Annotated in this window: 47 protein-coding genes and 1 pseudogene (1 of these 48 running past the window's edge); 20 read left to right on the forward strand and 28 right to left on the reverse strand. The window is 71.4% G+C overall.

Annotation, left to right across the window (positions count from 1 at the left end):
• Positions 1-96: 96 nt before the first annotated feature.
• Positions 97-942: an LLM class F420-dependent oxidoreductase gene (locus tag ACIBK3_RS41355; RefSeq protein ID WP_399373334.1), complete on the reverse strand. Its 846-nt coding sequence runs from the start codon at positions 940-942 to the stop codon at positions 97-99.
• Positions 943-1,073: 131 nt separating this feature from the next.
• Between ACIBK3_RS41355 and ACIBK3_RS41360 the strand changes: the two genes are divergently transcribed.
• A complete protein-coding gene (locus tag ACIBK3_RS41360) occupies positions 1,074-2,633 on the forward strand; it encodes a CehA/McbA family metallohydrolase (RefSeq protein ID WP_399373335.1) in 1,560 nt (519 codons plus the stop codon).
• Between the two features lie 148 nt (positions 2,634-2,781).
• A complete protein-coding gene (locus ACIBK3_RS41365) occupies positions 2,782-3,177 on the forward strand; it encodes a nitroreductase/quinone reductase family protein (RefSeq protein ID WP_399373337.1) in 396 nt (131 codons plus the stop codon).
• Between the two features lie 178 nt (positions 3,178-3,355).
• Here ACIBK3_RS41365 and ACIBK3_RS41370 read toward each other — a convergent pair whose 3' ends face one another.
• The 6 genes from ACIBK3_RS41370 to ACIBK3_RS41395 all read right to left on the reverse strand — a co-directional run bounded on the left by ACIBK3_RS41370 (position 3,356) and on the right by ACIBK3_RS41395 (position 10,750).
• Positions 3,356-4,807, reverse strand: coding sequence for an aldehyde dehydrogenase family protein (locus tag ACIBK3_RS41370; RefSeq protein ID WP_399373338.1), 1,452 nt, complete (start codon positions 4,805-4,807; stop codon positions 3,356-3,358).
• Positions 4,804-6,534: an amidohydrolase family protein gene (locus ACIBK3_RS41375; protein WP_399373339.1), complete on the reverse strand. Its 1,731-nt coding sequence runs from the start codon at positions 6,532-6,534 to the stop codon at positions 4,804-4,806. The genes ACIBK3_RS41370 and ACIBK3_RS41375 overlap by 4 nt, the downstream gene beginning before the upstream one ends.
• Positions 6,535-6,555: 21 nt before the next feature.
• Positions 6,556-7,674 carry an LLM class flavin-dependent oxidoreductase gene (locus tag ACIBK3_RS41380; RefSeq protein WP_399373341.1) on the reverse strand — a complete coding sequence of 373 codons (1,119 nt, stop codon included), beginning with the start codon at positions 7,672-7,674 and terminating at the stop codon, positions 6,556-6,558.
• 127 nt (positions 7,675-7,801) lie between these two features.
• Positions 7,802-8,566, reverse strand: coding sequence for an SDR family NAD(P)-dependent oxidoreductase (locus tag ACIBK3_RS41385; protein ID WP_399373342.1), 765 nt, complete (start codon positions 8,564-8,566; stop codon positions 7,802-7,804).
• 1 nt (position 8,567) lies between these two features.
• The gene (locus ACIBK3_RS41390) at positions 8,568-9,491 is read right to left on the reverse strand and encodes a TIGR03619 family F420-dependent LLM class oxidoreductase (protein WP_399373512.1); all 924 of its coding nucleotides are present in this window, start codon (positions 9,489-9,491) and stop codon (positions 8,568-8,570) included.
• Positions 9,491-10,750 carry an amidohydrolase family protein gene (locus tag ACIBK3_RS41395; RefSeq protein WP_399373343.1) on the reverse strand — a complete coding sequence of 420 codons (1,260 nt, stop codon included), beginning with the start codon at positions 10,748-10,750 and terminating at the stop codon, positions 9,491-9,493. The genes ACIBK3_RS41390 and ACIBK3_RS41395 overlap by 1 nt, the downstream gene beginning before the upstream one ends.
• Before the next feature lie 211 nt (positions 10,751-10,961).
• Between ACIBK3_RS41395 and ACIBK3_RS41400 the strand changes: the two genes are divergently transcribed.
• Both ACIBK3_RS41400 and ACIBK3_RS41405 read left to right on the forward strand, forming a co-directional pair.
• A complete protein-coding gene (locus tag ACIBK3_RS41400) occupies positions 10,962-14,036 on the forward strand; it encodes a BTAD domain-containing putative transcriptional regulator (RefSeq protein ID WP_399373345.1) in 3,075 nt (1,024 codons plus the stop codon).
• 216 nt (positions 14,037-14,252) lie between these two features.
• Entirely contained in the window at positions 14,253-14,435 is a 183-nt protein-coding gene (locus ACIBK3_RS41405; protein WP_399373346.1) for a hypothetical protein, read from the forward strand.
• 62 nt (positions 14,436-14,497) lie between these two features.
• Here ACIBK3_RS41405 and ACIBK3_RS41410 read toward each other — a convergent pair whose 3' ends face one another.
• Positions 14,498-16,108 (reverse strand): FadD3 family acyl-CoA ligase, encoded by a 1,611-nt coding sequence (locus ACIBK3_RS41410; RefSeq protein ID WP_399373347.1) that lies wholly within the window; start codon positions 16,106-16,108, stop codon positions 14,498-14,500.
• Between the two features lie 120 nt (positions 16,109-16,228).
• Here ACIBK3_RS41410 and ACIBK3_RS41415 point away from each other — a divergent pair, with 120 nt between their 5' ends.
• The 3 genes from ACIBK3_RS41415 to ACIBK3_RS41425 are packed head-to-tail and all read left to right on the forward strand — an operon-like array spanning position 16,229 to position 18,599.
• Entirely contained in the window at positions 16,229-17,377 is a 1,149-nt protein-coding gene (locus tag ACIBK3_RS41415; RefSeq protein WP_399373349.1) for a lipid-transfer protein, read from the forward strand.
• A 17-nt stretch (positions 17,378-17,394) separates the two neighbouring features.
• On the forward strand, positions 17,395-17,814 hold the full coding sequence (locus ACIBK3_RS41420) for a Zn-ribbon domain-containing OB-fold protein (protein ID WP_399373350.1): 420 nt from the start codon (positions 17,395-17,397) through the stop codon (positions 17,812-17,814).
• Positions 17,811-18,599: an enoyl-CoA hydratase/isomerase family protein gene (locus ACIBK3_RS41425; protein ID WP_399373351.1), complete on the forward strand. Its 789-nt coding sequence runs from the start codon at positions 17,811-17,813 to the stop codon at positions 18,597-18,599. Before ACIBK3_RS41420 ends, ACIBK3_RS41425 begins: the two co-directional genes overlap by 4 nt.
• Here the strand turns inward: ACIBK3_RS41425 and ACIBK3_RS41430 are convergent.
• The 3 genes from ACIBK3_RS41430 to ACIBK3_RS41440 form a co-directional block, all read right to left on the reverse strand.
• Positions 18,596-19,243, reverse strand: a complete 648-nt coding sequence (locus ACIBK3_RS41430) for a hypothetical protein (RefSeq protein ID WP_399373353.1) — start codon at positions 19,241-19,243, stop codon at positions 18,596-18,598. The genes ACIBK3_RS41425 and ACIBK3_RS41430 overlap by 4 nt on opposite strands.
• A gap of 33 nt (positions 19,244-19,276) precedes the next feature.
• Positions 19,277-21,712 (reverse strand): PQQ-binding-like beta-propeller repeat protein, encoded by a 2,436-nt coding sequence (locus ACIBK3_RS41435; RefSeq protein WP_399373356.1) that lies wholly within the window; start codon positions 21,710-21,712, stop codon positions 19,277-19,279.
• Between the two features lie 334 nt (positions 21,713-22,046).
• Entirely contained in the window at positions 22,047-22,769 is a 723-nt protein-coding gene (locus ACIBK3_RS41440; RefSeq protein WP_399373357.1) for a VOC family protein, read from the reverse strand.
• A gap of 134 nt (positions 22,770-22,903) precedes the next feature.
• On the opposite strand from ACIBK3_RS41440, the gene ACIBK3_RS41445 reads away from it, so the two are divergent.
• Positions 22,904-23,539: a TetR family transcriptional regulator gene (locus ACIBK3_RS41445; RefSeq protein WP_399373513.1), complete on the forward strand. Its 636-nt coding sequence runs from the start codon at positions 22,904-22,906 to the stop codon at positions 23,537-23,539.
• Positions 23,540-23,792: 253 nt separating this feature from the next.
• On the opposite strand, the gene ACIBK3_RS41450 is transcribed toward ACIBK3_RS41445, so the two are convergent.
• Together ACIBK3_RS41450 and ACIBK3_RS41455 are read right to left on the reverse strand one after the other, a co-directional pair.
• A complete protein-coding gene (locus ACIBK3_RS41450; protein WP_399373359.1) occupies positions 23,793-24,263 on the reverse strand; it encodes a nitroreductase family deazaflavin-dependent oxidoreductase in 471 nt (156 codons plus the stop codon).
• On the reverse strand, positions 24,260-25,444 hold the full coding sequence (locus ACIBK3_RS41455; protein WP_399373360.1) for an acyl-CoA dehydrogenase family protein: 1,185 nt from the start codon (positions 25,442-25,444) through the stop codon (positions 24,260-24,262). Before ACIBK3_RS41455 ends, ACIBK3_RS41450 begins: the two co-directional genes overlap by 4 nt.
• Positions 25,445-25,643: 199 nt before the next feature.
• Here ACIBK3_RS41455 and ACIBK3_RS41460 point away from each other — a divergent pair, with 199 nt between their 5' ends.
• Positions 25,644-26,813 carry a thiolase C-terminal domain-containing protein gene (locus tag ACIBK3_RS41460; RefSeq protein ID WP_399373363.1) on the forward strand — a complete coding sequence of 390 codons (1,170 nt, stop codon included), beginning with the start codon at positions 25,644-25,646 and terminating at the stop codon, positions 26,811-26,813.
• Positions 26,814-26,848: 35 nt separating this feature from the next.
• Here the strand turns inward: ACIBK3_RS41460 and ACIBK3_RS41465 are convergent, their stop codons facing one another.
• Entirely contained in the window at positions 26,849-28,060 is a 1,212-nt protein-coding gene (locus ACIBK3_RS41465; protein ID WP_399373364.1) for an RNA-guided endonuclease InsQ/TnpB family protein, read from the reverse strand.
• 401 nt (positions 28,061-28,461) lie between these two features.
• Between ACIBK3_RS41465 and ACIBK3_RS41470 the strand changes: the two genes are divergently transcribed.
• A complete protein-coding gene (locus ACIBK3_RS41470; protein ID WP_399373366.1) occupies positions 28,462-29,127 on the forward strand; it encodes a pyridoxal 5'-phosphate synthase in 666 nt (221 codons plus the stop codon).
• Positions 29,128-29,190: 63 nt separating this feature from the next.
• On the opposite strand, the gene ACIBK3_RS41475 is transcribed toward ACIBK3_RS41470, so the two are convergent.
• The 4 genes and pseudogenes from ACIBK3_RS41475 to ACIBK3_RS41490 form a co-directional block, all read right to left on the reverse strand.
• The gene (locus tag ACIBK3_RS41475; RefSeq protein ID WP_399373368.1) at positions 29,191-30,051 is read right to left on the reverse strand and encodes a GNAT family N-acetyltransferase; all 861 of its coding nucleotides are present in this window, start codon (positions 30,049-30,051) and stop codon (positions 29,191-29,193) included.
• 61 nt (positions 30,052-30,112) lie between these two features.
• The gene (locus ACIBK3_RS41480) at positions 30,113-30,751 is read right to left on the reverse strand and encodes a GNAT family N-acetyltransferase (RefSeq protein WP_399373371.1); all 639 of its coding nucleotides are present in this window, start codon (positions 30,749-30,751) and stop codon (positions 30,113-30,115) included.
• 206 nt (positions 30,752-30,957) lie between these two features.
• Positions 30,958-31,341 (reverse strand): annotated as a pseudogene (locus ACIBK3_RS41485) (Zn-ribbon domain-containing OB-fold protein); the annotation flags it as partial.
• A complete protein-coding gene (locus tag ACIBK3_RS41490; RefSeq protein ID WP_030673228.1) occupies positions 31,338-31,787 on the reverse strand; it encodes a DoxX family membrane protein in 450 nt (149 codons plus the stop codon). The gene ACIBK3_RS41490 and the pseudogene ACIBK3_RS41485, both read right to left, overlap by 4 nt.
• 231 nt (positions 31,788-32,018) lie before the next feature.
• Between ACIBK3_RS41490 and ACIBK3_RS41495 the strand changes: the two genes are divergently transcribed.
• From ACIBK3_RS41495 to ACIBK3_RS41525, 7 genes are all read left to right on the forward strand, one after another.
• Positions 32,019-33,254: a flavin-containing monooxygenase gene (locus tag ACIBK3_RS41495; protein ID WP_399373373.1), complete on the forward strand. Its 1,236-nt coding sequence runs from the start codon at positions 32,019-32,021 to the stop codon at positions 33,252-33,254.
• 161 nt (positions 33,255-33,415) lie between these two features.
• Positions 33,416-34,939, forward strand: a complete 1,524-nt coding sequence (locus tag ACIBK3_RS41500; RefSeq protein ID WP_399373375.1) for a flavin monoamine oxidase family protein — start codon at positions 33,416-33,418, stop codon at positions 34,937-34,939.
• 150 nt (positions 34,940-35,089) lie between these two features.
• Positions 35,090-37,315 (forward strand): acetate--CoA ligase family protein, encoded by a 2,226-nt coding sequence (locus ACIBK3_RS41505; RefSeq protein ID WP_399373376.1) that lies wholly within the window; start codon positions 35,090-35,092, stop codon positions 37,313-37,315.
• A gap of 7 nt (positions 37,316-37,322) precedes the next feature.
• Positions 37,323-38,144 carry an enoyl-CoA hydratase/isomerase family protein gene (locus ACIBK3_RS41510; RefSeq protein WP_399373379.1) on the forward strand — a complete coding sequence of 274 codons (822 nt, stop codon included), beginning with the start codon at positions 37,323-37,325 and terminating at the stop codon, positions 38,142-38,144.
• A 73-nt stretch (positions 38,145-38,217) separates the two neighbouring features.
• Entirely contained in the window at positions 38,218-38,826 is a 609-nt protein-coding gene (locus ACIBK3_RS41515; RefSeq protein WP_399373380.1) for a flavin reductase family protein, read from the forward strand.
• Between the two features lie 593 nt (positions 38,827-39,419).
• Entirely contained in the window at positions 39,420-40,859 is a 1,440-nt protein-coding gene (locus ACIBK3_RS41520) for a non-reducing end alpha-L-arabinofuranosidase family hydrolase (RefSeq protein WP_399373381.1), read from the forward strand.
• Positions 40,860-41,321: 462 nt separating this feature from the next.
• Positions 41,322-42,902, forward strand: coding sequence for a glycoside hydrolase 43 family protein (locus tag ACIBK3_RS41525; RefSeq protein WP_399373383.1), 1,581 nt, complete (start codon positions 41,322-41,324; stop codon positions 42,900-42,902).
• Positions 42,903-42,923: 21 nt separating this feature from the next.
• On the opposite strand, the gene ACIBK3_RS41530 is transcribed toward ACIBK3_RS41525, so the two are convergent.
• Together ACIBK3_RS41530 and ACIBK3_RS41535 are read right to left on the reverse strand one after the other, a co-directional pair.
• The gene (locus ACIBK3_RS41530; RefSeq protein ID WP_399373519.1) at positions 42,924-43,073 is read right to left on the reverse strand and encodes a hypothetical protein; all 150 of its coding nucleotides are present in this window, start codon (positions 43,071-43,073) and stop codon (positions 42,924-42,926) included.
• Positions 43,074-43,130: 57 nt separating this feature from the next.
• Positions 43,131-44,477 (reverse strand): MFS transporter, encoded by a 1,347-nt coding sequence (locus ACIBK3_RS41535; RefSeq protein WP_399373386.1) that lies wholly within the window; start codon positions 44,475-44,477, stop codon positions 43,131-43,133.
• A gap of 71 nt (positions 44,478-44,548) precedes the next feature.
• Between ACIBK3_RS41535 and ACIBK3_RS41540 the strand changes: the two genes are divergently transcribed.
• A complete protein-coding gene (locus ACIBK3_RS41540) occupies positions 44,549-45,613 on the forward strand; it encodes a GlxA family transcriptional regulator (protein WP_399373388.1) in 1,065 nt (354 codons plus the stop codon).
• A gap of 1,312 nt (positions 45,614-46,925) precedes the next feature.
• Here ACIBK3_RS41540 and ACIBK3_RS41545 read toward each other — a convergent pair.
• The 3 genes from ACIBK3_RS41545 to ACIBK3_RS41555 all read right to left on the reverse strand — a co-directional run bounded on the left by ACIBK3_RS41545 (position 46,926) and on the right by ACIBK3_RS41555 (position 50,215).
• Positions 46,926-47,984: a Zn-dependent alcohol dehydrogenase gene (locus ACIBK3_RS41545; RefSeq protein ID WP_399373391.1), complete on the reverse strand. Its 1,059-nt coding sequence runs from the start codon at positions 47,982-47,984 to the stop codon at positions 46,926-46,928.
• Complete coding sequence (locus ACIBK3_RS41550) at positions 47,984-49,132, reverse strand: acyl-CoA dehydrogenase family protein (RefSeq protein WP_399373392.1); 1,149 nt, start codon at positions 49,130-49,132, stop codon at positions 47,984-47,986. The genes ACIBK3_RS41545 and ACIBK3_RS41550 overlap by 1 nt, the downstream gene beginning before the upstream one ends.
• A 165-nt stretch (positions 49,133-49,297) precedes the next feature.
• Positions 49,298-50,215, reverse strand: coding sequence for an SDR family NAD(P)-dependent oxidoreductase (locus ACIBK3_RS41555; RefSeq protein ID WP_399373395.1), 918 nt, complete (start codon positions 50,213-50,215; stop codon positions 49,298-49,300).
• Between the two features lie 83 nt (positions 50,216-50,298).
• Here ACIBK3_RS41555 and ACIBK3_RS41560 point away from each other — a divergent pair, with 83 nt between their 5' ends.
• The gene (locus ACIBK3_RS41560) at positions 50,299-51,234 is read left to right on the forward strand and encodes a cyclase family protein (RefSeq protein ID WP_399373398.1); all 936 of its coding nucleotides are present in this window, start codon (positions 50,299-50,301) and stop codon (positions 51,232-51,234) included.
• Between the two features lie 384 nt (positions 51,235-51,618).
• Here the strand turns inward: ACIBK3_RS41560 and ACIBK3_RS41565 are convergent, their stop codons facing one another.
• The 4 genes from ACIBK3_RS41565 to ACIBK3_RS41580 all read right to left on the reverse strand — a co-directional run bounded on the left by ACIBK3_RS41565 (position 51,619) and on the right by ACIBK3_RS41580 (position 55,882).
• Positions 51,619-52,125: an ATP-binding protein gene (locus ACIBK3_RS41565; RefSeq protein ID WP_399373514.1), complete on the reverse strand. Its 507-nt coding sequence runs from the start codon at positions 52,123-52,125 to the stop codon at positions 51,619-51,621.
• A 456-nt stretch (positions 52,126-52,581) separates the two neighbouring features.
• Complete coding sequence (locus ACIBK3_RS41570) at positions 52,582-53,547, reverse strand: acyl-CoA dehydrogenase family protein (protein ID WP_399373399.1); 966 nt, start codon at positions 53,545-53,547, stop codon at positions 52,582-52,584.
• Between the two features lie 8 nt (positions 53,548-53,555).
• On the reverse strand, positions 53,556-54,689 hold the full coding sequence (locus ACIBK3_RS41575) for an acyl-CoA dehydrogenase family protein (RefSeq protein ID WP_399373402.1): 1,134 nt from the start codon (positions 54,687-54,689) through the stop codon (positions 53,556-53,558).
• Positions 54,689-55,882 carry an amidohydrolase family protein gene (locus ACIBK3_RS41580; RefSeq protein ID WP_399373405.1) on the reverse strand — a complete coding sequence of 398 codons (1,194 nt, stop codon included), beginning with the start codon at positions 55,880-55,882 and terminating at the stop codon, positions 54,689-54,691. The genes ACIBK3_RS41575 and ACIBK3_RS41580 overlap by 1 nt, the downstream gene beginning before the upstream one ends.
• A gap of 183 nt (positions 55,883-56,065) precedes the next feature.
• Between ACIBK3_RS41580 and ACIBK3_RS41585 the strand changes: the two genes are divergently transcribed.
• Positions 56,066-57,577, forward strand: coding sequence for a class I adenylate-forming enzyme family protein (locus ACIBK3_RS41585; protein WP_399373408.1), 1,512 nt, complete (start codon positions 56,066-56,068; stop codon positions 57,575-57,577).
• 36 nt (positions 57,578-57,613) lie between these two features.
• On the opposite strand, the gene ACIBK3_RS41590 is transcribed toward ACIBK3_RS41585, so the two are convergent.
• On the reverse strand, positions 57,614-57,671 hold the 3' portion of the coding sequence (locus ACIBK3_RS41590) for an EF-hand domain-containing protein (RefSeq protein ID WP_399373410.1). The gene runs 455 nt beyond the window's last position; 58 of the gene's 513 nt are visible here — the last part of the coding sequence; its start codon lies beyond the right edge, outside the window — the gene reads right to left on this strand; its stop codon occupies positions 57,614-57,616.

Raw genomic sequence — 57,671 nt, forward strand, 5'->3', positions numbered from 1 at the left:
CTCGACAGCTCCACTCCACAACCGGAGGCCTTCGTCATCTCACAGAATCAGGCCGTGTCGCCGCACAGATTCGACCAACCTGCCTGGGCAGTACAGCTAGACGTACTCGGCGTACCCGTCCAGCACCTTCAGAATCTCCGCCTCCCCGACCGGCGGCAGCTGCACCACGACCTCCTCGATGCCGAGGTCCGCGTAGTGGGCGAGCTTGCCCGGCGTCGGGTGGACGGCGTACGGGACGACCTGGAGGGCGGCCGGGTCGCGGCCCGCGTCGGCCCACTCGGCCCGCAGCCGGGGCAGGGACTCGCCGAGGCCGCGCCCGCCGATGGGCAGCCACCCGTCGGCGTAGGCGCAGATGTGCGCGAACAGCTTCGGCCCGGCGGCCCCGCCGACGAGCGTGCGCGGACCGGCGACCGGACCGCGCGGCTTCTGTACGGGCTTGGGGTACGCGAAGCTGGCCCGCACGCTCCCGAACGCGCCCTCGTAACCGGTCGGCGTCTCGCTCCACAGGGCCCGCATCAACGCCATCCGGTCCCGGACGAGTTCACGACGGGTACGCCACTCCACACCGTGGTCGGCCGCTTCCTCGACGTTCCAGCCGAAGCCGAGGCCGAGGGTGAACCGCCCGCCGGAGAGGTGGTCCAGGGTCGCGATCTGCTTGGCCAGGTCGATCGGGTCGTGCTGGGCGACGAGCGTGATGCCCGTGCCGAGCCCGAGCCGTTCGGTGACGGCGGCGGCCTGCCCGAGCGCGACGAAGGGGTCGAGCGTACGGCCGTACTCGGGCGGCAGCTCGCCGCCGGCCGGGTACGGGCTGGTCCGCTCCACGGGGATGTGGGTGTGCTCGGGCAGGTACAGCCCGGCGAAGCCCCGCTGCTCCAGCTCACGGGCGAGCCGGGTCGGGGCGATCGTCTCGTCGGTGAGGAAGACCGTCACGGAGATGCGCATGGGTCATCTGTACCGGCTCTGACCTCGCCTGTCCATACCGACCGGTCGGCATCATTTTCGCGTACGGGTAAGACTGCGCCAATTACCCTGACTTTCCATGGCAGTTCACACCCGTCCGGCACGGTTGGAGCATGTGTGACGACGACAACAACAACGACAACGAGGCCCACCACGGCACCGAGGCCCACCACGGCGTCGGAAGACGCGCGCTGTTCGTGACGGGAGCGGCCGCCGCCCTTACGTTGGGAAGCGTGAGCTTCGCTTCAGCGGCCGGAGCGGCCGACGGGGGCCAGGAGACGAGGACGGTACGCGGCACCCTGCCCCCGGGCTCCCCCGACTTCGTGTACGTACCCGTCGAGGTCCCCGCCGGAGTGCGGGAGATCAAGGTCGCGTACACCTACGACCGGCCCTCCGTCCCGGCAGGCACCCCTGGCAACGCCCTCGACATCGGCGTCTTCGACGAGCGCGGCACGGAACTCGGCGGCGAGGGCTTCCGGGGCTGGTCGGGCGGGGCGCGCACGGAGTTCTTCGTCCGGGCGGACGACGCGACGCCCGGCTACATCCCGGGCCCGGTGCGGGAGGGCACCTGGCACATCGCGCTCGGCCCCTACACGGTCGCCCCGCAGGGACTGACGTACGAGATCACGATCACGCTGACGTACGGCGAACCCGGCGAGACCTTCCGCCCCACGTACCCGCCGTCCCGGGCGAAGGGCCGGGGTCGGGCCTGGTACCGCGGCGACTGCCACCTGCACTCCTGGTACTCGGACGGCCGCCGCACCCCCGCCGAGATCGCGGCGCTGGCGCGCGCCGCCGGACTGGACTTCATCAACTCCTCGGAGCACAACACGCACGCGGCGCACCCGCACTGGGCGTCCGAGGCGGGCGACGACCTGCTGATCCTGCTGGGCGAGGAGGTCACCACGAGGAACGGCCACGTGGTCGCCCTCGGCACCGACCCCGGCACCTTCGTCGACTGGCGCTACCGGGCCCGCGACAACCGCTTCGGCCGCTTCGCCCGCCGGATCCGCCGCGCGGGCGGCCTGGTCGTACCGGCCCACCCGCACGCCACCTGCGTCGGCTGCAACTGGAAGTTCGGGTTCGGCGAGGCGGACGCGGTGGAGGTGTGGAACGGCCCCTACACGCCCGACGACGAGGTGGCCCTCGCGGACTGGGACGGCATGCTCGTCGCGTCCGTGCGGGACGGCGGCCGGGACTGGATCCCGGCGATGGGCAACAGCGACGCCCACCGCGACCCGGACTCGGTCGGCCTGCCCCAGACGGTGGTCCTGGCCGACGACCTGACCCGCGAGGCGATCCAGGAGGGCATCCGGGCGGGGCGTTCCTACGTCGCCGAGTCCAAGACCGTGTCCCTGGCCTTCACGGCGAGCGGCGGGCGAGGGCGGCACGCGGGCATCGGGGATCGGCTGGAGGTCGACCGCGACACCCCGGTGACCGTACGCCTGGAGGTGACCGACGCCCCGCGCTGCACCGTCCGCTTCGTCACGGACCAGGGCGTCCTGTTCACCAGCGCGCCGCTGCCGGTTGCCGGTTCGGGGGTCGTGGAGTGGCGTACGACGCCCTCGTACGCGGCGTACGTACGGGCGGAGTTGCGGCACGAGACGGCGGCGGGCCCGGTACCGGGGGCACTGGCGGCGTTCACGAACCCGGTCTTCCTGGGGCGGGTTTGAAGAGATCAGAGACAGAACAGATCCTCCAGTCACCGCCTGGTCTGCCACCACCTGGACGGCGCGCGAGCGGGCTCTCAAGGCGTCGGGGAGCATGGAAACAACCGTTTGACCGTCCCGCTGTCCCCTCCCCGACAAGGAGGCACTCCCGATGCCCCGCCTCGCCGACCTCAGGTTCCGCGCCGCCACCACCCTCCAACGCCGCGTCGCCAACCCGATCATGCGCCGCATCCCCCTCCAGACGGTCCTGGAGACCACGGGCCGCACCTCCGGCCTGCCCCGCCGCACGCCCGTGGGAGGCCGCCGGGTCGGGGACTCCTTCTGGCTGGTCTCGGAATTCGGCGAGCGTTCCCAGTACGTCCGCAACATCAAGGCCGACCCGCGGGTACGGGTACGGATCCGCGGCCGCTGGCACACGGGCGCGGCCCACCTGCTCCCCGACGACGACCCGGTGGCCCGCCTGCGCCGGCTGCCGCGGTCCAACAGCACGGCGGTCCGGGTGTTCGGCACGAATCTGCTGACGGTACGGGTGGACCTGGACGGGTGAGGTCAGGCGGAGGCGCGGGGCCCTGCGGGGCCGCCTCCGGTGTGTGCCTCTTCCAGGGCGGCCATGGTCTCCGGCGAGTCTCAGTATGGCCCACGTCACCACGTCGCCGCCCCGCCTCCGCACTCGGCCCACAGCGGCTTGCCACCCTTCGACGCGCCCAGCTCTCGGAGCACGGATCTCACCCCGGCCACACGATCGCCTGCACCTCGCTGTAAGCGTGCAGCGCGTACGACCCCACGTCCCGTCCGACCCCGCTCTTCTTGAACCCCCCGAACGGCGCCTCCATGTTGCGGCCGACGGTGTTGACGCCGACCCCGCCCGCCCGCAGTTGCCGGGCGACGCGGAAGGCGCGGGCCACGTCCGCCGACCAGACGTAGTCGATGAGGCCGTAGTCGGTGTCGTTGGCCAGGGCCACGCCCTCCTCCTCTTCGTCGAAGGGGAGGACCGAGACGACCGGGCCGAAGATCTCCTCGCGGGCCGCGCGCATGTCGTTGGTGCAGTCGGCGAGGAGGGTGGGGGTGACGTAGAAACCTCGGTCGATGGGCGGGCGTTCGCCGCCCGTCACCACCACCGCGCCCTCCTTGCGGCCCAGTTCGACGTACGACTCCACCCGGTCCCGGTGTGCTGCCGAGATGAGCGGACCGACCACCGTGTCCGGCTCGCTCGGGGCGCCCGTCTTCAAGCGGCCCGCGTACGCGGCCAGTTGCTCGACCAGACGGTCGTACACGCCCCGTTGCGCCAGCACCCGCGTCGGTGCCGTGCAGATCTGCCCGCTGTAGAAGGAGAACGTCGTCCCGATCCCGGCCACTGCCGCCCCGACGTCCGCGTCGTCGAAGACGACCGCCGCGCCCTTCCCGCCCAGCTCCATCAACTGGCGTTTCATGTCCCGCCCGCAGACGGCGGCGATGCGCTGTCCGACGGCCGTGGAGCCGGTGAAGCTGACCATGTCGACGTCCGGCGAGTCCACCGCGGCCTCGCCGACCTCCGCCGAGCGGCCGGAGACGACGTTCACGACTCCGCGCGGCACCCCGGCCGCCTCCAGTGCCTGAGCCATCCGGTACACCGACAGCGGGTCCTGCGGGGCGGGTTTGACCACCACCGTGTTGCCCATCGCGAGCGCCGGCGCGACCTTGCCCGCCGGGTTGGCCCACGGGTTGTTGTACGAGGTGATGCAGGTGACGACCCCGACGGGCTGGCGTACGGCCAGCGCGCCCATCACGGCTGCCTTCCCCATCGGCCCGGCCTCGTTGATCTGCGGCGGGATCGCCCACTCGGCGGGCTCCACGCGCGCGTACCGCCTGAACCGCGCGGCGGCCACCCCGACCTGCATCCGCCGGGCCGTCACCGTGGTCGCCCCGGTCTCCGCCCGGGCCAGTTCGGCGTACGGCTCCAGCCGGCCGCCGATGATGCCCGCGGCCCGCGCCAGGATCGCCGCCCGTTCCTCGGGCGCCGTACGCGACCACGGCCCGAAGGCCTCGCGGGCCGCGGCACAGGCCGCGCGCACCTGATCCCGCGAGGCCTCCGGAGCCCACCCGACGGTCTCCTCGGTCGCCGGGTCGACGACCTCGTAGTGGCCGCCCTCCGGCTCCACCCACTCGCCGCCGACGAACAGCCGCTGTCCCTCGGTCACTTGGTCGCCACCGTCCGGGTGTCCCGTCCCGAGCGCAGCACCTTCCCCGGCACCGCCCCGCTCACCACGTCGTCCCGGATCGCCTCGACCCCGTTGACCCACACGGCCCGTACCCCGATCGCCTTGGAGTCGAGCCTCGGGCTGTCACCCGGCAGGTCGTGCACCAGGGTGGCCGTGCCCGCGGCGATCCGCTCCGGGTCGAAGAGGACCAGGTCCGCATGGAAGCCCTCCTCGATCCGGCCCCGCTCCCGGAGCCCGAACAGCCGCGCCGGATCGTCCGTCAGCATCTTCACGGCCTGCTCCAGCCCGACCAGCTTCCGGCCGCGCAGACAGTCCCCGATGAAGCGGGTCGTGTACGGCGCCCCGCACATCCGGTCCAGATGCGCGCCCGCGTCGGAACCGCCGAGCAGGACGTCCTCGTGCTGCCAGGTCTCGGCGCGCAGCGCCCAGGACGCCGGGTCGTTGTCGGTCGGCATGGGCCACAGCACCGTCCGCAGGTCGTCGGCCGCGCAGATCTCCACCAGGCACTGGAACGGTTCCTGCCCGCGCTCCGCAGCGATGTCCTCCACGACCCGCCCGCTGAGCCCCCGGTTGGCCTCGCTGTACGTGTCCCCGATGACGTACCGCCCGAAGTTCGTCAGCCGCCGGAAGACGCCGGCCTCCTGGGACTGGGAGTGCTGGAGCATCTCGGCGCGTACGGAAGGATCGCGGAGCTGGGCGATCCGCTCGGGGACCGGCAGGGCCAGGACCGGCCCCCACCCGGGGATCAGGTTGAGGGCGCAGAACGTGCCCAGGGACATGTTCATCGGCGTCAGGATCGGCATGGTCAGCGCGACCACCCGGCCGCCCGCCTTCCGCGCCTGCTCGCTCGCGAACAGCTGGCGGGGCACCCGTTCCGGGACGGACGCGTCGACGGTCAGGACGTTCCAGTTCAGGGGGCGTCCCGCCGCCGCGCTCATCTCCACCAGCAGGTCGATCTCGGCGTCGCTGAACTGGTCCAGACAGCCCGCGACGATCGCCTCGATCTGTGTGCCCTCGTGCTCGCCGACGGCCCGGGAGAGGGCGAGCAGCTCGGCGGGGCGCGCGTGGCGGGAGGCGACCGGCTTCCCGTCGCCGTCGGAGTGCGTCGACGACTGCGTGGTGGAGAAACCCCACGCCCCGGCGTCCATGGCCTCGTGGAACAGCCGCAGCATCTCGCCCAGCTGCTCCTCGCTGGGCTGCCCGCCGATGGCCTCCGGGCCCATCACGTACCGCCGCAGCGCACAGTGGCCCACCATGAACCCGGCGTTGACGGCGATCCGCCCCTCCAGGGCGTCCAGATACTCCCCGAAGGAGTTCCAGCTCCAGGGCGCCCCCTCCTCCAACGCGACCAGGGACATCCCCTCCACCTTGGACATCATCCGGCGGGTGTAGTCGGCGTCGTCCGGGCGGGCCGGGTTCAGGGGCGCGAGCGTGAATCCGCAGTTGCCGGCGGCGACCGTGGTCACCCCGTGGTTGAGGGAGGGGGTGGCGTACGGGTCCCAGAACAGCTGGGCGTCGTAGTGCGTGTGCGGATCGACGAACCCGGGGGCGAGGACGAGGCCGTGCGCGTCCTCGGCCGTCCGGGAGTCGCCGGTCACCGTACCGACGACGGCGATACGGCCGTCCCGGATGCCGACGTCGGCGGTGTACGCGGGGGCGCCCGTGCCGTCGACGACGGTCGCGCCCCTGATGACGTGGTCAAGCATGGAGCTCACCTCCGACGGCGGTCACACGGCGGCCCGGAACCGCGACGTCCGGTGCACCGGATCCGTGTCGATCTTCGGAATCACGTGCTCCCCGATCAGCCGGATCGTCTGCAACGTCTCCTCCTTCGGCACCCCCACCGGCAACCCGAAGCTCAACTGGTCCGCCCCCGCCTGCTCCCACCGCTTGCACTGCCGGACCACCTCGTCCGGATCCCCGCAGATCAGCAGTTCCTCCTCGATGAGGAGCTCGACGAACTCCGCGGTGTACTCGGGCAGGGTCTCGGGCCACTCCGGGAACCCCTCGGGGCGGGGAAACGTGTCGTGGTACCGGAACACCAGCGAGGGCAGATAGTGCAGCCCGCCACGCACCGCGATCTCGATCGCCTCGGCGTGCGTCGGCGCGCAGATCGCCGTCGTCGTCACCATCACGTTGTCGTTGACGAAGTCCCCGACCGGCTCGGCGTCCACGATCGCGTTCTTGTACTGCTCCAGCACCCACTCCATGTCGGAGACCTTCTGCACGCTGAAGCCGAGCACCCCGAGGCCCTTCTTCGCGGCCATGGCGTACGAGGGCGGCGACCCGGCGGCGTACCACATCGCGGGGTGGGACTTCCCGTACGGCTTGGGGAGCACCTTGCGGGGCGGGAGCTGCCAGTGCTTGCCCCGGAAGCCCTCGTACTCGTCCTGGAGCCACATCTTGGGGAACTCGGCGATGGTCTCTTCCCAGATCTCCTTCGTGTGATTCATGTCGGTGATGCCGGGGAGGAAGCCGAGGATCTCGTGCGAGCCCGCTCCCCGCCCGCTGCCGAACTCGAAGCGGTTGCCGGTGAGATGGTCGAGCATGGCGACCTTCTCGGCGACCTTCACGGGGTGGTTGACCTGGGCGAGGGGATTGAAGATCCCGGACCCGAGGTGGATGCGGTCGGTGGCGTGCGCCAGGTAGCCGAGGAAGACGTCGTTCGCCGAGAGGTGCGAGTACTCCTCCAGGAAGTGGTGCTCGGAGGCCCAGGCGTACTTGAAGCCGGACCTGTCCGCCTGGATGACGTACTCGGTCTCCTCCATCAGCGCCTTGTGTTCGGCCAGCGGATCGGTCTCGGCGCGCTTGCCCACGTATCCCTGTACAAAGAGCCCGAATTCCAAGGAGGTTCACCGTCCCCGGTTCTGTGGTTCACGGTTTCTGACGGACACGGTTTCTGACGTACCGTCAGATTGTCGGTGGGGCCGACTGTGGCACCGCCCGCACGCACCGTCAATAGCTGACGGTCAGTCAGACGACGGCCACTCCCGCCAGCCACCCGCCGTCGATCACGAACGGCTGCCCGGTGATGTAGGAGGAGTCGTCGCAGCTGAGGAAGAGCGCGAGGCGGGCGACCTCTTCCGGCCTCCCGATCCGGCCGAGCGGCACGAGCTTGCGGTACAGCGCGTCCATCGCTCCCTCGGCACCCGCCCCCGCATCCGCACCGGGATTGCTCATCGCGGTGTCGATGGCACCGGGGCACACGGCGTTGACCCGCACCCCCTTCTCCGCCAGCTCCAGCGCGGCCACCCGGGTCAGCCCGACGATCGCGTGCTTGCTGGCGGCGTACGCCCCCACGTACGCCATGCCGGTCATCCCGGTGTACGAGGCGGTGTTGACGATCGTGCCGCCCCCGGCCGCGGCGATCCGGGGCCCGGCGGTCTTGATGCCGAGGAACACCCCGACCTGGTTGACCTGAACGATCCTCATGAACTCGTCGAGAGGCGTGTCGACGAGGGCGTTGAAGCGCAGGATGCCGGCGTTGTTGACGAGCCCGTCGACACGCCCGTACGCCGCCACGACGGCGTCGACAGCGGCCCTCCATTCCTCCTCGCGCCCCACGTCGAGGTGCACGTACAGCGCGCCGATCTCCTTCGCGAGGTCCTGCCCCTGGTCGTCGAGCACATCGGCCACGACGACCTCGGCGCCCTCCTCCCGGAACAGCCGGGCCTCCTGTTCCCCCTGCCCGCGTGCCGCGCCGGTGACGAGCACGACACGTCCGTCCAGCTTGCCCATGTCACTCCCGGGTGAGAAGCGGGGCCACGCCGGCCCCGAACGCGGTGATCTGGTCGGTGAGTTCTCCGCGGTCGCGGCTGCGGAAGCGGACCTGGAGCTGGTCGACGCCCATCGCCCGGTAGGCGCGCAGCGACTCGGCGAGCGCGTCGGGCGGCCCGGTGAGCGTGCGCCGGCCGACGTCCCAGGCCGGGGTGCCGACGTACAGCGGTTCGGCGATGGCGCCGAAGACGAAGGGGGCCTGGAGGGAGTGCTCCGCCCTCAGCTGCCTGATCCGGTCGATCTGCGCGGGCAGCCGCTCCCGCGGGTCCCCCTGCGGCAGCCAGCCGTCGCCCTTGAGCGCGGCCCGGCGTACGGCGGCGGGCGAGGAGCCGCCGACCCAGAGGGGGACGCGGGGCTGGGCGGGGCGGGGGCGCTGGCCGAGGTCCTGGAAGTCGTAGAGCTTGCCGTGGTGTTCGGGGAACTCGCCGGGTCCGAGGGCGGTGCGCAGGGCGTCGATCGACTCGTCGAGGACGGCCCCGCGCTGCCGGAAGTCGACCCCGAGCGCCTCGAACTCCTCCGGCACGTGTCCGGCGCCGACCCCGAGGAGCAGCCGCCCGCCGCTGAGGTGGTCGAGGGTGGCGTACTGCTTGGCGGTGAGGAGGGGGTGGCGCAGGCCGACCACCGCGACATGGCTGAGCAGCCGGACGCGTTCGGTGGCGGCGGCCAGGTAGGCGAGGGTGGCGACGGGGTCGTACCAGACCGTGCTCATCGCCGACGCGAGCCGGCGCGGGACGGCCACGTGGTCACAGGCGGCGATGTACGAGAACCCGGCCCGTTCGGCGGCCCGGGCGATCTCGACGAGGTCCTCCGGGCCGGCGGACGCCTCCCACGGCTCGGCGTAGATCGCGCTCTGGGACTGGACGGGGAGCTGGATGCCGTACTCGATCACCTCGGGCCGCCCCACAGTCCGTCCGGGGTGAGCCCGAGCAGGTCGATGGCGTTCCGGCGGACGATCCGTTCCACCACGTCCGCCTCCAGGTGCCCCATCTGGGCCTCGCCGACCTCGCGGGACTTGGGCCAGGTGGAGTCGGAGTGGGGGTAGTCGGTCTCGTAGAGCACGTTGCCGACGCCGATGGAGTCGAGGTTCCTGAGCCCGAAGGCGTCGTCGAAGAAGCAGCCGTAGACGTGCTCGGCGAAGAGTTCGGACGGCGGGCAGTGGACCTTGTCGGCGACGCCGCCCCAGCCGCGGTTCTCCTCCCAGACGACGTCGGCGCGCTCCAGGATGTACGGGATCCAGCCGATCTGGCCCTCCGCGTACATCACCTTGAGGTTCGGGAAGCGTTCGAACTTGCCGCTCATCAGCCAGTCGACCATCGAGAAGCAGCAGTTGGCGAAGGTGATGGTGGAGCCGACGGCGGGCGGGGCGTCCTCGGAGGTGGAGGGCATCCGGCTGCTGGAGCCGATGTGCATGGCGACGACGGTGCCGGTCTCGTCGCAGGCGGCGAGGAACGGGTCCCAGTCGTCGGTGTGCACGGACGGCAGGCCCAGGTGCGGGGGTATCTCGGAGAAGGCGACCGCCCGGACCCCGCGGGCCGCGTTGCGCCGGACCTCCTGGGCGGCGAGTTCGGCGTCCCACAGAGGGATGAGGGTGAGCGGGATCAGCCGGCCGTGCGCCTCGGGGCCGCACCACTCCTCCACCATCCAGTCGTTGTACGCCTGGACGCACAGCAGCCCGAGTTCGTGGTCCTTCGCCTCGGTGAAGGTCTGGCCGCAGAAGCGCGGGAAGGTCGGGAAGCAGAGGGCGGACTGGACGTGGTTGACGTCCATGTCGGCGAGGCGGGCGGGAACGTCGTACGACCCGGGCCGCATCTGCTCGTAGGTGATGACCTCGAGTTTGATCTCGTCCCTGCTGTAGCCGACGGCGGTGTCGAGGCGGGTCAGGGGCCGGTGCAGGTCCTCGTAGATCCACCAGTCGCCGAGGGGGCCGTCGTCCGTGCCCGGAGTGCCCATGACGGGCTTGAACCGGCCGCCGAGGAAGGTCATCTCCTTCAGGGGCGCACGGACCGTGCGGGGCCCGGTGTCGAGGTACTTCTTCGGGAGCCTGTCCTGCCAGACGGTGGCGGGCTCCACCGTGTGGTCGTCGACGGAGATGATCAGCGGGAGGGGGGTGGGGGTGTGCGTGTGGGTGCCGTCTTTGGTCTCCATGGCGCTGACGGTAGCGCTGATCTGACGATCCGTCAGCTACGTGTGCGGGGCCCGGTTATGGCGGTTCGTGTGCGGGTGTGTGCGAAGAGAGAGTGAGGGGCTTGTGATATCCCGCGCGCCTGTCTGTGATCACGTCCTCTACGGCTGACGCATCTGCCGTGAACAAGGCAAACTGGCGGGGTTGTAGACAGGCCCTAGGGGGACGACGGCGATGGACGGTGTACCGCGAGTGCCGGAAGTACCGGAGGTGCCGGAGGTACCGCGCGTACGGGAGGTACGGCGCGTACCCGAGCAGTGGGGGGTCGCTTCCGTGCCGGAGGCGGGGGCTTCCGGGAGGGAGGCGGGAGATTCCGGGAGGGAGGCGGGGGCCGGGGCGGCGGCACAGGGGCCCCTGCTGCGCTTCGGCGTGCTCGGCCCGGTGCGTGCCTGGCGCGGCGAGGAGCCGCTGAGCACCGGCTCCCCCCAGCAACGCGCCCTGCTGGCCGCCCTGCTGCTGCGCGAGGGCCGCACCGCGACCGCCGCCGAACTGATCGACGCGCTGTGGGGCGAGGAGCCGCCCTCCCAGGCCCTGGCGGCGCTGCGGACGTACGCCTCCCGCCTGCGCAAGGTGCTGGACGCCGGGGTCCTCGTGAGCGAGTCCGGCGGCTACGCCGTGCGCGGGCTGCCCGAGGGCGCCCTGGACCTGACCGCCGCCCAGGAACTCGCGACCGAGGCGGAGAAGGCCCGGTCCGCCGGGGACCTGTGCCATGCCCGTGACGTCCTGGGCCGGGCACTGGCGCTGTGGGACGGGGAGGCGCTGGCGGGAGTGCCGGGCCCGTACGCCGAGGCGCAACGGGTCCGGCTGGAGGAATGGCGCCTGCAACTCCTCGAATCGCGCCTGGACATGGACCTGGAGCAGGGCTGCCACGCGGAGGCGGTGTCCGAGCTGACCGCCCTGACGGCCGCACACCCCTTGCGCGAACGTCTGCGCGAACTGCTGATGCTGGCCCTGTACCGCAGCGGCCGCCAGGCGGAGGCGCTCGCCGTGTACACCGACACCCGCCGGCTCCTGGCCGACGAACTCGGCGTGGACCCCCGCCCAGGCCTGCGCGAACTCCAGCAGCGCATCCTCCAGGCCGACCCGGGCCTCGCCGAACCCTCGGCCCCGAGGGCGGAGCCCGCCGCGGCACCGGTCCGCCCCGCCCAGCTCCCGGCGACGGTCCCCGACTTCACCGGCCGCTCCGCCTTCGTGTCGGAACTCGGCGAGGTGCTCGCCTCCGCCGAGGGCCGCGTGATGGCGGTCTCGGCCCTGGCCGGCATCGGCGGCGTCGGCAAGACGACCCTGGCGGTCCACGTGGCCCACCAGGCACGCGGCGCCTTCCCCGACGGCCAGCTGTACGTCGACCTCCAGGGCGCCGGAGCGAGAGCGGCGGAACCGGAGACGGTACTGGGCTCCTTTCTGCGGGCGTTGGGTACGGCCGACTCCTCCATCCCGGACTCGCTGGAGGAACGCTCGGCCCTGTTCCGCTCGGTCCTGGACGGCCGTCGCGTGCTGGTCCTGCTGGACAACGCCCGCGACGCCGCGCAGGTACGCCCGCTGCTCCCCGGCACGGAAGGCTGCGCCGCCCTCATCACCTCCCGTGTCCGCATGGTCGGCCTGGCCGGCGCCCACCTCGTCGACCTGGACGTGATGTCCCCCGACGAGGCGCTGTCCCTGTTCACGAAGATCGTCGGCGAGGAACGGGTGGCGTCGGAGCGGGAAGCCGCCCTGGACGTCGTGGCGGCCTGCGGCTTCCTCCCCCTCGCCATCCGCATCGCCGCCTCCCGCCTGGCCGCCCGCCGCACCTGGACGGTCTCGGTCCTCGCCGCCAAGCTGGCCGACGAACGCCGCCGCCTCGACGAACTCCAGGCCGGCGACCTCGCGGTGAAGGCGACCTTCGAACTCGGCTACGGCGCCCTGGAACCGTCCCAGGCCCGCGCCTTCCGCCTCCTGGGCCTGGCCGACGGCCCCGACATCTCCCTCGCGGCAGCCGCGGCGGTGCTGGATCTCCCGGCCGAGGACACGGAGGACCTCCTCGAATCCCTCGTCGACACCTCCCTCCTGGAATCGGCGGCCCCCGGCCGCTACCGCTACCACGACCTGGTACGCCTCTACGCGCGTGCATGCGCGGAACGGGACGAGTGGCCGCCCAGCGAACGGGCGGCGGCGATGTCCCGGCTGCTGGACTTCTACCTGGCCACGGCGGCGGGGGTGTACGCGATCGAGCGGCCGGGGGACCGGCTGGTGGACCACTTGGAGCCGACGGGGTATCCGGGGCTGGAGTTCACTGACCGGCACAGCGCTCAGGACTGGCTCTACGCCGAGGCGATCTGCCTTTTGGCATGCGTCCGGCAATGCGCGGGCCGGCCCTCGACCCTCGTACGGGCGATTGATCTGCTGTGGGCCGCTCACGACCTTTCCGAGTCGGGGGCCAACTCCAAGGATTACGAGGCAACCGCCGAGACGTTGCTGGAGGCTTCCCGCCTGCTCGCACTTCCGCGAGCGGAAGCCCGGGCCCTGATGACGCTGGTGAACGTCCACCATGTGCGCGGGCGCTTCGAGCAGGCGGATCAGGAGGCCGAACGCGCCATCCTGCTGGCACAGGAGACCCAGGACCTGCTGCCCATCAGTTGGGCCCGCAACGCACGCGGGATCATGGCCCTCTACCAGAGCCGGCACGACGACGGCGAGGAACACCTCTCCCAGGCGATTCAGTACTTCCGTGTCCTGGGCGACCGCCCCGGCGAGGCCGCCGCACTGTGCAACCTGTCCCGTATCCACCTCGCCACCGGACGGACGAAGAGCGCCGTCGCACTGGCGCAAGAGGGCATCGACATCTACGACGCCATGGGCAACTCCATGCGTGGCGCGAACGGCCGCTATGCCCTGGGGCTGGCCCTGACGCAGCGTGGTGAACTGGATTCTGCGACCGACAGCCTCCAGGCGGCTCTGGAGGTGTTCCGCGACAGCCGCCAGCGCCTCTGGGAAGGCATGAGCCTGTTCCGCCTGGCCGAGGTCGATCTCGCCGCCCGGCGTCCCGCGCAGGCCGCGGCCAACGCCGAGATGGCTCTGACCGTGTTGCGCGGCATCGGAGGTGAGTGGCGGCGAGGTAACGTCCTCACCGTCCTTGGCCGAGCTCTCAGCCGGATCGGCCAGAGCGGTCGCGCCCAGGTCTGCTGGCAGGAAGCCATGAACATCTACGACGAACTGGGCTCGCCCGAGGCCGCGGAGGTACGCGCGCTGTTGTCTCCTCTTCGAGCGGCCTGAGGCGTGGGGGCCGCGTTCATCGTTCGTTTATCGCCGCAGGCCATTCTCGACTCAGTCGATCCGTCGCGTCGGGGGGCAGACGGGTCGCTGCGGGGCCGCACTCCTACGACCTAGGGTGAACGGCCCAGGAGGGCCCGCCCGGCTACCCGCGGGGGAGTGACCGGGCGGGCCCCTCCGCTCCATCTACTCGATGCATGCCAAGGGGAGTTGACGCACATGAGTGACGAGCTCAAGCCGCAGGACCTGCACGCGACCGGCACGACGGACGGCGAAGCCAAGCCCGACGATCTGCACGCCACCGACGAGCCCGCGACGACGCAGGACCTGCACGCCACCGACGAGCCCATCGAGACCAAGGACCTGCACGCCACGTCGGAGCCCTTCAAGCCGACGAAGTAAGCCTTCTCGCACGGGGATCGGCCGCGGCGGCGCGGAGGGGGAGCCGCCGCGGCCGAGGCGTGTCAGGAGGCTGTCCGCATCCCCCGCAACTCCCCCTTGACCACCTTCCCACTCGCGTTCCGAGGCAGCTCCGCCACGAACTCCACCGACCTCGGCACCTTGTAGTTCGCCATTTCTCTCCGGGCCCAGGCGATCAGATCGTCCCCCGTCGTCACCGATCCGGGGCGCCGGACGACGTACGCCTTGCCGACCTCGCCGAGGCGGGTGTCCGGGACGCCGATGACGGCGATGTCGGCCACGTCGGGGTGGAGGCCCAGGAGTTGCTCGATCTCCGCCGGGTAGGCGTTGAAGCCGCCGACGATGAACATGTCCTTGATGCGGTCGGTGATGCGGAGGTTGCCGCCCCGGTCCAGGACGCCGACGTCGCCGGTCTTCAGCCAGCCGTCCTCAGCCAGTACGTCGGCGGTGGCCGCCTCGCCCGCTTCGTCCGCCGCGTCCTCGAAGTAGCCCCCCATCACGTTGAAGCCGCGGACCAGGACCTCTCCGGGTACGCCGGCCGGTACCGGCTCCCCTCCGGCGTCCACCACGCGGACCTCCGTGCCGGGGATCGCCCGCCCCGACGTCGACGCGATCACCGAGGGATCGTCGCCGCGGCGGCACATCGTGACGATGCCGCTCGCCTCCGAGAGGCCGTACGCCGTCAGGACCGTCTCGACGCCCAGTTCTCCGCGCAGGCGCTCCACGAGCCGCAACGGCACCACCGCCGCGCCGGTCACCACGAGCCGCAGCGCGGAGAGGTCGTGCGCGTCCCGTGAGGCGTGGTCCAGGAGGGACTGGTGCAGGGTCGGCGGGCCCGGCAGGACCGACACCCGTTCCGCGGCGATGTTCGCCAGGACCGTGTCCACGTTGAACACCGGCTGCGGGATCATCGTCGCGCCCCGCATCAGGCAGGCGATCACCCCGGCCTTGTAGCCGAAGGTGTGGAAGAAGGGGTTCACGATCAGGTAGCGGTCGCCCTGCCGCAGTCCCGCCAGGTCGCTCCAGATCTCGTACGCCCGCAGGGTCTGGGCGTGGGTGATCACCGCGCCCTTGGGGCGGCCCGTCGTACCGGAGGTGTAGACGATGTCCGACGGCCACGATCCCTCCACCGCCGACGCGCGCTCCCGCACCTCCCCGTCGCTCACCCCGTCCCCGCTCGCCAGGAAGTCCTTCCAGGTACGGAAGTCCGCGGGGGCGTCGTCCGACAGCACGACCACGTCCCGCAGTTCGGGGAGCCCCGGTCCGTCCGCGACCGCCCTGCGCAGGGACGCCAGATACGACGTCCCGAGGAACGTCCCCGTCACGAACAGCAGCCGCGCCCCGCTGCGCCGCAGTACGTCCGCCGCCTCGGTGCCCTTGAACCGCGTGTTCAGCGGGACCAGTACCGCCCCCGCCGACACCGCGCCCAGTGCGGAGACGATCCAGTCCAGGGTGTTGGGCGCCCAGATCGCGACCCGGTCCCCCGCGGACACCCCGCCCGCCATACAGGCCGCCGCCGCTCGCTGCACCCGCGTGCCGAGTTCGGCGTACGTGATCCGGGTACGTCCCTCCACCACCGCCTCCACGTCCGCGTACCGCTCGGCCGCGAATCGGACGAGCCTCGGAACGCTGCCCCACTCCAGGTCTCCGCGCACAACAGCCTCCCGAACCGGGGGATCTGACCGACTACAGGCCGAACAGCTGACTACCCGTCAGGTTAGCTGTAACCTGACGGACTGTCAGCTGCCGTGGCCGCCAGGGGAGGTACACCCAGCATGGCCGGACTCAAGGACGCCACCGCGATCGTCGGCATCGGTCAGACCGCCTTCGCCAAGCACCTCCCCGAGGACGAGCGGACCCTCGCCTGCCGGGCCGTGCTCGCCGCCCTCGACGACGCCGGGATCTCCCCCGGCGAGGTCGACGCCCTCGCCTCGTACACCATGGAGGAGACCGACGAGGTCGAGCTGGCGAAGGCCGTCGGGTTCGGCGACCTCACCTTCTTCAGCAAGGTCGGGTACGGCGGCGGCGGGTCCTGCGCCACCGTCGCCCACCTCGCCGCCGCCATCGCCACCGGGCAGGCCACGGTGGGCGTCGCCTGGCGGTCGCGGAAGAGGGGCTCGGGGCCCCGGCCCTGGAAGAACACCGCCGTCCAACTGCCCACGCCGGCCCAGTGGACCCGGCCCTTCGGACTGCTCCGGCCCGTCGACGAGATCGCCATGCTCGCCCGCCGCTACCTGCACGAGTACGGCGCCACCCGCGACCACCTCTTCAACGTCGCGCTCGCCTGCCGCAACCGGGCCAACCAGAACCCCGCCGCGATCATGTACGACCGTCCCCTCACCCGCGAGATGTACATGACCGCCCGCTGGATCAGCGAGCCCCTGTGCCTCTTCGACAACTGCCTGGAGACGGACGGGGCGCTGGCCTGTGTGATCGTCAGCAGTCAGCGGGCACGGGACTGCCGGCGGGCACCCGTCTACGTCCACTCCGCCGCCCAGGGACTGCCCGCCCAGCACCACGGCATGGTCAACTACTGGAACGACGACCCCCTCACCGGTCCCGCCTGGACCGCCGCCCGACACCTGTGGAAGCACGCCGACTTCACCCCCCAGGACGTCGATGTCGCCCAGATCTACGACGCGTTCACCCCGCTCATACCGCTCTCCCTGGAGGGTTACGGCTTCTGCGGCCGGGGGGAGGGAGGAGCCTTCACCGAGGGCGGCGCGCTGGAGATCGGGGGGCGGCTGCCCCTCAACACCGGGGGCGGCGGGCTCAGCGAGGCGTACGTCCACGGCTTCAACCTCATCAACGAGGGTGTGAAGCAGTTACGGGGGACGAGTACCGCCCAGGTACCGGGCGCCTCGACCTGCCTGGTCACCGCCGGGGAGGGCGTCCCCACCTCCGCCCTTCTGCTGAGGACCTGAAGACCTGAGGAGTTGCCATGCTCGAGCCCCTCGTCGACACCGACGGCGCCCCCTTCTGGCAGTACGCCGCCCAGGGCGAACTCCGCGTCCAGACCTGTGCCGACTGCGGCGAACCCCGCTTCCCGCCCCGCCCCTGCTGCCCCCACTGCCAGTCCTTCGCGAGCGAGTGGCGCCCGGTGTCCGGGCAGGGGCGCATCTGGTCGTACGTCGTCCCGCACCCGCCCCTGCTGCCGGACTACGCGGAGCGGGCCCCGTACAACGTCATCCTCGTCGAGCTGGCCGACGCACCCCGGATCCGGCTGGTCGGAAACCTGGTCAGCGAGGCGGGGGCGCCGCTCGGCTCCCTCGACCCGGACCGGATCCGGATCGGAGCCAGGGTGCGGGTCGTCTTCGACCACGTCACCGGGCTCCCCCAGTGGATCCTGGAGCGGTCATGAGCGTGCGGGTCGCTCCCGCCAAGGACACGGGTGCCGACAGTGTCGACGGCGTCGCCGTCGTCACGCTCGACCGGCCCGAGCGGCTCAACGCGATCGACCTCGGCATGGTCGAGGAACTCCGGGAGGTCTGGCGGGAGTTGCGGTTCGACGACTCCGTGCGGGCCGTGGTCCTCACCGGCGCCGGGGAGCGGGCGTTCTGCACGGGGATCGACCGGGAGGCCGTGCTGCCGCAGCCGGACTCCCCCTATATGGCGGACGATCCGCTGCTGCGCGTCGGGCCGAAGGCGAACGACCTGTGGAAGCCCGTCATCGCGGCCGTGCGGGGCGCGGCCTGCGGTGGGGCCTTCTACTTGCTCGGCGAGTGCGACTTCCTCGTCGCGGACACGACGGCCACCTTCTTCGACCCGCACACCACCTACGGCATGGTCAGCGCGTACGAGGCCGTCCTCATGGCGCAGATGATGCCGCACGGGGAGGCCGCGCGGACGGCGCTCATGGGGACGGCCGAGCGGATGTCCGCACGACGGGCCCACGACATCGGGCTGGTCACCGAACTCACCGAGCCGGGCGAGGCGTTGGCGGCCGCGACCGCCGCCGCCGCCGTCATCGCCGGGTACCCGACCGAGGCCGTCCAGGGCACCGTGCGCGCCCTGTGGGCCGCCAAGGAGGCCTCCCTGGCGCAGGGGTTCGCGCAGGCGCCGCATCTCGTCGCGCTCGGGAACCTGCCGGGTGAGCGGCAGGCGGAGTTGTTCCACGCACGGCGACGCGAGTTCCGGGTGCGTTAGCGGACGTCGGCCTCCAGCTCCGTCGCACAGTGATCGACCGACGCCAGGAATCGCTTCCCCAACTTGACCTCGGTGTTCGCCTTGCCCTTCGCGGGCACCGTGACCGTGGTGGAGGAGTTCTTGAGGAGCTGGGTGCCCTGGGCGTCGTAGAACATGACCCACGCCTGGAACTCGGCCTCGCGGTTGTTCGGGTTGGTGATCTCGACCGTCGCGTAGGGCCGGGTGCCGGTCGCACAGCTGATCAGCCTGGCCGTGCCGTCCTTCAGCGGCGTTGCGCTGCCGGTGCCGGAAGCGGTGGGCGTGGACCGGTACGTGGGGCGACGTCGGTACGAACTCCCGCCGCTGCTCCCGCTGGTACCACTGCTGCTGCCGTAGCTGTCGTCGGTCGAGCCGCCGTACGAATCGTCGTCCGAACCGGATCCGTACGACCCGCCGCCCGACGTCGACGAGGACGAGGACGAGTTCGACGACGACGAACCGTCGTGATCCTGGCTGGAGCTGCTGCACCCGCCTGAGCCGCCACTGCTGCTCCCGCTGCCCCCGCGGTGACCGTGCCGCCCCGTCGAGAAGCCGGTGAGCGCGAGGACGACCATGGCCAGGACCGCCGTGAATTTGAGCGTGCGTGTGTGCCCCCGAGTATTCATGTGATCACTCTAAGGCCTGCCCGCTCGCGCCGGTCAGGCCGTCCGGGCCGTTCCCGTCCCCTTCTCCGCGTCCAGCGCGTACACGCAGCGGTCCTTGCTGCACGCGTACACCACGCCGTCCTTCACGACCGGGGAGCCGGTGATCTCGCCGCCTGTCGCGAGCTTCCATCTCAGGCGGCCGTCGTCGGCCTTCAGGGTGTAGAGGAGGTGGTCGGTGGAGCCGAAGTGGATGCGGCCGTCGGCGACCACGGGGGCGCCGACGATGTCGCCGCCCGCCTGGAAGCGCCACTTGGGCGTGCCGGTGACGGCGTCCAGGGTGTAGAGACCCTTGCCGCTGCCCACGTGCACATGGCCCGCGGCCACCAGCACCGAGTCGACCGATGCGCGGGCCTCCGTCGCGATGCGCCAGCGGTCGCGGCCGTCGGTGGCGTCGAGGGCGTAGACCGTGCCGAGGTAGTCGGCGAGGTAGATGCCGCCGCCGGTGACCGCCGGGCCCGGGACGAAGGTGGGCGCGCACAGGAAGACCGCCGGGGCCTCGAAGTGCCAGCGGACGTGGCCGCCGGCCGCGTCCAGGGCCAGCACGCGCGTGCCCGCGGACACGTACACGAAGCCGTCGGCGGCCGGTGCCACCCGTACCGGTACGCCGCCGCAGGAGGACGTGTCGCCGATCGGGTAGGACCAGCGCTCGTCACCCGTCCGGGCGTCCAGGGCGCGCAGCCGGGCGTCCTGCCAGAGGTAGACCGTGCCCTCGTGGAGGGCGGGGCCCGCCTCCGGGGACTCGAAGTCGGTCTGGCAGCCGGTGATCTCCCACAGCTTCTGGCCGTTCGACGCCTCCCAGGCCTGGACGCCGCCGCCGCGGGTGCCGGTGATCACGGTGCCCCGGTCGGCCTTCAGGGAGTACACCCAGGCGTCCGTGGACAGCCGCCACAGGTCGCCGCCCTCGCGGGCGTCGAGGGCGAAGAGGGTGGGTCCGTCGGAGGCGTGGACACGGCCGTCCGCGACCGCCATCGACCAGGCCACGTCCCGCGTCTTGAAGCGACGGCGGCCGGTGGCCACGTCGAGGGCGTGCACCTCGAAGGAGGTGACGTAGACCAGGTCGCCGGCGACCGAGGGGGTGCCCCAGACGTCGTTCGACATGCGGAACCGCCAGGGCCGCCAGCCGCTCGCGCTCTCCGGGGGCACGGGCGACGGCGCCGGTACGGCAGGGCCTACGGCGGGTTCGGTGCCGTTGACGCCGGGGCGGGGCCTGGACCAGGAGGCGACCAGGCCGGCCTCCGGCGGGGGCGCCTTCACGGCGGCGGCGCGGGCGTCGGCGACGCGCGGCCCGGGCCCGATCGGCACCTGGGCGCCCGCCAGCCGCACCGGCCCGGTGTCGGGGCCGCCGACGGACACGGGCGGGGAGGAGAGCGGTGCGGACAGCGGGGACCGTACCGGGCCGGGGCCGGGCTGCGGGACGACGGGGTCGTGGGACGGCGGGGGCGGCACGGAGGCGATACGGCCGCCACCGCTACGTCCGCCGCCGCCCTGTGCGCCCACCACGCCCGGTGCTCCCTGCGCCGGTTTCACCGACGGACGGCCGCCGCGGCGGGTCTCGATCAGGGTGACCGCCTTCTCGGGCAGCCAGGCCGACGCCGTACCGCTGTCGTCGGAGCCGGAGCCGAAGAGGTGGGGGGCGAGCTGCGCCTGGAGGTCGGCGGGGTTGGGGCGGGCCGTGGCCTCCATCTGCATGCAGGACTCGATGAGCGGGCGCAGCTCGTCCGGCAGGCCTTCGAGGTCGGGACCCTCGCGGAGCAGCATGAAGACCGTCTCGACCGGGTTGGCGCCGTGGAAGGGCGGGTGGCCCGTGGCGGCGAACACGAGCATGGAGCCGAGCGAGAAGACGTCGCTCGCGCCCGTCACGCTCCGGGAGTCCTTGGCCTGCTCCGGGGACATGTAGGCGGGTGTTCCGACGGCGACATTGGTCATCGTCAGACGTGTGTTCGAAACGCCGGACGCGATACCGAAGTCGATGACGCGCGGGCCGTCCTCGACCACCAGCACGTTGGACGGCTTCAGGTCCCTGTGCACCAGTCCGGCACCGTGGATCGACTGCAGCGCCTCGGCGACACCGGCTGCCAGCCAGCGCACCGCCTGGGCCGGGAGCGGCCCGCACTCGTTCACTATTTCCTCGAGCGAGGGCGCGGGAACGTACGCGGTGGCCAGCCACGGCACGGCCGCCCGGGGGTCGGCGTCGACCACGGCCGCCGTGTAGAAGCCGGAGACCGCGCGGGCCGCCTCCACCTCCCGGGTGAAGCGGACCCGGAAGAGCTGGTCCTCGGCGAGTTCCGTCCGGACCGTCTTGATCGCCACGCGCCGGCCGGACGCCGAGCGCGCGAGATAGACCAGCCCCATGCCGCCGGCGCCCAGCCGTCCCAGCACCTCGAACGGCCCGATCCGCCGCGGATCGTGCTGCGTCAGCTGATCCACCACTTGCCTGCCACCTCCCCGTACGAGCCGCGCCACCCACATATGTACGCGACCCCGTGCAGCGTCTCACCACCGCACCGCCATGGCGGCACGCACCCCGATTCTTCCTGGCCGGGGCGCTGCTGGCGAACCCGGGGACAATTGGGATGTCTCACATCAATACAGGATTGCTCATCGCCAAGTCACTGCCCAGACACCGTTCGGCCATCGCCCAGGCACCTCTCGGCACCTCATCAGTTGCCGCTGGGCACCCGATCGGTTGCCGCTCGGCATCCGATCGGTCGCCGCTCGGTATCCGACCGGTCGCCGCTCGGCCATCGCCCGGTTGCCGCCCGCCTCACCGCTCCAGGAGCGCGAACGAGGCCCCCTGATTGTCCGTGACGACGGCCACTTTTCCGTACGACGCCTCGAAGAGCGGCGCCTGGACCCGGCCGCCGAGCCGGTGCACCGTACCGAGAACCGCGTCGCGGTCCGCCACGGCGAAGTGGACGAGGAAGTGCGGCGGCATCTCGGCCGGGAAGACGTCGGAGACGAGCGCACGGCCGAAGTCGGGGCGGGCCTCCGGCCCGAAGAGGGCCTCGTGGAAGAGGCCGCCGTAGAAGGTGTCGGCGGCGTCGGTGTCCCGGACGTACAACTCGGCCCAGGCGAAGGTGCCCGGTTCGTGCCGCCGGCCGAAGCCGGAGTGGGTGCCCGGCTGCCACAGACCGAAGACGGCGCCCTCGGAGTCGGTGACCAGCGCGGCCCGGCCCAGGTCGCCGACCGGCACGGGCGCGGTGACGACCTGCCCGCCGGCCGCCCAGACCCGGTCGGCGAGACCCTCGATGTCAGGAGTGGCGAAGTACGCCGTCCAGACGGTGGGCAGCCGGCCGTCCGCCTTGCGGGCGAGCGCGGCGACGGGCTCACCGTTCCTCAGGGCCCAGGTTGATCCGCCGTACGCCTCCTCGAACGTCCACCCGAAGAGCTCACCGTAGAACCGCTTGCCCGCCTCGACGTCCGGGAGCTGCGCGTCCACCCAGCAGGGGACGCCCTCTCCGTACCGCGATGCCCTGTTTTCGGCCATACCGCCAAAGTAACGGCGACGCACGCACCCCGCAGACCAGGCACACCAGCCTCCGCGCCCCCGCACACCCCATTTGCAGTCGGCCGAATCGCGCTCCGATCACCCCTCGGTAAGCTGACGTCATGACAGGACAAGTGCGTACCGTCGACGGCCGCGTGGCCGGCCGGCGTGGGCAGGCGACCCGGCAGAAGCTGCTCGACTGCCTCAGCGAGATGCTCAGCTCCTCCCCTTACCGGGACGTCAAAGTCATCGATGTCGCCCGGAAGGCGGGGACTTCACCCGCGACCTTCTACCAGTACTTCCCGGACGTCGAAGGCGCCGTCCTGGAGATCGCCGAGCAAATGGCCGCCGAGGGCGCCGGGTTGACCGAGCTGCTCGCCGGCCGTTCCTGGGTCGGCAAGGCCGGCTGGCAGACAGCACAGGAACTCGTCGACGGATTCCTGGAGTTCTGGCGCACCCACGACGCCATCCTCCGGGTCGTCGATCTCGGGGCCGCCGAGGGCGACAAACGGTTCTACAAGCTCCGTATGAAGATCCTGAACTCGGTGAACAACTCCCTCGCCGACGCGGTCACGGAGTTGCAGTCCAAGGGCAGGGTCGACAAGGACGTGAACCCGGCGGCCATCGCGGGTTCCATCGTCGCGATGCTCGCGGCCGTCGCCTCGCACCAGAAGGGCTTCCAGACCTGGGGTGTGAAACCGGCCGAACTCAAGCCGAACCTGGCGCTGTTGGTCTACCTGGGCGTGACCGGGAAGAAGCCGACGAAGTAACCCGGGCCTTCACGCCCTTTACCCCTTTGCCCACGGCCCCCAAGTCCTGTCAGGCGGGCGGCAGTCCACCCGGGTGGACTGCCGCCCGTCGCGCTGTAAGGGTTGTGCGGGTTGTGCGCGAGCGGACGGTCCTTGACCCGGGCCTACGTGCACGGCCTACGTGCACCGGTCTAAGTGCACGGCCTACGTGCGCACGACTACCCGCGTCCGACCACCCGCGCGCGACCTGCCCCGCACGACTACTTCCGCACGACTACCTCCGCACGATGCGGAACAGCCGAATCTCCCGCTCCACCCGTGCCTGATACGCGGCGTACGGCGGCCAGAACGCCAGCGCCGCCTTCCAGACGGCCGCCCGCTCCTTCCCCTCCAGCAGCCGGGCCGTGACGGGGATGTCCCGGCCCTTCCAGCTGATCGTGGCCTCCGGGTGGGCGAGGAGGTTGGCGGTCCAGGCGGGGTGGCCGGTCCGGCCGAAGTTGGAGCCGATCAGGATCCAGCTCTTGCCGCCCTCCTCGGGCATGCAGGCCAGCGGGGTACGCCGGGACTGTCCGGTCCGCGCGCCGGTCGAGGTCAGGATCACACCCGGCAGCAGCTGCGCGCTGAGCAGCACTTTTCCCCGGGTGAGCCGGTGGACGGCCCGGTCCAGGGCGGGGATCACATGCGGGGCGACCCTGGCGAAGCCCGGGGTCGAGGACACCTTCTGGATCACGCGGACGCCGATCACATCCTCACCTCCCGCCCCGCGAAGAGCTGGGCCGCGTCGGCGGCGTGCGCCCGCAGCCGGTACCCGGGGCCGAACAGCATTTCGTCGCCGGAGGCCCGCTTGAAGTACAGGTGCGCCTCGTGCTCCCAGGTGAAACCGATCCCGCCGTGCAACTGGATCCCCTCGGCGGCAGCACCGCGCAACGCCTCCATGGCCTGCGCGAGGGCGAGCCCGCCGACCCGCTCGCCATGGGCAGTCGCCCACGCCCCGTAGTACGCCGCCGACCGTGCCGCCTGCACCTGGACGTACACGTCCGCGAGCCGGTGCTTCACCGCCTGGAAGGAGCCGATCGCCCGTCCGAACTGCTCCCGCTGCCGGACGTACTCGACGGTCCGCCCGAGCACCTGGTCGGCGGCCCCGACGGCCTCGCAGGCGAGGAGGACGGCGACGGTGTCCCCGAGCCCGGCGAGGGCACCCAGGACGTCCGCCTCCTCGTCGCCCAGCAACTCGGCGGCCACGTCCCGGAACTGGAGCCGGGCCTGCGGCCGGGTCGCGTCGAGGGCGGTCCGCCGTACGCGTACGAGGCCCTCCGCGTCCCCGGGCACGAGGAACAGCAGGGTCCGCGAGCGGGCGAAGCCTCCGGCGTGGGCGGCGACCAGCAACAGTCCCGCACTGTGACCGTCCAGCACCTGCTCGACCTGCCCGTACAGCCGCCACCCCGCGTCCGTCCGCCGGGCCTGCACCCCGCCCGCACGCCCGCCGCCGGCCCAGGCGCCGCCGTTGTCGCCGGTCAGCGCGAGGGCGGTGGCGAGGCTGGGGCCGGGCACGGCGAGGGCGGCGGTGAGGGCTCCGGAGGCGATACGGGGCAGCAGGTCCGTCCGCTGCGCGGCCGTCCCCAGGGACAGCAGCAGGGGGGCGGCGAGGCCGGCGGTGGCGAGCAGCGGGGAGGGTGCGAGGAAGCGGCCCGTCTCCTCGCAGGCGAGGGCGAGGTCCGTCACCGAGCCGCCGACACCGCCGTACTCATCTGGAAGCGCGAGCCCGGGCAGGCCGAGCTGTTCGGCGAGGGCGGTCCACAGGACGGGGTCGTACCCGGCCGGGGTGTCGACGGCGGCACGCACCTCCGCCGGGCCGCAGCGTCCCCGGAGCAGTTCGCGCAGGGTGCGGCGGATCTCGTCCTGCTCGGCGGTGAAGTCGGTGTCCATGGGCCTCTTCTCCGCTGGGCTGCTGGATCTGACCAGTACTGGATCTGACAGATCGTCATATTAGGGCGGGAGGAGCGGGATGCCCAGCCCCGCGCCACCCACCACCTGCCATCCGCCACCCGCCACCTGTCACCTGTCACCTGCCACCTGCCACCTGCCACCTGCCGCCCGACGCCGAATCTGATGTACCGTCAGATTCATGACGCGCCTTCGGAAAGTCGCGATCGTCGGGGTCTCCCTCTCCGACTGCGGCCGCGTGGACGACGCCACCCCGTACACGCTGCACGCCCAGGCCGCTCGCCGTGCCCTCGCCGACGCGGGTCTGGACCGCGCGGTGGTCGACGGCTTCGCCTCCGCGGGCACCGGCACCCTCGCGCCCGTCGAGGTCGCCGAGTATCTGGGTCTGCGCCCCACCTGGGTGGACTCCACCTCCGTGGGCGGCTCCACCTGGGAGGTCATGGCGGCGCACGCGGCGGACGCGATCGCCGCCGGCCACGCGAACGCGGTGCTGCTCGCCTACGGCTCGACGGCCCGCGCCGACATCAAGGCGGGCCGCAGAACCGGCAACCTCTCCTTCGGCGCGCGCGGCCCGCTCCAGTTCGAGGTGCCGTACGGCCACACGCTGATCGCCAAGTACGCCATGGCTGCCCGTCGGCACATGATCGAACACGGCACGACCATCGAGCAGTTGGCGGAAGTGGCGGTGCAGGCACGCGCCAACGCCACGCTGAATCCCGAGGCGATGGTCCGCGAACCGATCACGGTGGACGACGTCCTGTCCGGCCCGATGATCGCCGACCCCTTCACCAAGCTGCACTGCTGTCTGCGCTCGGACGGCGGCGCGGCGGTGCTGCTGGCGGCCGAGGAGTACGTACGGGACAGCCGCTCGACCCCGGTCTGGATCCTCGGCACCGGCGAGTACGTCTCCCACGCGGCCATGTCCGAGTGGCCCGACTTCACGGTGTCCCCGGCGGCGGTGAGCGGACGGCTCGCGTTCGAGCGGGCCGGGGTACGGCCGGCGGAGGTCGACTTCGCGGAGATCTACGACGCGTTCACCTATATGACGCTGGTGACCCTCGAAGACCTCGGCTTCTGCGCCAAGGGCGAGGGCGGGGCGTTCGTGGAGAAGGGACGGCTGAGGGTCGAGGGCGGGGAGCTGCCGGTCAACACGGACGGGGGCGGACTGTCGGCCCAGCATCCCGGGATGCGGGGACTGTTCCTGCTGGTGGAGGCGGTACGGCAACTGCGGGGAGAGGCGGGGGCGCGGCAGGTGCGGGGACGGCGCGGGGAACTGCCCAGACTGGGGGTGGCGTCGGGGACCGGGGGGTGGTTCTGCTCGTCGGGGACGGTGGTGCTGGGGCGGGGTTGACTCCTCCCCTCCCTGAAGGGAAGGGGATTCCTGGCTCAGGCAGCCTCCTGGAGCAGCGCTCCAGGAGGTCTTCCGCCATCAGCACCAGCCGGGTTGAGACCAGCCCGGACGAGCATCACGCGTGCGGAGTTCTTGTCCCTGGGGGACACTTCTCCGCACACGGTGCAGGTGTAGGTGCGCTCACCCAGCGGCAGGCGATGCTTGGCTCTCGCATCGCAGTGCGCGCAGTCCATCGTGGTGTGCGCGGGGTGGACCAGGCGGACGTCCCGCCCGTGCTTGCGGCCCATCTCGATCAGAGCGGCCTTGGTGGCACCGATGGCGGCATCAGCGGCCTTACGTGCCATAGGGCTCTTGGCCAGGAACTTCGGGCGGAAGTCCTCGACCGCGATGGCGTCGTGGTCGCGGACCACCTTCTTGGCCCACTTACGGCCGGTGTCCTCCCGCTGCCTGGCAACCTTCTGGTACGCCTTCGCCCGCAGGTGTTTCGCCTCGCGGTAGCCCTTCGATACCGGTTGTCCCTTCTTCGGCCTGCGGCGGGCCATCATCCGGTCGTACCGGGTCAGCTTCGCCCCGGCCTTCTGGCCGTGCCCGGCGTGCGGCAGGTCGTACGCGTCGGACGTGGTGGTCGCGGTCTCCTTCACCCCCCAGTCGACACCCAGTACGCGGCCGGTCTCCGGCAGCGGCTGGACCTGGGCGGGGACGACGAACGAGGCGTACCAGTGCCCGAGGCTGTCCTGGTACAGGCGCACCGAGGACGGCTCGGAGGGCAGTTCCCGCGACCACACCACCGTCACGACGATGCCGCCCGCCAGGTGCAGCCGGCCGTCCTTCAACCGGAACCCATTCTTGGTGTAGTTGAGGGTCGGCAGTTCCTCGCGTTTGGATTTCCACTTCGGCATCCCGGCCCGGCGCGCCATGGGCAGGCGTTCGCGGATGTCTTTGTGCGCCTTGGCGCGGGAGCGGCCGAAGTCACGGATGACCTGCTGCTGGCAGACTGACGAGCCCTCACGCAGCCATGGCGTGCGGGCGCGGGCTTCGGTCAGCATCCTGTCGAGCTGAGCCGGACCGCACGTGGCCTTCTGACCCGTGGACTGGTTGTGCAGGTGTACGGCCCTGGACTTGGCGACGCATTCGTTCCACACCCAGCGGCACCGGTCCCACTCCGCCGCCAGGGCGGTGCGGGCGGTGGACGACACGCGCAGCCGGTAGGTGTACCGGGCATGCCCGGTCTCCGCAACCGCCGTCACCTGCGCCACCTCGCCCCCGCCCTCACGGTCTCCGGCCGGAACACCGCGCCGTCCCGAACCCTCCGAAGGACCGTACGTACGACAACCGCACACACGCACCCCGATCCCCCAGCCACCACCCCGACCAGCGACCACCGGCACACGCGTTCGCATCACCTCAGCGACACCGACAGCAGCACGGGCGCTCCGCGCCCTGAACCGGACCCGGCGACGCTCCGCGACGCGACACCCGGATGCGATTCCTCCCCGGCGTGAACGCCGGAGCCTCCCCGCAAGAGACAGGTGGACGGTGTTTCGCCCTGGGGGCGAAATCCCGCTTCCGGCCCTGCTCCGCAGGAGTCCGATTCCTCTCCGGCCTGAAGGCCGATGCATCCTCGGAGGAACCCGGTGACAATCGGGGCATGGGAACGGATCTTCACGAGCTGCTGAGGTCACTGCGGGTGTGGGACGCGGAGGTGACCACGCTGCCACCCTTCGACCCGGACACCGCCCCGGACGACCCCTTGCCCCTCTTCACCACATGGTTCACCGAGGCGGTCGCGGCGGGCCAGACCGAGCCGCACACCATGTCCCTCGCGACGGCCGACGAGGAGGGCCTGCCGGACGTACGGATCGTGATGATGCACGGCGCCGACGCGGACGGCTGGTCCTTCGCCACGCACCGGACCAGCCGGAAGGGCGGGCACCTGGCGGCCCGCCCGTACGCCGCCCTCGCCTTCTACTGGCCGGTCCTGGGCCGTCAGGTGCGGGTCCGGGGCCCGGTCACGGCCGCCCCGTCCGAGGAGGGCCGGGCGGACCTGCACGCCCGCTCCACGGGCGCGCTGGCCGCCGCCCTCACCGGACGGCAGAGCGACGTCCTCACGTCACTGGAGGAGTTGACGCGGACCTCGCAGGAGGCCTGGGAGCGGGCGCAGCGCGAGCCGGACGCCTCGGTCTCCACCTGGACGCTGTACCGCCTGCGGCCGGAGGAGGTCGAGTTCTTCCAGGGGGACGCACGGCGACGCCACGTACGGCTGGTGTACCGGCGGGGGGAGGGCGGCTGGCGCAGGGAACTGCTGTGGCCGTGAGCGGCATCCGTCCCACCCAGCCTGTCCGGCGGAGTCGTACGCCGTGAACTACTGCGCCGCGAACTACTGCGCCGCGAAGTCGTACACCGCGAAGTCGGCGACCGGCCGGTATCCGATGCGTTGGTAGAGCCCGTTGCTGGTCGGGTTCGCCAGGTCGGTGAAGAGGAGCACCTCGTCCGCGCCCGCGTCCCGGGCCGCCCGGCTGACCTCGGCGGTCACGGCACCGGCGTACCCCCGGCCGCGCAGACGGGCCGGGGTGTAGACGGGGGCGATCCGGACCTGGCCGGCGACCCGCCGGGTCACCCCGGCCATGGCGACGGGGGTTCCGTCCGGGTCCTCCCAGAAGGTGACGCCGCCGTAGGCGATACGGGCGTCGGCCCAGGAGCCGGCATCGCCGGCCGGGTGACCGATGGCCTCGCTGAACTCGCCGTACCACTTGACCAGTTGAGGCCGGTCGGACTCGACGGCGATGCGTGCCCGGCCCTCCGGTGCGGGTTGCGGGTCGGTCAACGTGCCCAGGCGGTAGAGACGTTGGCGCTGGTGGAGGGTGGACGTGGCGCCGGTGCGGGCCTGCCAGGCGGCGGCGACGGCGGTGGCCGTCCCACGGTCCGCCACGACGCCGGGCACAGGTCGGCCGTGACCCTCCAGGTGTGCGGCAAGGGAGTCGGCCTCCTCAGTGGTCAAGGAGGTGAGGCTGAGCCGGTGGGGCGGGGTCTGGAAGTAGGCCGCGCGCACGGCGCCGTCCCGCTCCAGGGTCCCGTAGACGGGCGGAAGGTCGCCGTACACGTGCGGTCCACGGGTGCGGAGGGTCTCGGTCACCGTCAGGGGGACGGTGTGCAGGGCCGGTCGCGAGCGCAGGAAGTTCCCGGCGCGGTCGAGGAAGCGGCCGAGGTCTTCGGTGCGGTGCCAGTGGTCGGGGCGCATGCTTCATGGTCACGTGTGACGGCGGGCGACGCGCGTGATTTTCCCGGGCGTCGCGTGGTGGCTAGCCGAGGTCCGGCGACGGCTCCGGGTCCGGGTCCGGGTCCGTCGCGAGGCGAGCGTGCAGATGCGCGTCACGGAAGGCGTCGTGGCGGCCCGCCTCGAAGATCGCGCCCCGCAGGGTCCCCTCGAACCGGAATCCGCACCGCTCGGCGACACGGCAGGAGGCGCCGTGGCCGAGGGCGTGGTCGAGTTCGAGGCGGTGCATGCCCAGCTCGGTGTGGGCCCAGTGGGCGGCGAGGGCCAGGGAACGGGTGGCGACCCGGCGGCCACGCGCCTCGGGGAGCACCCAGTAGCTGACGCGGGCGGAGCGCAGGTCGGGGTGGATGGCGTTGACGCCGATGTGGCCGAGGACCGTGCCGGTGTCGGCGTCCGTGACGCAGTACGACGCCGAGCTGCCGTCCGCCGCCTGCACGGCCTTGGAGTGCAGCGACTCCCGTGCGCTGTCGGCGTCGGTGATCAGCCTGATCGGCGTGTTCCAGCGCCGGAACTCCGGGTCGGTGCACCCGCGCAACCAGGCCGCCACGTCGGCCTCGGACTCCGCGTCCCAGGGACGCAGACGCAGTCCGTGACCGAGCAGTTCGGGAAAGGGGAACGGGTACGGAACCGGATGGGCACGATGCTGATCGTCGACGTGGGCCATCAGCCCATTCAACCGGCTCACCGCCCCCGACGCGGCCGGAATACGGGGACGACCGGGACGACGGGGGCGACAGGGGCGACGGGGACGACCTGGGCACCGTCGCGGGAAACGCCCGCGAGCTGCGACGGCATCGTCCTGTCTGCGGCGATCCGAGTCCCTGAGGTCCCAAGAACCCCGCTGGTCCCAACAACCTCATGGGTCCCGTCCACCCCGCTTCGAAACGCGACCTCCAGCTCCATCCCCGCCCGCAGTTCCTCCTGCGCGCACTCCACGATCTCCGTCATCATCCGCGGACCCTCGGCGAGGTCGACCACGGCGGCGACGTACGGGGTGCGTCCGCCGAAGGGCGGCAGGTCGTTGCGGTGGACGACGGACCAGGTGTAGAGCGTGGCCCGGCCGCTCGCCGCCTCCCAGGTGACGTCCTCGCTCCAGCAGTGGGGGCAGAACTCGCGCGGGTAGTGATGGGCCCGCCCGCACGCCCCGCACCGTCTGAGCAGCAGCCGGCCCTGCGCGGCGGCGTTCCAGTAGGTGCGGGTGAAGGCATCCGGTTCGGGAACGTCGTAGCGCACACGCTCGTCCGGGGCGCTCACTGGAAGAGCCCCAGCGCGCCGTCCACCGACCAGTCCTGCCACGACATCCCGAACAGGGCCGCCACGGAGATGAGGGCCATCATCGAGTTCTGCCCCTGCTCGGCCCAGTCGTGGATCATGAGGGTGAAGTAGAGGACGTTGAGCAGCAGTCCGCCGACGAGCGCGACCGGGGTCAGGAAGCCGAGGATCAGCCCGAGGCCGAGGGCGAGTTCGGCGTACGCGACGACGTACGCCATCGTCCGCGGGCGCGGCGCGACGACCACGTCGAAGCCGCTGCGCACGGCGGTCCACTTGTGCTTGGCGGCGATGTCGGCCGCCCAGGTGATCCCGCCGCCCTCGAACCACGTCTTCTTGTCCTTGTGCCGCCAGCTCTCCAGCCACCACAGGCCGAGTCCTATGCGCAGCACGGCCAGCCACTGCGCACCGGTGAGCCAGATCGTGTCCATCGTGTCCATCGCGTCCACGGATCTGACGGTACGTCAGATGACGTTTCCCGGGAACCCCATGACCACGAGAGGCCGACAGCGGCCGGCCGGCGCCCGCCTCCTCCCTCCGCACACAACCAGGCGCCCTACGCCACGAGCCCCACCCATCCCTCCTACAGGCGTGATCAATCCGCAACCAATTCCGGTCTTGACCGAGACCCATCAACCGCGCCCGGGATTACGCTCGCGCACATGGCCGAACCCGACTCGACAGCGTCCGCGAACCCCGCGGAGCCGACGCACCCCGCGTCGCACCCCGCGGAACGCCCCGTGTACGTCATCGGCGGCGGCCCCGGCGGGCTGGCCACCGCGTACGCCCTGCGTGCCCAGGGTCTGCGTGCCGTCGTGCTGGAGAGGTCCGACCACGTCGGGGCGTCCTGGCGGCGTCACTACGAACGGCTGCACCTGCACACCACCCGCCGGCTCTCCGCCCTGCCCGGGCTGGCCATGCCACGCAAGTTCGGGCGCTGGGTGGCCCGCGACGACGTGGTGCGCTACCTGGAGAAGTACGCCGAGTTCCACGAGCTGGAGATCGTCACCGGCGTGGAGGTCTCCCGCGTCGAGCGCACCGCCGACGGCACCGGCTGGCTGCTGCACGCCACCGGCGGCCGCGAACTGACCGGCGCCGCGGTGGTCGTCGCCACCGGCTACAACCACACCCCGCACGTCCCGGACTGGCCCGGCCGTGACACCTACACCGGCGAGTTCCTGCACGCCGGCGACTACCGCAACGCGAAGCCCTTCGCCGACCGTGACGTCCTGGTCGTCGGCGTCGGCAACACCGGCGCCGAGATCGCCGTCGACCTGGTGGAGGGCGGCGCCTCGCGGGTGCGGCTGTCGGTGCGCACGGTTCCGCACATCACCCGGCGCTCCACCGCCGGGTGGTCCGCCCAGCAGACGGGCATCCTCGTACGACGGCTGCCGGTCCGGCTCGTCGACCGGCTCGCCGTACCGCTCGCCAAGGTCAGCGTGCCGGACCTCTCCGCGCAGGGCCTGCCCCGTCCCGACACCGGCCTCTACAGCCGGGTCAAGGAGGGCGCGATCCCGGTCCAGGACGTCGGTCTCATCGACGCCGTACGCAAGGGCAGCGTCGAGGTCGTGGCCGCCGTCGAGGGCTTCGAGGACGGCAAGGTGTCCCTCGCCGACGGCAGTCTTGTCTCCCCGGACGCCGTCATCGCCGCCACCGGCTACACCCGCGCCCTCGAAGACCTCGTAGGCCACCTCGACGTCCTCGGCGCGGACGGCAACCCGGTCGTCAACGGCGCCCGAAGCCCGCAGAACGCTCCCGGCCTCTACTTCACCGGCTTCGTCACCCCCATCAGCGGCACCTTCCGCGAACTGGCCATCGACGCCCGGAAGATCGCGAAGGCCATCACGAAGGCCGTCGCGAAGGGCACGGCCGGCCAGGCCTCCCGCCTCCCCGGCTGACGCCTCGGAGACGTAGGAATCCTCAACTCTCTTCTGTAAGCCTGTTGTTACTTGTGGGTCAGATGTGTCCGGAGAGCTGTACGGGGCCGCCGTGCGGGGCCAGAATGTGAGCACTGTTCACTTTCCAGCTCCACCCACCTCTCGCTATGACGGAGATGCACGTGGCACGTGAAAGACAGCACTCCCAGGCCTCCCAGCCCTCCCGGCCCCCGCGGCTCTCCCGCCGCACCCTGCTGGGCGGTACGGCCGCCGCGGCCGGGGCCCTCACCCTCACCACCACCGCCGCCGGTACGGCCGCCGCGGCCACCCGGACCGTGGACGTCGCCATAGTCGGCGGCGGCCTCGCCGGACTCACCGCGGCCCGCGATCTGGTCGCCGGCGGGAAGACGGTCGTCGTCCTGGAGGCCCGCGACCGCGTCGGCGGCCGGGTGGTGAACCTGCCTCTGGCGGGCGGCGGGGTCACCGAGGGCGGCGGCGAGTTCATCGGCCCCACCCAGGACCGCATCAAGGCGCTCGCCGACTCCCTCGGCGTGGCGACCTTCCCGACCTACAACACCGGCAACAACCTCCTCTACAAGGACGGTAAGAGAACTCCCTACGCCACCGACGGGCTGCTCGGCTCGGTCCCCCCGATCGACGCGGCCGGCCTCGCCAACGCGGCGATCGTGCAGGCCTCCCTCGACGACATGGCCAAGCAGGTCCCGGTGGACGCGCCCTGGACCGCCGCGAAGGCCGAGGAGTGGGACCGGCAGACCTTCGAGACCTGGCTGCGCGCCAACGCCGTCATCCCGTCCGCCAAGTTCCTCCTCGACGTGGCCTGTACGTCGATCTTCTCGGCCGAACCCCGTGAGCTCTCCCTCCTGTTCGTCCTCTTCTACATCGCCGCCGCCGGCAACCAGTCGAACGCCGGCACCCTGGAACGCCTCACCGAGACCGCGAACGGTGCCCAGGAACAGCGCTTCGTCGGCGGCTCCCAGCAGGTGCCGATCAAACTCGCCGCCACACTCGGCGACCGGGTGGTGCTGAAGGCCCCGGTGCGCACGATCAGCCAGTCGGGCGGCCAGTACGTCGTGACGGCCGACGGCATCACGGTCACCGCCAAGAAGGTCGTCGTCGCCGTACCCCCGCCCCTCGCCGCCCGTATCTCGTACGCTCCCCTGCTCCCCGCCGCCCGCGACCAGCTCACCCAGCGCCTGCCGATGGCCTCGGTCGGCAAGGCGATCGCGATCTACGACACTCCCTTCTGGCGTGCCGACGGACTCAACGGCCAAGTCGTCAGCGACACCGGCGTGGTCAGCTCCACCTTCGACAACTCCCCGCCCGACGCCTCGTACGGCGCCTTGATGGGCTTCATCGAGGCCGACGAGATGCGCGCGCTGGACGCGGCGAGCGAGGCGGAGGTCAGGGCGGCCGTGCTGAAGGACTACGTGACGTACTTCGGCGAGAAAGCGGCCTCTCCTTCCTCCTTCGTGCTGCAACGCTGGAACAACGAGGCCTATACGCGCGGTGGCCCCGTCTCCATCGCCGCGCCAGGTGTCCTGACCCGGTACGGCCCCGCCCTGCGCAAACCCGTCGGCGGCATCCACTGGGCCGGGACCGAGACGTCCACCTACTGGATGGGCTTCATGGACGGTGCGGTGCGGTCGGGCGAGCGGGTGGCGAAGGAGGTGCTGGCGGCGCTGTAGGCCAAGCCCCCGGTCCGTCCCTCTCTGTGTGCACGACCATTTCTGTGCGCACGACCCTTTCTGTGTGCACGCCCATTCCTGACAACCCGTCAGTTCTGTAATCTGACAGAGCGTCAGTTACTTGCCAGTCACACAGGAGCGGGCGGACCGATGCTTGGATCAACCCACGGCACCCTCACCACCGACTCCCGCCGGGCCCGGGTCATCGCGTGCGGCGAGCAACCCGGGCCCGCCGTGCACGGCCGGCCCGCCGAGGTGGACGATCTCGACGTCAGCGGCCGGACGCTGTACGCCGCCGTCCCCGATCTGGACCGTTTCTTCCGGCCCGAGTCGGTGGCGGTGATCGGCGCCTCGGACACCGAGGGCCGGCCGAACACCGGGATCACCCGGCAGCTGCTCACCTGGTCCGAGCGGGTCGGGGCCCGGCTCCACCCGGTGCATCCCACCCGTCCGTCCGTCTTCGGCATCCCCTGCTCCCCCTCCGTCGCCGACCTGCCCGGGCAGGTCGACCTCGCGGTCCTGCTGGTCGCCGACCCTCTTCCCGTGATCGAGGAACTGGCCGAGGCCAAGGCCAAGTTCGCGGTCGTCTTCGCCTCCGGGTTCGCCGAGACGGGCGTGGAGGGCGCGGCCGCCCAGGCCCGGCTCGCCGCCGCCGTCGAGCGGTCCGGGATGCGACTGCTCGGCCCCAACACCAACCTCAACGCCTTCGAGGAGTTCCGGGACGACCTGGACGGTCCGGCCATCGCCCTCATCACGCAGTCCGGCCACCAGGGCCGCCCCGTCTTCGCCCTCCAGGAACTCGGCATCCGCCTGTCCCACTGGGCGCCCACCGGCAACGAGGCCGACCTGGAGACCGCGGACTTCATCTCCTACTTCGCCGAGCGGCCCGAGGTCGGCGCGATCGCCTGCTACGTCGAGGGACTCAAGGACGGCCGCTCCTTCCTGCTCGCCGCCGACCGCGCGGCCCGTCGCAAGGTGCCCGTGGTGGCGGTCAAGGTGGGCCGCACCGAGACCGGCGCCCGCACGGCCGCCTCGCACACCGGCAAGCTGACCGGCGCCGACGCGGTGGTGGACGCGGCGATGCGCCAGTACGGGGTGATCCGCGTCGACGGCCTGGACGAACTCCAGGACACCGCCGCCCTGCTGGCCCGAGCCCGGCCACCCCGCGCCGACGGCGTCGTCGTCTGTTCGATCTCGGGCGGCACGGGCGCGCACTTCGCCGACCTGGCCACCGAGGCGGGCCTGAACCTGCCGCGGCTGTCGGACGCCAAGCAGGCCGAGTTGCACCAGTGGATACCCGAGTACCTGAACGTGGCCAACCCCGTCGACAACGGCGGTCACCCGGTCGGTGACTGGCGCGGCCGGAAAATCATCGACGCGATCCTCGACGACCCCGGCGTCGGGGTGCTGATCTGTCCGATCACCGGGCCCTTCCCGCCGCTCAGCGACCGGCTCGTCCAGGACCTGGTGGACGCGGCCGAGCAGACGGACAAGCTGGTGTGCGTGGTGTGGGGCTCGCCGGTCGGCACCGAGCCCGCGTACCGCGAGGTCCTGCTCGGATCCTCCCGCGTGGCCACCTTCCGCACGGTCGCGAACTGCATCACCGCCGTCCGCGCCTACCTCGGCCACCACCGCTTCGTCAGCGGCTACCGCTCCCCCTTCGACTCCGCGCCCCGCACCCCCTCGCCCTCCTTCCGCAAGGCGCAGGCACTGATGCGACCAGGACAGCAGCTGAGCGAACACGCGGCGAAGCAGTTGCTGCGGGCGTACGGCATTCGCGTACCGCGTGAGCAGTTGGTGAGCAGCGCGGCGGCGGCCGTGCGGGCGGCCGGGCTGGTCGGCTACCCCGTGGTGATGAAGGCGTCCGGGGCACGGATCGCCCACAAGACCGAGCTCGGGCTGGTGAAGATAGGGCTGACATCGGCCAGCCAGGTCCGGGACGCCTACCGGGAGCTGACCGACATCGCCCGCTACGAGGACGTCCCGCTGGACGGCGTCCTCGTCTGCCAGATGGTCGAGCGGGGTGTGGAGATGGTCGTCGGCCTCACCCACGACGAGCTGTTCGGACCGGCCGTGACCGTCGGGCTCGGCGGGGTGCTCGTCGAGGTGCTGCGGGACACCGCCGTACGCGTGCCGCCCTTCGGGGAGGAACAGGCGCGGGACATGTGCGCCGAACTGCGCGGGCGGGCCCTCCTCGACGGAGTCCGGGGGCGCCCCCCGGCGGATCTCGACGCGCTGGTCGAAGTCGTCCTGCGAGTGCAGCGCATGGCCCTGGAACTCGGGGACGACCTCGCGGAGCTGGACATCAATCCACTGATGGTGCTGCCGCAGGGGCAGGGCGCGGTGGCGCTGGACGCGTTGGCGGTGTGCCGCTGAAATGGACATGTCCGATTCCCCCCGAGAGTCCGAAATCTCCGTTGAGTCATTGATACGGCACAGCACTGACAACCAGGTCTGCCGCATCACCCTCAACCGCCCCGAAACCCTCAACGCCCTCACCCCTGACCTGCGGGAACGCATCATCCGACTGCTCGACGAAGCCTCCGCTGACGCGGACGTGCGGGCGGTCGTGATCACGGGCACGGGCCGCGGATTCTGCGCGGGCGCGGACCTCCGCGGAACAGGGGCGACCGGGCAGCGAACCGCAGGCGACGTCGCCCGCACCCTGCGCACCGGCGCGCAGCGCCTCGTCGCCGCGGTCCTCGACTGCGAGAAACCCGTCATCGCCGCCGTGAACGGCACCGCGGCCGGCCTCGGCGCGCACCTCGCCCTCGCCTGCGACCTCGTACTCGCCGCGGAATCCGCCCGGTTCATCGAGGTGTTCGTCCGGCGCGGGCTGGTGCCGGACGGGGGCGGGGCGTATCTCCTGCCCCGGCTCGTCGGCCCGCAGCGGGCGAAGGAGCTGATGTTCTTCGGCGACGCGCTCACCGCGACGGACGCCGAACGCCTCGGCCTCGTCAACCGTGTCGTACCGGACGCGGAGCTGGACAAGACGGCCCGCGAGTGGGCCGCACGCCTCGCCGCCGGCCCGACCCGCGCCCTCGCCCTCACCAAGCAGCTCGTCAACGCCTCCCTCGACACCGACCGCGCCACCGCCTTCGCCGCCGAGGCCGCCGCACAGGAGATCAACATGACGACGGCGGACGCTCAGGAGGGTGTACGGAGCTTCATGGAACGCAGGAGCCCCGAGTACCGGGGGCGGTAGCCTCACCTGGCCCCTCCCTGGCCCTCCCTGCCCCTTCCTATCTGACGAACCGTCAGCTTCAATGGGAGATGTGATGGGACAAGCAGGAATGGCCGAAGCCGCCGTCCGGTATCTCAGGTCGACCGGGACCGCGCCTCTCGCGCGCCCCGTCGAGGTGCTGCCGCGACCGGACCTTCGGTGTGTGCGGGAGAACGAGCGGGCGCCCGTCGACCAGAGCGCGTTCCGGCGCGTGCTGGGGAACTTCGCGACCGGCGTGACCGTTGTCACCGCACCCGCCACCGATCCCGGCACCGCCCCCGCCGGCTTCGCCTGCCAGTCCTTCTCCTCCCTGTCCCTCGACCCGCCCCTCGTCGCCTTCATGGTCGGCCGTACGTCGACGACCTGGCCGCGTATCGCCCGCGCCGGGGTCTTCTGCGTGAACGTCCTGAGCGCGGGCCAGGGCGAGTTGTGCCGTGCCTTCGCGGTGCGCGGAGCGAACAAGTTCGCGGGCGTCGCGTACGACCCGGCGCCCGTCTCCGGTTCCCCCCGCCTCGCCGGCACGCTCGCGTGGATCGACTGCACGATCCACGCGGTGCACACCGGTGGCGATCACCTCATCGTGGTGGGGCGGGTGGACGCGCTGGACTCGGGCGACGACGAAGACGCGGCCCCCTTGCTGTTCCACAAGGGACGCTTCCTCTAGGGCCTGTGTGAGGTCGTGATCAATCTCGGGTTCCGGTCCCGTGGGGGGGGCGGAACCGATCGCCAGGATCTTGCGGTAGTCGCCGGGCAGCGCGCCCTCATCGGCCGCGTCGCCGCGGTGCAGGATGAGCAGGACTGCTCGCCCGGCCACTCGCACCCCGCTCGGCGAGTTCTCGACGCTCCCCGCACCGCAGACGACCGCCGCGGGCACACGTCGACCGGACCGGCGTCAGTGAGTGCCACCGGCCCGCCGCGAGCGCGGGTCGGGCACCGAGCCGAACGAGAGGCTGAGGTCAGCGACCTGGTCGGGGTCCGTAATGATCACCGAGCCCACGCCCGCACCGCTACCTGCCCTACCGGCAAAGACCCGTACAACCACAGGACTTGAAGCCGCCCGGTTTCAGCGTGCGAACGTTTCTGCCCGCGAATTTTGCGAGAGGTATTGACGCTGATCACCGGATCCCTATCATCCACTTGCTCGACACTACGACCCTTGTTCGCTATGCCGAACACTCCAGGGCCGCACCACACCGCCTCCGGACAGCCCCTGACGGGCCACACCGGAGTCGCTTGCTCAAGGATGACGAGGTCCTTATGCACAGACGTAGTTTCAGTCTCAGACGCCCGTCCGCAATACTCGCCGCCGCGGTTGCGGCCCTGGCCGCGTTGGCGGCGCTGCTCGTCGCCGGCCCGGCTCAGGCGGCCACCACCAGCGACTTGCGCAGTGTCGATTCCGGCCGCTGTCTCGATGTGGACGGCTTCAGCCAGACCGACGGCGCAAAGGTGCAGATCTGGGACTGCCACGGTGGAATCAACCAGCAGTGGACGTTGACGGACAGCAACCAGCTGACCGTGTACGGCAACAAGTGCCTGGATGTCCGGGGCGGCGCCACCACGTCAGGGACCCCGGTGCAGATCTGGACGTGCACCGGCAGTGACAACCAGCAGTGGCGGGTGAACTCCGACGGCACGATCGTCGGCGTGCGGTCCGGGCTGTGCCTGGACGTCTCGGGCTGGGGCAAGGCCAACGGCACGGGCGTGCAGATCTGGTCGTGCACCGGCGGCAACAACCAGAAGTGGACCGGCCTGTCCGGGACGGGCAACACGTGTGCTCTTCCGTCGACCTACCGGTGGACCTCGACGGGTCCGCTGGCGCAGCCGAAGCCGGGGTGGGCCTCGCTCAAGGACTTCACCAGCGTCGTCTACAACGGCAAGCACATCGTCTATGCCACGACGCACAACACCCTCGCCGGTAACGATGGGCGCTGGGGATTGATGACCTTCAGCCCCTTCACGAACTGGTCCGACATGGCCACCGCCACCCAGAACACGATTCCCTTCGATGGCATCGCGCCGACGCTGTTCTACTTCGCCCCGAAGAACATCTGGGTGCTCGCCTACAACGGGGGGTGGCCGTACAGCTTCTCCTACCGCACCTCGAGCGACCCCACCAACCCCAACGGCTGGAGCCCGCAGCAGGACCTCTTCACAGGCACCCTCGATCGAGGGGGCCCCCTCGACGTGACCCTCATCGGCGACGACACGAACATGTACATGTTCTTCGCCAACGACCAGGGCGACATCTACCGGTCCAGCATGCCCATCGGCAACTTCCCGGGCACCTTCGGTTCGGTCACGAAGATCATGAGCGACACGGCGCTCGACCTGTTCGAGGCGCCGGAGGTCTACAAGGTCCAGGGTCAGAACCAGTACCTCATGATCGTCGAGGCCCAGAATTACACAGGGTATGGCCGCTACTTCCGCTCGTTCACGGCCACCAGCCTCGGCGGCACGTGGACACCGCAGCCGCAGGCCAACACCGTGACCAGCCCCTTCGCCGGCAAGGCCAACAGCGGCGCGACCTGGACCAACGACATCAGCCACGGCGACCTGGTTCGCACCAACCCCGACCAGACCAAGACCATCGACCCTTGCAACCTCCAGTTCCTCCACCAGGGGCTCGACCCCAACACCGGCAGCATGGACTACGGCCTCCTGCCGTACCGGCCGGGCGTGCTGACACTGCAGCGCTAGCCGGTGGCGTGACGCAGGTCCTGGTGTTCCTGACGTTCGCCGGCAACGACGTACGCCGAACCGGGTGAGCGTCACAGCGAGCGATCAGGAACGGGTGGAGCGGCGGGCTCGGTGCAAGGCCGAGCCCGCCCCGTGCACGTGGAGAACCCGGATGGTGGCGGCCTCGTCCTGGTCGGCCACGAGACGCGGAACGCGTCAAGCCTGGTGAGTCGGTCGGTTTCAGGGTTTGTCGAGTGAGCCGGGGTCGCCGGCGTTCGAGGATCACCGAACGACGACTGCTGTGGGCGAGCCGCCAACCACCCGCTGACCGCCCGGTGTTGCCCCCCTCCTGCCCCATCCTGTATTCCCGTTCGACACTCAGAATTATGTCTGATATCTCGCACTTCGCTCTCGGTCCCCCACACGTGAGGAAGCTGATCTCGAATGTCCTGGCTCCAACACCCCCACAGCCGCCGGAGAGTCATGGCGGCCACCGCCGGCCTGGTCACGGGCACCACGCTGCCGGCGATGCGCGCGGCGGCGGCCACGACGGCCCAGCAGGAGCAGTTCACCAACCCGGTGATCTGGCAGGACTTCGCCGACCTCGAGGTCATCCGCGTCGGCGACACGTACTACTACACCGGCTCGACCATGCACTACTCGCCGGGCGCGCCCGTCCTGCGCTCCTACGACCTGGTCAACTGGGAGTTCATCGGCCACTCGGTGCCGGTCCTCGACTTCGGCGACGCGTACGACCTCAACGGCGGACGGGCGTACGTCGGGGGCATCTGGGCGTCCTCGATGCGCTACCGCCCCAGCGACGAGACCTTCTACTGGCTGGGCCAGATCGGCTTCCAGCGGTCGTACGTATACAGCGCCACCGACGCGGCGGGCCCCTGGACCCGGCACGCCGAGATCGGCAGCATTTACTACGACGCGGGGCTGCTCTTCGACGACGACACCCCGTACGTGGCGTACGGCGCGAACGAAATCCACGTCGCACAGCTCGCCCCGGACATGCTCACCGAGGTCAGGTCCGAGCACGTGCTCACCAAGCCCGCCGAGTTCGGCCTGATGGAAGGCTCCCGCTTCTACAAGATCAACGGGAACTACTACATCTTCGTCACCCGCCCGGCCGACGGCACCGCCGGGCAGTACATCTGGAAGTCCACCTCAGGCCCCTTCGGCCCGTACGAGATGCGGGAGGTGCTGTGGGACCTGCCCCGCCCGATCCCCGGCGGCGGCGTGCCGCACCAGGGCGCGCTGGTCGACACCCCGAACGGCGACTGGTACTACATGGGCTTCATCGACGCCTATCCCGGCGGCCGCGTCCCCGCCCTGGCCCCGGTCACCTGGAACGCCGAGGGCTGGCCCGAGCTCCAGCTCGTCGACGGCGCGTGGGGCGAGACATACCCCTACCCGGTCACCCCGCACCCGCTCCCGCCGATGACCGGCGCCGACACCTTCGAGGGGACGGCGCTGGCGCCGTACTGGGAGTGGAACCACAACCCCGACACCGCCGCGTTCACCGTCGACAACGGGCTCACCCTCAGGACCGCCACCGTCACCGACGACCTCTACAACGCCCGTAACACCCTCACCCGCCGCATCCAGGGCCCCGCCTCCACCGCGACCGTCGTGCTCGACTGCTCCGGGATGGCGGACGGCGACCGGACCGGGCTGGCGATGCTGCGGGACTCCTCCGCCTGGATCGGCGTCACGCGGCAGGACAGCGTCAGCAGGCTGGTGATGGTCGACGGCCTGACCATGGACGCCACCTGGAACACCACCGGCACCGGCACCGAGCAGGCCCGCGCCGACCTCCCCGCGTCCGGCAGCCGCGTCTGGCTGCGCGCCGCAGCCGACATCAGCCCGGGGCCGGGCCGCCAGGCGACGTTCTCCTACAGCACCGACGGCACCACCTTCACCCCGCTCGGCCCGGCCTTCACCATGAACAACGCGTGGGAGTTCTTCCTGGGCTACCGCTTCGCCGTCTTCAACCACGCCACCCAGGCCCTCGGCGGCGAAGTGCTGGTGGAACGCTTCGAGTTGAGCACGCCCTGACCATCCGACGCAGCCCGGCCCTCAGCCGAACAGCGCGGTTCGCACGATGCGCCGCACGGCCATCGCGTCGTGCCGGAACTGCGCCTCGCGCAACTCCGCCGCCGAGGCGCTGATCACCGGGCGGGTCGGCTCGCGCGATTCCTGGGAGCGCCCCCTGCCCAGAACATCCACCAGCCAGAACCCGAGAGTCAGAGCAACCTGACGGGGTCCTACCAGGCCACTGTGCGTCTATACCGCCGCCGGTACCATCTGGACGGCCGGCCTGCGCCGGATCACCAACGCCATCAACGCCGCCGCCGCGCACAGCGCTCCCGAGGCGTACCAGATCATGTCGTACGTCCCGAAGACGTCCCGGGCGAGACCGCCGAGGAAGGCCACCAGCGCGGCGCCGACCTGGTGGGAGGCCAGGACCCAGCCGAAGACGATCGCGCTGTCCTCGCCGTAGTGCTCGCGGCACAGGGCCACGGTGGGCGGGACGGTGGCCACCCAGTCGAGGCCGTAGAAGACGATGAAGAAGAGCATCGGCGGGTGGACCGAGGGGGCCAGCAGCATGGGGAGGAACAGCAGTGAGACACCCCGCAGCGCGTAGTACACCGCGAGCAGCCGGCGCGGTTCGAAGCGGTCGGTGAACCAGCCGGAGGCCACCGTGCCGACCACGTCGAACACACCGATGACCGCGAGGAGCGAGGCCGCCGCGGTGACGGGCATCCCGTGGTCGTGGGCCGCGGGCACGAAGTGGGTCTGGATCAGGCCGTTGGTGGAGGCCCCGCAGATCGCGAAGGTACCGGCGAGCAGCCAGAAGGGGCCGATGGGGGTCCCCCCGCTCGAGCGCAGCCGAGAGTGGGGGAGGGCGGCCTTGAACAGTACGGTGACCGCGCGCCGGGCCGCGCCCGGAACCGGCTCGGGCTTGGGTACGAACTCCTTGGCCCCGTACGGCTTCAGGCCCACGTCGGCCGGGTGGTCGCGCAGCAGCAGCCAGACGAAGGGGACGACCGCGAGGGCGGCGAGGGCGACCGTGACGGCGGCCGGGCGCCAGCGGTGATTCTCGACGATCCAGGACAGCAGCGGCAGGAAGATCAGCTGGCCGGAGGCCGAGGCGGCGGTGAGGATGCCGGTGACCAGGCCGCGCCGTTCGGTGAACCAGCGGTTGGTGACCGTCGCGGCGAACGCCAGCGCCATCGAGCCGGAGCCCAGGCCGACCAGCAGGCCCCAGCACAGGATCAGCTGCCAGGGTGCCGTCATGAACACGGTCAGACCGGCGCCCGCCGCGATCACGGTCAGGGCGACGGCGACGACCCGGCGGATGCCGAAGCGGTCCATCAGCGCGGCCGCGAAGGGCGCGGTGAGCCCGTACAGCGCGAGGTTGATCGAGACGGCCATGCTGATGGTGCCGCGCGACCACTGGAACTCGTCGTGCAGGGGGTCGATGAGCAGTCCGGGCAGCGATCGGAAGGCGGCGGCACCGATGATCGTCACGAAGGTGACGGCGGCGACGAACCAGGCACGGTGGATGCGGGGGCGACGCCGGCCCGCTCGGGGCTCCTGAACGTGGGCGGCTTCGGTTGTCTGGGTCACGACATAGAGCTTCCGGTCTGCACGGGTTCCGAGCCACTGGCCCGGAGGACAGCATTCGCTAGGATCGGGCCATGGCTCGTGGCCCGGAGTTCCGCCCCCACCGCGTCGTCGTACTGGCCCTCGACGGCCTGCTCCCCTTCGAACTGGGCATCCCGCACCGTATCTTCGGCCGCCCCAAGGACGCCCGGGGACGGCATCTGTACGAGGTGATCACCTGCTCGGTCCGGCCCCCGGGGCCGGTCGAGACCGACGCCGACTTCACCCTCCACGTCGCCCACGGCCCCGAGGCCCTGGCCACCGCCGACACCGTGATCATCCCGGCCTCGTACGAGCTCGGCCCGGTCTTCGAGGAGGGCGTCCTGACCGTCGAACTGGCCGCCGCCCTCGCACACATCCGCCCCGGCACCCGGCTCGCCTCCATCTGCACCGGCGTCTACGTCCTGGCCGCGGCAGGTCTCCTCGACGGCCGCCCCGCCACCACGCACTGGGCCGAGGCCGAGCACTTCCAGCGTCTCTTCCCGAAGATCGAGGTGGACGCGGACGTCCTGTTCATCGACGACGGCGACATCCTGACCTCGGCCGGCGTCGCGGCGGGCATCGACCTGTGCCTGCACATGGTGCGCCGCGACCACGGGACGGCGGTCGCCAACGAGGTGGCCCGCCGCACGGTCGTACCGCCGCACCGCGACGGGGGGCAGGCGCAGTACATCCACCGGCCGGTGCCCGATCCGCAGCTGTCGTCCACGACCGCCGCCCGCGCCTGGGCGCTGGGCCGCCTCCACGAGCCGATCCAGCTGCGGGACATGGCCGAGCAGGAGGCCATGTCCGTACGCACCTTCACGCGCCGTTTCCGCGAGGAGGTCGGCGTCAGCCCGGGCCAGTGGCTCACCCAGCAGCGGGTGGAACGGGCCCGGCACCTGCTGGAGTCCACCGACCTGTCCGTCGACCAGGTGGCCCGCGACGCCGGCTTCGGCACCGCCCAGTCGATGCGGCAGCACCTACAGACCGCCCTCGGAGTCACCCCGACCGCGTATCGCCGCACCTTCCGGGCCGGGGGCGACGGGGACAGCGGGACCAGCGGGACCGACGGGAGCAGCAGGGCCGGGAGTCACCGCGAGGTCGGCGTCCCGCGCTGACCCGTGGCCGCGCCGTGCCTCGCCCCACCAGCCGATCGCGGTGAGCGTCAGGGTCAGGCCGACCCCGGCCAGGATCGCCGTGGACGGAGCCGCCACCTCCAGCAGGGCCCCGGCGAGGGAGCCGGTCGCCGCGTAACCCGCGCCCGCGGCCGCGTACATCACCGAATACCCCGCGGCCAGGGCGCTCGGCGGGAGGGCCTCGCGCAGGGACAGGTTGCGGGTGAGCATCGCGCACGACTGGAGCGTGCCGCCGACGACCAGCGCGACGGCGATCCCGGCCTTGTCCGGTATCAGCGCGGCGAGGGCCACGCAGGCCGATGTGCCGGCCATCAGCACCACGCTGCGGGTCCGCAGCCGCCCGGGCCAGGACCGAAGCCCGTGGACGAAGGCACCGAGCCCGCCGCCGACCGCCATCCCGGTCAGCAGCGGGCCGGACCAGCCGACGCCGATGCCCCGCTGTTCGAGCAGGGCCGGCAGCACGAGTTCGGCCAGGCCGAGCAGGGCCAGACTGGCCGCGCCCATGACGTACACCGGCCAGGCACCGACCAGGAGCCGCAGCAGCGGCCCGCCCGTCCGCACCTCGCCACCTGTGCCGTCCACGCCGCCTCCGCCGCCTGCACCGCCTGCACCGCCTGCACCGCCTCCGTCGTCTCCGCCCCATACGGCCGGAAGCAACCACAGGCCCGCGACCGACGACGCCATCAGGGCGGCGGCGAGGAGCAGCGGGACGGACGGTGCGACACCGAGGGCCAGGCCGGCGACCGCGGCCGGGGAGACGGCCCATATCCCGGCCGTCAGGATCGACTCGACGGACAGCGCCTGCGCCGCCACGCGCTCCGGGACCAGCGTGGTCAGCAGCGTACGCAGACCGCCGGTGGCGGCGGCCGGGGCGGCACCGGCCACGAAGGCGAACGCGGCGAGGACGGCCGCATGCACGTCGGGGAACACCCCCAGCCCCGCGAAACCGGCGGCCCCCACGGCGAGACCGACGGCCAGATGGGAGCGAGCCCGGTCCGGGCGCAGGCGCATCCCCAGAACCGGAGCGCCGACGATCTCACCGATGACGTAGGCCGCCGCGAGGATCGCGCCCAGCGAGTAGCCGCCCGGGCGCTCGCGCACCAGGAAGACCAGGGCCAGCGGGGCCATGGCCACCGGCATACGTGCGCCCACGGCGGTGCAGGCCCAGGTCAGGACCTGCTTCGAGGCGATGTCACGGTAGGTCATGGAACGACGCTAGAGGTCCGCACTGACAACGCCCCAGTGGATTTCCGGCACCTGTGGAAAACTCCCGAGCGCCCCTCAGTAAGGGTGCTCACGCCCTCCCGAAAGTCAGCACCCCCCGCGCCACCCGCCCCGCCTCCGCGTCCGCCACCGCCTTCTCGAAGTCCTCCACCGGGTACGTCTCGGTCACCAACTCGTCGAGCAGCAGCCGCCCTTCCCGGTAGAGCTCGGCGTACAGCGGGATGTCCCGCTGCGGGCGGGAGGAGCCGTAGCGGCAGCCGAGGACCGACTTGTCCAGGTACAGCGACGAGACGAGGAAGGACGCCTCGGCGGTCGCCGGCGGAACACCCAGCAGGACCGCCTGTCCGTGCCGGTCCAGCGAGTCGATCGCGGCCCGGACCAACTCGACCCGCCCGACGCACTCGAAGGCGTGGTCCGCCCCCGTCGGCAGGACGTCCCGCACCCCCTGAACGGAGGTCAGGAAGTGGGTGGCCCCGAACTGCCGTGCCACCGCTTCCTTCGCCGGATTGGCGTCCACCGCCACGATCCGCAGCGCCCCCGCGATCCGCGCGCCCTGAAGGACGTTGAGCCCGATCCCGCCCGTGCCGATCACCAGCACACTGTCCCCGCGGTCCACCTTCGCCCGGTTGAGCACGGCGCCCACCCCGGTCAGCACCCCGCACCCGATGAGCGCGGCGGACGTCAGCGGGATGTCCTTCGATATCCGCACCGCCTGCACGGCCTTCACCACGGTCCGTTCCGCGAAGGCCGAGTTGGACGCGAACTGGAACACGGGCCGCCCGTCCCGCGTGAACGGCTGCCCCGGCCGCCCGATCGCCTGCCGGCACATCGTCGGCCGCCCCCGGTCGCACTCCGCGCACGCCCCGCAGTTGGCGAGCGTGGACAGGGCCACGTGGTCGCCGGGCCGCACATGCGAGACACCGGCCCCCACCGCCTCCACCACACCGGCCCCCTCATGGCCGAGCACCACGGGAACGGGGAACGGTATGGTCCCGTCCACCACGGACAGGTCGCTGTGGCACAACCCGGCCGCCGAGATCGCGACCCGCACCTCACCGGGTCCGGGATCGCGCACCTCCAGATCGTCCACGACCTCGGTCCGCCTGCCGTCGAACAGCACGCCGCGCATCAGACGACCCCCTTGGGTTCCCTGGGCAGGCCGAGCACCCGCTCGGCGATGATCGTGCGCTGAACCTGGTCCGAGCCGCCGTAGATGGTGTCGGCCCGGGAGAAGAGGAACAGGTGCTGCAGCGCGTCGAGTTGGTACGGCTCCGCAGCCGACCACCGCGCGGGCCCCACGGCCGCCTCGGCGCCCCGCACCAGCATCGCCAGCTCCCCCAGCCGCTGATGCCACCCGCCCCACAACAGCTTGGCCACGCTGGGCGCCCCCGCGTCCCCCGAACGCCCAAGAGTCCGCAGGGCGTTCCACCGCATCGCCCGCAGCTCGGCCCACTGGCGCACAAGCCGTTCCCGTACGACGGGATCGGCGACGGCCCCCGTCGCCAGGGCCGCCCGTACCACCTGCCCCAACTCCTGGGCGAACCCGATCTGCTGGGCCAGCGTGGACACCCCCCGCTCGAACCCGAGCAGACTCATCGCGACCTTCCAGCCGCCGCCCTCACCCCCGACAACGTGTTCCGCACGCGCGCGTGCCCCGTCGAAGAAGACCTCGTTGAACTCGCTCGTCCCGGTCAACTGCCGGATGGGCCGCACCTCTATGCGCCCGGGCTGGTCCATGGGCACCAGGAGGAAGCTCAGCCCGTGATGCCGGTGCGAGCCCGCCTCCGTCCGCGCGAGCACGAAACACCAGTCCGCCTCGTGGGCCAGCGAGGTCCAGATCTTCTGCCCCGTGATCCGGTACCCCGCCCCCTCCCGCACGGCCGCGGTCCGCACACCGGCCAGATCGGACCCGGCGTCCGGCTCGCTGTACCCCTGACACCAGAGTTCCTCCCCGGCGGCGACCGGCGGCAGAAAGCGCGTCTTCTGCTCGTCGGTACCGTGCGCGAGCAGGGTCGGCGCGAGCAGGTTCTCCCCGATGTGCCCGGACCGCGGGGGCGCCCCCGACCGCGTGTACTCCTCGGCCCAGGCGACCTGTTGGGTGAGTGTGGCGCACCGGTTGCCGTACCCGTCCTGCCCCCACCCGATCCCGATCCAGCCGGCTTTGCCGAGGGTGCGTTCCCAGGTACGGCGGTCCTCGGCTCCGCCGGCGTGCGCCGCGAGCCACTCCCTGGCCTCCGCGCGGAAGCTGTCGTCCTCGGAGGTGAATCCAAAGTCCACAAGGGTCTCCTTCAAGCGCCGGTCGAATCGGCCAACCAAAGGGCACGGGGCTGTATCGACATGCGACTTGGCCGCGTGGGCGCTCCCAGCCCCCACCACCCGCACCCGCACCCGCACCCGCACCCGCACCCGCACCCGCACCCGCCGGACAACGCGCACCCCGACCTACTGGGCGTTCGGCCGTGCCCCGTCCCTCGCCGCCCTCTCCATCCCCTCCAAGCGCGACAGCATCGGCATCGGATCCACCCCCACCGACCCCGGCAGGAACTCCGCGATCCGCTCCGGCGTCCAGCCGTCCCCTTCCGAGTAAGCCGAACGCAGTTCCCTCGGCTGCGCCCACACCGCGATCTTCGGCCCCGCGACCGTGTACACCTGCCCGGTGATCTGCTGCTCCCGAGCCCGCTCCGACAGCAGATACACGACGAGAGCGGCCACGTCCTCCGGCTCCCCGATCTCCGCCAGCTCCATGGGAACGTTCGCCGACATCCGCGTACGAGCAACCGGCGCGACCGCGTTGGCGGTCACCCCGTACTTGTGCAGCCCCAGCGCCGCACTGCGCACGAGCGAGATGATCCCGCCCTTCGCCGCGCTGTAGTTGGCCTGGGACACGGACCCCTGATGGTTTCCGCTGGTGAACCCGATCAGGGTTCCCGCCCGCTGCCGCCGCATCACCGCCGACGCCGCCCGGAACACCGTGAACGTGCCCTTGAGGTGGGTCGCCACGACGGGATCCCACTCCTCCTCGGACATGTTGAACAGCATCCGCTCGCGCAGGATCCCGGCCACGCACACGACCCCGTCGAGTCGCCCGTACGACGACAGCGCCACGTCCACGATCCGCTGACCGCCCGCCATGGTCGACACGTCGTCGGCCACCGCGACCGCGTCCCCGCCCGCCGCCTCGATCTCCTTGACCACGGCCTCGGCGACCGAGCTGGTCGGCGAGGCGCCGTCGACGGAGACCCCGTAGTCGTTGACGACGACCCGCGCGCCCTCGGCGGCGGCCGCACGCGCCACCGCCCGGCCGATGCCCCGGCCGGCGCCGGTCACGGCGACCACCTTGCCTGCCAAGAAGTTCCCCACGCCCGGCCCCTTCCCGCGGTTTCTGACGGTCCGTTAGATTTTTGCTCTGTCGGACAGTCGGAGACAAGCCCCGGGGAGGACGGATGTCGCGACCCACGCTCCATCCCGCGTTCCACGACATCGCCAAGCGCGTGAACAACTGGGGCCGTTGGGGGGACGGCGACGAGATCGGCACCCTCAACCTGATCACCGACGAGGTGGTGCGCCGGGCGGCGGAGGAGGTCCGCACGGGCCGCCGCGTCCCCCTCGCGCTGCCCCTGAGGCAGGACGGGGTGCAGACCGGGGTGATCCCCGGCCGGGTGAACCCCCTGCACGCCATGGTGCAGATCAACCAGGAGATCTTCGGCCCGGGAACGGTGGCGTGCAGCGACGACGCCGTGACCATGGGCCTCCAGGCGGCCACCCACTGGGACGCCCTCACCCACGTCTCGCACTCGGGCCTTCTCTACAACGGCCGCCCGGCCGGCACCATCACCCCGCACGGGGGCGCCGAGTTCAGCGGCATCGACAAGGCCCGGCACATCGTCTCGCGCGGGGTGCTGCTCGACGTGGCCCGCGCGCACGGCAGGGACCGTCTCGACGGCTCGCACGCCGTCACACCGGAGGACCTGGAGGCCGCCGAGGAACTGGCCGGTACCCGTGTGCGGGCCGGTGACATCGTGCTCGTACGGACCGGGCAGGTGCAGGTGTATCTGGCCGGCGACAAGGAGGCGTACGGCTATCCGTCGCCGGGGCTGTCGATCCGTACCCCCGAGTGGTTCCACGCGCGCGATGTGGCCGCGGTCGCGAACGACACCCTCACCTTCGAGATCTTCCCGCCCGAGATCGAGGACCTGTGGCTGCCCGTTCACGCGCTCGATCTGGTGGAAATGGGGATGATCCAGGGACAGAACTGGAATCTGGAAGAGTTGTCCACAGCCTGTGGACAAACCGGCCGGTACGCGTTCCTGTTGTCGGCGATGCCGGAACCCTTCGTCGGCGCCACGGGCACGCCGGTGGCACCCGTCGCAATCCTCTGACAGCCGTCGGCCGACAACCGCGGCCCCGTCGGCCGGCGGTGCGCCGACGCTCGCCCCGAGCACGGCATCGCGCACCGCCGCCCCACTCCGGCGCCCCGGCCCCGGCCCCTCCGTCCCGGCGGAACCAACGGAACCGACGGAACCGACGGAACCGACGCCGAATCACGACCCGCACTCGACAAGGGCCTCCGTCACCGAAGCCCTCGCCGTCCCCTCGCGGCGAATCGCTGACGTCAAGCGTGATCAGGCGCTCACGTGGCGTCAACACCCGTTCGGGGATTTATGGCTTACGCACTGTTTCCCATGGGCGCGCACCGAAGCATGTCCCGGCGCACGGACGCAGCGCCGATCAAGGACGACAGCGCTTTCTGCGACCGTGCGACCTCACACCGCCTCGTACGTCAGCCCCTCGTACGCCGATCCCTCGTACGCCGATCCCTCATGCGCCGGCCCCTCGCACGCCGACGCTCCGCTGCCGCAGGCGGTCGCGGCGGGACGGGACTGCGCGCACCGGTCGAGTTCGCACCAGATGCGCTTGCCGGCACCCTCGGTGCTCCAGCCCCAGCGGTCGGCGAGACCGTCGACGAGGGCGAGACCCCGGCCGCCCGTCTCGTCACCGTCGGCGCACCGCGGGACCGGGGCGCGGTCGCTGCGGTCGGCCACCTCCAGGCGGACGGTGGCCGTCTCCGTCGCCGCGGGCGGCAGGGAGAGCCGCAGCACGGCCGGACAGCCGGTGTGCACCACGGCGTTGGTGACGAGTTCGGAGACGAGCAGGATCAGGGTTTCGGCGAGCGGCTCGTCGGCCTCTATCCCGGACCCGGCGAGTCGCGAGCGGGCCCAGCTGCGGGCCCGCCCCACCTCCGCGGGGTCGGGCCGGATCTCCAGCTGCACTTGAAGCACCTGCACCGCTCACACCATCCGAACCGGCGGACACATAGCCTCGCGCCTCACGAGGGCCACGATCGTAGCCATTTTTTGCATGACCAGAACAACAGCCAGAGTCAGGGTCACGGAACGTGATTCCCTTGTGGGACAGCATGGTTGACGTACAGTCACGCCAACAAGCGCTTCGGGCATATTCCAGCGCGAAGGAGTACCCGTGCGGCATACTGTGCGACGCTCGTCTCCAGGGGTCGAACAAGCAGGGGTAACACCGGCATGACACGTGCTCGGGACCACTCGCATCCCACAGAAGGTACCGGAGCACGCGGCCGACTCCGGGACGCGACGAGTCACGCCTAGGACACAACCCGATATCAACGCTCCGTGATCCCGGGTTGCCACGATCCGCAACATCTCTCCCCACCGCTTCGGCGACGTCCCAGTCCGGCAGCGCTCACGGCCCCTTCAGACCACCAGCTCCGCCGCGAGAACCTCCTCACTCTCCGTGACTCCGCCACCACGTTGTGCCCGCACCCAGGCCCGCTTGAGGTGCAGATGCACTTCGCTCTCCCAGGTGAACCCCATACCGCCGTGCACTTGGAGGCAGTCCCGCGTGTTCCGCAGGGCGGCCTCGTCCGCGAGCAGCCGGGCCGCCGCGATGTCGGCCGGGCCGGCGGTGACGGCGGCGGCGTACACGGCCGCGCGGGCCACCTCCGTCCGCACCAGCATGTCGGCACACAGGTGCTTGACCGCCTGGAAGGCCCCGATCGGCTGCCCGAACTGCTCCCGTGTCCGGGCGTGTTGCACGGCCAGATCGCACGCGCGTGCGGCGGTGCCCAGCTGTTCGGCGGCGGTGAGGAGGACGGCGACGGGGTCCGGGTCAGGCCCCGTGGCCCGCTCCGAGGTGCCGGACACCCGATGCAGCGGCGTCAACGGATCCACCGACCGCACGGGCACGGCCCCCAGCGGCACGACCCCCTCCCGGCCGGCCCCGTCGGCAGGTTCCCCGCTGACGGCCTTCGCCTCCCCGCGTACGACATCCGCTTGCGCCCACCACTCCACCAACCCGCCGTCGACGGCCGCCACGACCACCTCCCCGGTGGCCGCCCCCGGCACCGCCCCCGCCGCGAGATGCGTGGCGATCAGCGGCCCCGGCAACAGCGCCCGTCCCGCCTCCTCGAACACCAACGCCGCTTCGGGCAGCCCGAGTCCGACCCCGCCGGCCTCCTCCGGCAGCCGCAGCGCGAAGAAGCCCGCCGCGCCGAGCTCGCGCCACAGCGCACGGTCCAGGCAGACACCGGCCGGCCCGGCCCCGCCCGGCCCGGCTGCCGTCACCGCCGCCCGGAGCCGCTCGCTGTCGAACCGACGCGCCAGGAGCTGTCGTACGCCGTCCCGCAGCGCACGCTGGTCGTCGGTGAGCTGGAATCTCATACGCGCTGTCACCGCCCCTTCGGGAGCCCGAGGATGCGTTCGGCCACGATGGTGCGCTGGATCTGGGAGGTGCCGGCGGCGATGGTGTACGACAGGGAGGAGAGCCGGTCGAGGGTCCATGGCCGGTCGAGGTCGAGGCAGTCCGGGCCGAGGACGTCGGCGGCGGTGTCGTAGAGCTCCTGCCGGGCGTGCGAGTACCTCAGCTTGAAGACCGAGCCCCCGACGCCTGGGACGCCCCCGTTCGCCTCCGCCTCGCTGACGTTCCACTGGGTCAGCCGCCACAGGGCACGGAACTCGGCGTTCAGCCGCCCGAGCCGCCGCCGCACCACCGGATCGTCCCAGCGGCCGTTCTCCCGTGCCGTACGGGCGAGTTCCCCCAGCACCCGCCGGCAGGCGACCACCTCACCCACGAAAGCGGTCCCCCGTTCGAAGGACAGGGTCACCATGGTCACGCGCCAGCCGTCGTTCTCCTCGCCGACCCGGTTGGCGACCGGCACCCGCACCTCGTCGAGGAACACCTCGGCGAACTCGGCCGACCCGGCGAGGGTCCGCAGCGGCCGTACGGTGACGCCCGGCGCGTCCATGGGCATCGCGAGCCAGGTGATACCCCGGTGCTTGGGTGCCGACGCGTCCGTGCGGACCAGCAGTTCGCACCAGTCGGCGACCTCCGCGTGCGAGGTCCAGATCTTGGCGCCGGTCACCACGTAGTCGTCGCCGTCGCGGCGCGCGCGGGTGCGCAGCGACGCGAGGTCGGATCCAGCGTCCGGTTCGCTGAAGCCCTGGCACCACACCTCCTCGCCGCGCAGGATCGGCGGCAGCCAGCGCGCCCGCTGTACGACGCTTCCCTCGGCGGCGATCGTGGGCCCCGCGTGCAGCAGTCCGACGAAGTTCGCGCCCACATAGGGGGCGCCCGCCTTCTCGGTCTCCTCCAGGAAGATCAGCCGGATGGTCGGGGAGGCGTCCCAGTGGACGTCGGCGTACCCGGCGTCGTACAGCATCCGCTGCCAGCCGAGGTCGTAGGCGCGGCGTCCGGGCCAGTCGTCCGGGGAGGGCTTCGCGGGAAGCGTCGGCAGCGCCTTGCCCAGCCACTGCCTCAGCCGCGCCCGGAACTCCTCCTCCTCGGGCGTGTACGTCAGGTCCATCACCTGTCGAGGTCCAGGTCCAGCATGCGGATGGCGTTGCCCCGCATCAGCTTGTACACCGTCTCGTCGTCGAGGCCCTTCACATGGTCGAGGGCGACCTCCTTGGTGTGCGGGAAGGTCGAGTCGACGTGCGGGTAGTCGGTCTCGAAGGTCGCGTTGTCCCGGCCGACGACGTCCAGCGAGGCGACCCCGTGCTTGTCGCGGAAGAAGCAGCAGAAGATCTGCCGGTAGTAGTACGTCGACGGCGGCTCCGGGATCGTGTCGCGGACGCCGCCCCAGGCGCGGTGCTCCTCCCAGACGTCGTCGGCGCGTTCCAGGGCGTACGGGATCCAGCCCATCTGCCCTTCGGAGTACGCGAGCTTGAGCCGGGGGAACCTCACCAGCACCCCGCTGAAGAGGAAGTCCATCATCGAGGCCATGGCGTTGTTGAAGCTGAGCGCGGCCTGGACGGCGGGCGGGGCGTCGGGGGAGGCCGCCGGCATCTGGGAGCTGCTGCCGATGTGCATGTTGACGACCGTGCCGGTCTCCTGGCAGACGGCGAAGAACGGGTCCCAGTAGCCGGAGTGGATGGACGGCAGCCCGAGGTGGGTGGGGATCTCGGAGAAGGTCACCGCCCGCACCCCGCGGGCCGCGTTGCGCCGGATCTCCTCCACCGCGAGGTCGATGTCCCACAGCGGGATCAGGCACAGCGGGATGAGCCGGCCGCCGCTGTCGCCGCACCACTCCTCGACCATCCAGTCGTTGTACGCGCGCACACAGGCCAGCGCGACCTCCTTGTCGTGGGCCTCGGCGAAGGTCTGCCCGCAGAAGCGGGGGAAGGAGGGGAAGCAGAGGCTGGCCTCGACGTGGTTGAGGTCCATGTCCGCCAGCCGGGCCGCCGGATCCCAGCACCCTCGCCGCATCTCCTCGCGGGTGATGCCCTCCAGGGTCATCTCGTCCCGGTCGAAGCCGACGGCGGCGATGTTGCGTTTGTACGGGAACTTCAGGTCCTCGTAGATCCACCAGTCGGTCGGCTGGCCTGCCGGGTCCATCGTGATCTGGTACTTGCCGGCGACGTAGGCGAGTTCCCCGATGCCGGCGGTGAGGGGCTTGGGGCCCCGGTCCCGGTACTTCTTCGGCAGCCAGGTCTCGAAGAGGTGCGCGGGCTCGATCACATGGTCGTCGACGCTGATGATGCGGGGCAGTTCGGTCATGGGTCCCCTCCGCCTGACACACACAGTCACAGTTGCCTGACGAGCTACCTGACAGTCGTAACCTGACGGTCCGTCAGATGCATCTCCCCCAGCAGGCTAGTCGCACGCCCCTGGACCGACAAGGCGCCGAGCTCTACGCTCTGCCCACTATCTGACTGTCCGTCAGCTACACAGGGGGCCGCCGTGACCGACACCGCCCACGCGCTCAGCACCTCCCGCACCCTGTGGGAGCTGGTCGCGCGCCGCGCCGACCTCACCCCCGACCGCCCGGTCCTCCTCCAGGACGGCCGCTCGCTGAGCTTCGGGGAGCTGCGCGATGGGGCCGAGCGGGTGGCGGCCGGGCTGTACGGCATGGGAGTACGCCCCGGCACCGTCGTCGCCTGGCAGCTGCCCACCCGGATCGAGACGGCCCTGCTGTCCTTCGCGCTGGCCCGCCTGGGCGCGGTGCAGAGCCCGGTCATCCCGTTCTACCGGGACCGCGAGGTCGGGTTCGCGCTGCGCGAGTCGAAGGCGGAGTACTTCGCGGTGCCGGGCCGGTGGCGGGGCTACGACCACACGGAGATGGCCCGGCGGCTCGGCGCGAAGGGGATCTTCGAGGCGTACGACGTCCTGCCCGACGGCGATCCGTCCGTGCTCCCCGCCCCGCCCTCCGACGGCACCTCGGTCCGCTGGATCTACTGGACCTCGGGCACGACCTCCGCCCCCAAGGGCGTCCTGCACACGGACCGTTCCCTCATCGCGGGCGGCTCCTGCCTCGCCCACGCGCTGGGCCTGTCGGCGGCCGACGTGGGCTCGATGGCCTTCCCGTACGCGCATATCGCCGGCCCTGACTACACGGTGATGCTCCTGCTGTACGGCTTCCCGGCGGTCATGTTCGAGCAGTTCGCGCTGCCCGACGCGCTGGCCGAGTACCGCAGGCACGGGGTGACCGTGGCGGGCGGCTCCACGGCCTTCTACTCGATGTTCCTGGCCGAGCAGCGCAAGCAGCCGGGGGTGCCGGTCATTCCCTCGCTACGGCTCCTCGCGGGCGGCGGGGCGCCCAAGCCGCCGGAGGTGTACCACGCCGTCGTACGGGAGATGGGGGTGCAGCTCACCCACGGGTACGGCATGACCGAGGTACCGATGATCACGATGGGGGCGCCGGACGACACCGCGGAGAACCTCGCGACGACGGAGGGGCGGCCACCGGAGGGCATGGAGATACGGGTCGTCGACGGGGAGGTACGGCTGCGCGGGGAGGCCGTCTGCCAGGGGTACCTGGACCCGGCGCAGACGGCCGAGGCGTTCGACGAGGACGGGTTCCTGCGCACCGGGGACCTCGGACACGTCACCGACAGCGGGCACCTGGTCCTCACCGGCCGGCTCAAGGACGTGATCATCCGCAAGGGGGAGAACATCTCCGCCAAGGAGATCGAGGACCTGCTGGCCGCCCACCCCGAGGTGGGCGACGTGGCCGTGATCGGGCTGCCGGACGCGGAGCGCGGGGAGCGGGTGTGCGCGGTGGTCGAACAGCCGCCGGGGGCCGGGGAACTGACCCTGGAGGCCGTGACGTCGTATCTGCGCGCGCAGGGACTGTCACCGCACAAGCTGCCGGAGCAGTTGGAGGTGGTGGACGCCCTGCCGCGGAACGAGACGCTGCGGAAGGTGCTGAAGTACCAGCTCAGGGCGCGTTATTCGGGGACCGTCAGTCGGTGACCGTCATCAGGGACAGGGACGGTTGTTCGGGGACGGTCATTCGGGGACCGTGAAGTAGCGGGCGAACGCCGTCACGATCTCCGGTTCGCCGATC

The sequence above is a fragment of the Streptomyces sp. NPDC050287 genome (assembly GCF_044459385.1).
Lineage (GTDB): Bacteria > Actinomycetota > Actinomycetes > Streptomycetales > Streptomycetaceae > Streptomyces.

Coding starts and splice junctions, on each gene's coding strand:
- ACIBK3_RS41355 (WP_399373334.1), bottom strand. CDS start 942: ATGCGCATCTCCGTGACGGTCTTCCTCACCGACGAGACGATCGCCCCG.
- ACIBK3_RS41360 (WP_399373335.1), top strand. CDS start 1,074: ATGTGTGACGACGACAACAACAACGACAACGAGGCCCACCACGGCACC.
- ACIBK3_RS41365 (WP_399373337.1), top strand. CDS start 2,782: ATGCCCCGCCTCGCCGACCTCAGGTTCCGCGCCGCCACCACCCTCCAA.
- ACIBK3_RS41375 (WP_399373339.1), bottom strand. CDS start 6,534: ATGCTTGACCACGTCATCAGGGGCGCGACCGTCGTCGACGGCACGGGC.
- ACIBK3_RS41385 (WP_399373342.1), bottom strand. CDS start 8,566: ATGGGCAAGCTGGACGGACGTGTCGTGCTCGTCACCGGCGCGGCACGC.
- ACIBK3_RS41395 (WP_399373343.1), bottom strand. CDS start 10,750: ATGGAGACCAAAGACGGCACCCACACGCACACCCCCACCCCCCTCCCG.
- ACIBK3_RS41400 (WP_399373345.1), top strand. CDS start 10,962: ATGGACGGTGTACCGCGAGTGCCGGAAGTACCGGAGGTGCCGGAGGTA.
- ACIBK3_RS41405 (WP_399373346.1), top strand. CDS start 14,253: ATGAGTGACGAGCTCAAGCCGCAGGACCTGCACGCGACCGGCACGACG.
- ACIBK3_RS41415 (WP_399373349.1), top strand. CDS start 16,229: ATGGCCGGACTCAAGGACGCCACCGCGATCGTCGGCATCGGTCAGACC.
- ACIBK3_RS41420 (WP_399373350.1), top strand. CDS start 17,395: ATGCTCGAGCCCCTCGTCGACACCGACGGCGCCCCCTTCTGGCAGTAC.
- ACIBK3_RS41425 (WP_399373351.1), top strand. CDS start 17,811: ATGAGCGTGCGGGTCGCTCCCGCCAAGGACACGGGTGCCGACAGTGTC.
- ACIBK3_RS41430 (WP_399373353.1), bottom strand. CDS start 19,243: ATGAATACTCGGGGGCACACACGCACGCTCAAATTCACGGCGGTCCTG.
- ACIBK3_RS41440 (WP_399373357.1), bottom strand. CDS start 22,769: ATGGCCGAAAACAGGGCATCGCGGTACGGAGAGGGCGTCCCCTGCTGG.
- ACIBK3_RS41455 (WP_399373360.1), bottom strand. CDS start 25,444: ATGGACACCGACTTCACCGCCGAGCAGGACGAGATCCGCCGCACCCTG.
- ACIBK3_RS41460 (WP_399373363.1), top strand. CDS start 25,644: ATGACGCGCCTTCGGAAAGTCGCGATCGTCGGGGTCTCCCTCTCCGAC.
- ACIBK3_RS41470 (WP_399373366.1), top strand. CDS start 28,462: ATGGGAACGGATCTTCACGAGCTGCTGAGGTCACTGCGGGTGTGGGAC.
- ACIBK3_RS41475 (WP_399373368.1), bottom strand. CDS start 30,051: ATGCGCCCCGACCACTGGCACCGCACCGAAGACCTCGGCCGCTTCCTC.
- ACIBK3_RS41480 (WP_399373371.1), bottom strand. CDS start 30,751: ATGGCCCACGTCGACGATCAGCATCGTGCCCATCCGGTTCCGTACCCG.
- ACIBK3_RS41490 (WP_030673228.1), bottom strand. CDS start 31,787: ATGGACACGATCTGGCTCACCGGTGCGCAGTGGCTGGCCGTGCTGCGC.
- ACIBK3_RS41495 (WP_399373373.1), top strand. CDS start 32,019: ATGGCCGAACCCGACTCGACAGCGTCCGCGAACCCCGCGGAGCCGACG.
- ACIBK3_RS41505 (WP_399373376.1), top strand. CDS start 35,090: ATGCTTGGATCAACCCACGGCACCCTCACCACCGACTCCCGCCGGGCC.
- ACIBK3_RS41510 (WP_399373379.1), top strand. CDS start 37,323: ATGTCCGATTCCCCCCGAGAGTCCGAAATCTCCGTTGAGTCATTGATA.
- ACIBK3_RS41515 (WP_399373380.1), top strand. CDS start 38,218: ATGGGACAAGCAGGAATGGCCGAAGCCGCCGTCCGGTATCTCAGGTCG.
- ACIBK3_RS41520 (WP_399373381.1), top strand. CDS start 39,420: ATGCACAGACGTAGTTTCAGTCTCAGACGCCCGTCCGCAATACTCGCC.
- ACIBK3_RS41525 (WP_399373383.1), top strand. CDS start 41,322: ATGGCGGCCACCGCCGGCCTGGTCACGGGCACCACGCTGCCGGCGATG.
- ACIBK3_RS41540 (WP_399373388.1), top strand. CDS start 44,549: ATGGCTCGTGGCCCGGAGTTCCGCCCCCACCGCGTCGTCGTACTGGCC.
- ACIBK3_RS41545 (WP_399373391.1), bottom strand. CDS start 47,984: ATGCGCGGCGTGCTGTTCGACGGCAGGCGGACCGAGGTCGTGGACGAT.
- ACIBK3_RS41560 (WP_399373398.1), top strand. CDS start 50,299: ATGTCGCGACCCACGCTCCATCCCGCGTTCCACGACATCGCCAAGCGC.
- ACIBK3_RS41570 (WP_399373399.1), bottom strand. CDS start 53,547: ATGAGATTCCAGCTCACCGACGACCAGCGTGCGCTGCGGGACGGCGTA.
- ACIBK3_RS41575 (WP_399373402.1), bottom strand. CDS start 54,689: ATGGACCTGACGTACACGCCCGAGGAGGAGGAGTTCCGGGCGCGGCTG.
- ACIBK3_RS41580 (WP_399373405.1), bottom strand. CDS start 55,882: ATGACCGAACTGCCCCGCATCATCAGCGTCGACGACCATGTGATCGAG.